Source organism: Streptomyces phaeoluteigriseus, assembly GCF_001896135.2.
GTDB classification, from domain to species: domain Bacteria; phylum Actinomycetota; class Actinomycetes; order Streptomycetales; family Streptomycetaceae; genus Streptomyces; species Streptomyces phaeoluteigriseus.
In genome coordinates, this window is the sequence record NZ_MPOH02000015.1 from 1,311,069 (window position 1) to 1,366,648 (window position 55,580).

Consider the following 55,580-nt stretch of genomic DNA (forward strand, 5'->3'; position numbering starts at 1 on the left):
GATCCCGCTCCCGGTGCCGCCGGTCCCTGTGCCGGTGCCGCCGGTCCCGGTGCGGGTACCAGTGCCGCCGCTCCCAGTGGCCGTCGCGGCATCGGCCCCAATGGCCGTCGTGGCGCCGGTCCCCGTAGCCGTCGTGGCGCCGGGCCCCGTGGCCGTCGCGGCGGCGGCTTCCGCGGCGGAAGCCGTGTACGCCGCGGCGCCGCTCGCGGGGGTCCCGCCGACGCCCCCTGCGGACGGGACCGAGTCACCGGGGCCCCCGGCGGAGGCCGTGCCCATGGCCGTCCTCTCGGCATGCGCCGACGCCGGGGCGCCGCCCTCGCGGCCCTTCGCCAGGGCCTCGCGCGCCTTGGCCGCACCGGCGGTCGCGTCTCCGGGAGGGCCCGACGGCGCGAGGTCGGCCGGGGCGGTCCGGGACGTGCCGGCCGCGGCGGTCAGGGCCGCCATGGACGCCCCGGCGTCCCACTGTTCGCCGCGCTTGCCGGCGTCCATCGCCTCGTTGGCCAGGCGGTCGGCGTGTTTGTTCTGTTCGCGCGGGATCCACTCGTAGGTGACCTGGCCGGGCGGGTAGATCCGGGCGGCCTCCGTGGCCAGTGGCTTCATGTCCGGGTGCTTGATCTTCCAGCGGCCCGACATCTGCTCGACGACGAGCTTGGAGTCCATGCGGACGCGCACCGGGGCGGCCGGGTCCAGTTCGCGGGCGGCGCGCAGGCCGGCCAGCAGGCCCCGGTACTCCGCGACGTTGTTGGTGGCGATCCCGATGTACTCGGCCCGCTCGACGAGGGTCTCCCCCGTCGCCGCGTCGATCACCACGCTGCCGTAGCCCGCGGGCCCCGGGTTGCCCCGGGACCCCCCGTCGGCCTCGACGATGAACTCCCGCACGTCAGCCGTCCCTACAGGCCGGACTCGGAGGTCCGCACCAGGATCCGGCGGCAGTTCTCGCACCGTACGACGGTGTCGGGAGCGGCCTTGCGGATGTCGTTGATGTCGGTGATCGCCAGCTCCTGGCGGCAGCCCTGGCAGGTGCGCTGGTAGAGCTTGGCCGCGCCGACACCGCCCTGCTGCGCGCGCAGCTTGTCGTAGAGCTTGAGCAGGTCGGCGGGGACGGTGGCGGCGATGACCTCGCGCTCCTTGGTGGCGGAGGCGATCTCGCCGTCGAGCTCCTCGAAGGCGGCGTCGCGGCGGGCGGTCGCGTCGTCGATCCGGCCCTGGACGGAGCCGACGCGCTCGGTCAGCTCGGCGGCCCGCTCCTGGGCGGCCTCGCGGCGCTCCATGATCTCCAGGACGACGTCCTCGAGGTCGCCCTGGCGCTTGGCGAGGGAGACGATCTCGCGCTGGAGGTTCTCCAGGTCCTTGGAGGAGGTGACGGCGCCGGAGTCGAGGCGCTGCTGGTCGCGGGCGGCACGCTGACGGACCTGGTCGACGTCCTGTTCGGCCTTGGTCTGCTCGCGGGCGGTGTCGCTCTCCTCCGTCTGCGCGGCCACCAGGAGGTCGCGCAGCTGCGTGAGGTCCTTGGTCAGCGACTCGATCTCGGCGTGCTCGGGCAGCGAGCGGCGCTTGTGCGCGAGCTGCTGGAGGCGGACATCGAGGTCCTGGACGTCGAGGAGTCGGATCTGGTCGGCGGGCGCGGCGTTCAGTTGGGGGCTCCAGGTGAAGGGAATTGGCTGGTCCAGGGGTCGGTGACCGTCTTCGAGACGTGGACCCGCAGGCCCCAGCCGTGGCGGTCGGAGATCTCGTCGAGCTGGGCTGCGGCCAGCTCGCACCAGGGCCACTCGGTGGCCCAGTGCGCCGCGTCGAGCAGCGCGAGAGGTGGGTGGGCGCCGTGTGCGCCGTGCGCGCGGGCCTCGGACACGGGGTGATGGCGCAGGTCCGCGGTGAGGAACGCGTCGACGCCGGCGGCGCGGACGTGGTCGAAGAGGCTGTCGCCGGATCCGCCGCTGACCGCGACGGTCCGCACGGTCGCGTCCGGGTCGCCCGCCATCCGGATGCCCTGCGCGGTGGCGGGCAGTCGTTCGGCGGCGCGGGCGGCGAGTTCGCGGACGGTGAGCGGGTGGTCGAGTTCGCAGACCCTGCCCAGGCCGCGCCGCCCGTCGGGATCGCCGGGATCGGGCACGAGGGGCCGTACGACGCGCAGGTCGAGGGCGCCGGCGAGGGCGTCGCTGACGCCGGGGTCGGCGGTGTCGGCGTTGGTGTGGGCGACGTGCAGGGCGATGTCGTGCTTGATGAGGGTGTGCACCACGCGGCCCTTGAAGGTGGAGGCCGCGACGGTCGTCGTCCCGCGGAGGTAGAGGGGGTGGTGGGTGACCAGCAGGTCGGCGCCCAGTCCCACCGCCTCGTCGACGATCTCCTGGACCGGGTCCACGGCGAACAGGACCCGTCCGACGTCCTGGCCGGGTTCGCCCACGACGGTGCCGACCGCGTCCCAGGACTCGGCCCGCTCGGCGGGCCACAGGTTCTCCAGCGCGGCGATGACTTCAGACAGACGGGGCACGGGGAAAGGCTACCTGGCCGCCTCCCGGCCCCGAACCGCCGCAGGCCAGGAGGCCTGGCAGACCCGGGGTCGCCCGGCCGGCCGAGCCAGGTCGGCGGGTGGGCGATCCCGCCGGGGGCGTAGGGGGGCGGAGTCCCGAAGAGGGGGACACACCACCCCAACCCCATGCACACCCCCCTCAACCCCCGGAGGAGAATCGCTTCTGCGCCACTCTTATGAGCGAAGCCCCCGCCCGCCGACGCCCCGCCCGTGCGTACGAAAACTAGCTTCGTCGGCGGAGGTGACCGAACCATGACGGCCTGTGCGATCGAACCCACCGCGGAGAACGGGGACGACGACCCGACGCCGGACGCGCCCTGCGCGATCACGGCGGACGGCACCTACGCCGCACGTCTCGCCCGCGACGGCGATTCCTGGTTCCCGGAGCGCTGGACGCTGGACGGCCCCGAGCCGTACGCCGTACCGCTGCCCGCCCACCAGCCGGAGGAGCCCGGCACGGAGGTGCAGCCGATGGCCGACGGGCGGGTGCTGATCCACCGGCTGACGCAGGGGCGGCACGCGTTCTCACTGCTGTACCCGACCGGCCCCGGCACGGGTGAGCTGCCCCTGGGCGCGGTCGAGTGCCCGGACGAGGCCACCGTCCTGCGGCTGCTCCCGCCGGCCCCCTGCGGGCAGCGGGCGTACGCCGTCGCCGTGGGCCGGCGTTCGACGGCACTGTGGCTGGTGGCGGGCGGCGCCTTCGGCCCCGAGCACCTCGCCGAGATCCCGGGCCGCTGCTCGGGCGGGGTGTGGCTGGACCGGAGGGGCCGCATGCTGGCCCTGGACCGTGAGGTCGGCGGCCGTACCAAGGCGGTCGTGGTGGACCTGGAACGGGGCGGTGAGGTGTCCCCGCTGCTCCAGATCGCCGTCGGCAGCGACGACCGGCTGCTGCTCGCGGACCCGGACAGCGGGCTGCTGCTGATCCGCTCGGACGCGCCGTCGCCCGGGAGGCCCCGGCTCGGCTGGGGGGTGCTGGGCAGCACGCTGCCGGTGCGTTTCCCGGCGTCGCTGCGGCTCACCGACCGGGCGCTGACGCCGTTCGCGATCCAGCCGGGTCAGGTCCTGCAGCCGGAGAGCTGCGCGGTGGGCCTGCGCATCGACGGCCCGTTCGACAGCTGGGTGGGTGTGTGGCGGCCCGCGGACCGACGGTTGTACCAGCTGGCGGCGCCGGACGGCTGGTTGGCGGGCAGCGGTCTGTGGACGGAGGACGGGGTGCTGCGGCTGCCGTACGCGACGGCGGCGGAGCCCTGCGGGGTGGCGCGGGTGGCGGCGCCGGCCGCGGAGCGGAACGGCGGTCGCGCGGCTCCGCCGAGATGGCCCCCGACACCCTGGAACCGGAAGCTCCGGAACCGGTCGCGCCCCGGCCCGTTCCACTCCAACAGGCGCCCCTGGCACGGCTTGTAACGAAGTAGTGGCGGTTGGCGTGGCCGCCTGGATTCACCCCGAGGTCCGCCGGATAAGCTTTCCGGGCTGAAAAAGATCATGTTGACGGGGTGAACACTTCCGATGAGCGACACAAGCACCATGCAGCCGTGGTCCGCCGACACACAGGAGGACACCGGTCACGGCCGGCACCGGGGCCCGGTCTCGTCCCACGAAGGCGAGTCCGCTCCCCGGGGCCGGCACCGTAAGCCGGCCGAGGACAAGGCCGGCGCGACTGTCTGACCGTTACGCCTGTGGCCCGGTCCGTCCTGACGGCGGACAGGGCCCACACCTGTTCTCCGTCACCGAACCCGGTCACCGATCCCGCTCACCGCTCACCGTCACCGGGTTCCGTCACCGACTTCCGTCACCGCTCCCCGCCTCAGTCCCAGCACCTCCGCCGCCGCGAACGTCTCCCCCTCGGGCCGTCCGGCGTAGTGCGGGGTGAGCACGGCGTCCAGTTCCTCGTGACTGAAGGTCTCCTGCTTGCTCTCGAACACGGCCTGCACGCGGGGTCGTTCGACCACGGCGACCATCCCGCCGTGCACGACGAGGAGTTGTCCGTTGATCCGGGCGGCGGCGGGCGAGGCCAGATAGCCGACGAGCGGGGCGACATGCTCGGGGGCCAGGGGATCGAGCCCCTCGCCGGGGCGGCCGAGGCCCGCGAAGACGTCCTCGGTCATCCGGGTGCGGGCGCGCGGGCAGATGACGTTGGCGGTGACGCCGTACTTGGCGAGCGCGAGGGCGGTGGAGGTCGTCAGGCCGACGATTCCGCCCTTGGCCGCCGCGTAGTTGGGCTGTCCGGCGGAGCCCGCGAGGAAGGCCTCCGAGGAGGTGTTCACGATCCGCCCGTACGCCGGCCCGCCCGCCGCCTTGGACCGTTCGCGCCAGTGCGCGGCGGCGAAGCGGGTGGTGTTGAAATGGCCCTTGAGGTGGACGCGGATCACCGAGTCCCACTCCTCCTCCGTCATGGAGAAGACCATGCGGTCGCGCAGGATGCCCGCGTTGTTGACCAGGATGTCCAGCGTGCCGAACTCGGTGACCGCCAGCTCGACGAGGTCACGCGCGGCGGCGAAGTCGGAGACGTCCCCGGTGTGGGCGAGCGCGGTGCCGCCCGCCGTACGGATCTCCCGCACCACCTCCTCCGCGGGAGCGGCCGAGCCCTCGCCCGAGCCGTCGCGGCCGGGTCGGCCGAGGTCGTTGACGACGACGGCGGCGCCCAGCCGGGCCAGTTCCAGTGCCTCGGCCCGGCCGAGTCCGCGTCCGGCACCGGTGACGATCGCGGAACGGCCTTTCAGCGGCTGTGACATGACGGGACCTCAGATCTCTATGCAGGTGCGCAGGGCGGCCCCGGTGCGCATCTGGTCGAGGGCCTCGTTGATCTCCGCGAGCGGGACGCGGTGCGTGATCAGCCCGGCGAGGTCGATCCGGCCGGCCCGCCACAGGGCGACGGTCCGCTCGTAGGAGCGCAGGACGTCGCCGCCGCCGTACATGGAGGGCAGGATCCGCTTCTCGTCGAAGAACAGCTCGAACATGTTGAGCTGGAGGAAGTCGTCCATGGCTCCGGCACCGACGACGACCAGGGTGCCGCCGCGGCGGGTGGTCTCGTAGGCGGTGCGGGCCGTGGTGGAGCGGCCGACGACCTCGAAGACGTAGTCGAAGCCCTCGCCGCCGGTGATCCGCTGCTTGGCGTCGGGGAGTTCTCCGGGTGCGACGGCTTCCGTGGCGCCGAACCTGAGGGCGGCCTCGCGGCGCGCGGCGACGGGGTCCACGGCGACGATCTCGGCCGCGCCCCTGAGCCGGGCGCCCTGTATCGCGGAGACGCCCACTCCCCCGCAGCCGATGACCGCGACCGACGAACCGGCCTCCACGTCCGCCGTGTTGAGCGCGGCGCCCAGCCCCGTGGTCACTCCGCAGCCGATGAGCGCGGCGATGTCGAAGGGCACGTCGTCGGGGATCGGGACGGCGCAGCCGGCGTCGACCACGACCTCCTCGGCGAAGGTGCCGGTGCCGGCGAAGCCGAAGAGATCACCACCGGGGCGCCGGAAGTTGGGGGTGCCCGCGTTCATGAACCCGGCCAGGCACAGCTCGGTCTGGCCGCGTCGGCAGGCGGGGCAGACACCGCAGGCGGGCAGCCAGCACACGACGACCCGGTCGCCGGGCTTCACACGGGTGACGCCCTCGCCGACGTCGAGGATCTCGCCCGCGCCCTCGTGGCCGGGCACGAACGGCGCGGGCTGCGGCAGCACCCCGCTCATCGCGGACAGGTCCGAGTGGCACAGCCCCGTGGCGCGCACCCGGATCCTGACCCTGCCGGGGCCGAAGCCCACCGCCTCGACGTCGTCGAGGACCTCCAGCTTGTCCTGGCCGATCTCGTGCAGTACGGCTGCGCGCATGGTGCGGCTCCCCTCGGGTCCCCTCGGATGCTGGCTGGTTCAGGAGTTGGTCAAGGCGTGGTGCGGGTGCCGTTCAGGAGTGTTCGACGATCGTGTCGGCGAGCACGGGCGCGTCCGCTCGCTCCGCCGCGCTCACCGCGACCCTGACCGCCGCCTCGCCGCGCCACATGCGGATGCGCAGGGTCTCGCCGGGGAAGACGACGCCGGCGAAGCGGGTGGCGTAGGCGCGTACCCGCGTCACGTCGCCGTCGAGCAGGGTGTCGACGACCGCCTTGAGGGTGATCCCGTAGGTGCACAGGCCGTGCAGGATGGGCCGGTCGAAGCCGGCGGCGCGTGCGAAGTCGGGGTCGGCGTGCAGCGGGTTGCGGTCGCCGGAGAGACGGTAGAGGAGGGCCTGGTCCTCGCGGATGTGCCGTTCCACGGTCTTGTCTGGGTCGCCCGCCGGGGGGTCGAGCCGGGTGGAGGGACCCCGGTCGCCGCCCCAGCCGCCCTCCCCGCGGACGAAGATCTGGGCGTCGTTCGTCCACAGCGGGCCGTCCGCGTCGGCGACCTCGGTTCGCATGACGAGGACGGCGGCCTTGCCCTTGTCGTACACGGCGGCGATACGGCCGGTGGCGGTGGCGGTGCCCTCGGCGGGCAGCGGACGGTGCAGGGTGAGCGACTGGCCGCCGTGCAGGACGCGGGCCAGGTCGACGTCGACGCTGGGCATGGACAGTCCGCTGATCACGCCGGGTGAGCCGGAGCCCGCGACGGTGGCGAAGCTGGGCAGGACGTGCAGCCGGGACTCCAGGGTGTAGCGCAGTTCGTCGGGGTCGGTGGCGGGGACGCCCGCGCCGACGCCGAGGTGGTAGAGCAGGACGTCCTTGCGGTCCCAGGTGATCTCGCCGATCCGGGGTTCGGCGGCGAGGGCCTTGGCTGCGTCGATGGGCATGGGGCTCCTGGCGGGTCTCAAGACCTCGGCGCGACCGTCCGCACCGTCGGCCGCACCGAGGTCGTCACGGGCGGGATCTAGAACGCGTTCCAGTCCGGCGCCCCTCTGTATAGCCGAGCGCCCGACACTTGTGAAGGCTCCTGACGGTTCGTCAGCTCACGTGTCCCGTGGCACGCCGGGTCCGCGTCCGGGACGTTCGTCCCGCGCGGGTCCGCCCGACCGGATCTCCCGGCGGGCGGGGGCGGGTGCGTCGCGTCGCCCCGTCCGGCCGGATCTCCCGGCGGGCAGGGGCGGGTGCGTCGCGTCGCGGAGCGGTGGGCGAGGGCCCACGGGGACCCCCGGGGGACCCACGGGGACCCACGACGGGGTCGCCGGGGATGCGCGGGGCCGTACCGGGCCGGGCCGGATCGGTCTCTTCGCTCAAAGCCGGTCGCGGCGGTGCCGTCCGGGCCCGCCGGTCCTACGCTGGGGCCGTGAACGAGATGCCCCGGGACCATCGCCCCGCCAAGTCCATCAGGGTTCTGCTCGCGGAGGACCGGGGCACGGTGCGCGGGGCGCTGGCCGTGCTGCTGGGGCTGGAGCCGGACATCGAGGTGGTGGCGCAGGTGGGCACCGGGGACGCGGTCGTGGACGCCGCCCTCCTCCACCGCCCGGACGTCGCCCTCCTCGACGCCGAACTGCCCGGCATGAGCGGTCCGGACGCCGCCGCCGAGCTGCGCGAACAGGCACCCGACTGCCGGGTGCTGATCCTCACCACCGTCGGCCGACCGGGCTGTCTGCGACGGGCCATGGAGGCCGGGGCCGCCGGGTTCCTCGTGAAGGACGCTCCGGTGGAGGAGCTGGCGGACACGATCCGCCGGGTGCTGATCGGTGAGACGGTGGTCGATCCGGCCCTGGCGGCCGCCGCGCTCAGTGCGGGGCCCAGCCCGCTGACGTCCCGTGAGTGCGATGTCCTCAGAGCGTCCGCCGACGGCGCGACCGTCGCCGATGTCGCCACGGAGCTGCGTCTGCCGGAGTCGACGGTCCGCGACCACCTCTCCGCCGCCATCGGCAGGACCGGCACCCGCAACCGCGCGGAGGCGGTGCGCGAGGCACGGCGGCAGGGCTGGCTCTGAGCGACGCGGAGCCCGCCGGCACAGTGCCGACGGACGCGGACAGGGACACGACAGGGACAGGGACAGACGGGCCCGCCCTGCCGTACCGGCCCCTGCGGCAGCCGGTACGTGGGGGGCGGTCGGCACTGGGTGACGGTCGGCGCGGGGGGCCTGGCGGTCGGCGAGGCGCGGGCGTCCTGGCGGTCGGCGAGGCGGTGGCCGTGCACCGGCACCGCCGCCGGGGGGCGGGAGGCGGGCGGCGAAAGCTGGGCGGCTGCCAGCTGGTGGCGGGCGGCGAAAGACGGGCGGCCAGCGGCTAGCGGCGGGCGGCCAGCGGCCGAGCCCGGAGGGGCGGCCAACGGCCGGAGCCCGGAGGGGCGGCCAACGGCCGGAGCCCGGAGGGGCGGCCAGCGGCCGGAGCCCGGAGGGGCGGCCAGCGGCCGGAGCCGGTGAGGCCTGCCAACGGCCGGAGCCCGGAGGGGCGGCCAGCGGCCGGAGCCGGTGAGGCTCCTAGCGGCCGGTGCCCGTGCGGCGCAGGACGCGCAGGGAGCCGGCGTCCGAGATCTCCGTGAAGGCGCGGGACTCCAGGGCACGCAGGTAGACGCGGTAGGGGGCCTGGCCGGTGAACTCGTCGGCCGGGTCCGGGAAGACGTCGTGGATGACGAGCAGGCCGCCCTCGGCGACGTGCGGGGCCCAGCCCTCGTAGTCGGAGCCGGCGTGCTCGTCGGTGTGGCCGCCGTCGACGAAGACCAGGCCGAGGGGCGAGTTCCAGAAGGCGGCGATCTGCGGGGAGCGGCCGACCAGCGCCACCACGTGCTCCTCCAGACCGGCCCGGTGCAGGGTGCGGCGGAAGGTGGGCAGCGTGTCCATCAGGCCGGTCTCGGGGTCGACGGTCTCCGGGTCGTGGTACTCCCAGCCCGGCTGCTGCTCCTCGCTGCCCCGGTGGTGGTCGAGGGTCAGCGCGGTGACCCCGGCCCGCCGGGCCGCGTCGGCGAGCAGGATCGTCGAGCGTCCGCAGTACGTGCCGACCTCCAGCAGCGGCAGCCCCAGACCGGCGGCCTCGACCGCGGCGGCGTACAGCGCGAGCCCCTCGTCGAGAGGCATGAACCCCTTCGCCGCCTCGAACGCGGCCAGGATCTCGGGCTCGGGTGCCGCGGGCATGGGGGTCCTTCCGGTCGTACGTGCGTCTGGGCCCGCCCATGATGCACCGCGCCCCCCGTCGGACGACCGACGGGGGGTGCGGGGTGCGCGGGTCAGGCGGTGACCGTCTCGCCGGGCAGCGCCAGGTCCAGGTCGACCGGGCGCTCGTCGCCCGCGTGGGTCGCGGCGGAGGCGAGGGGACCGTGGCCGGTGGCCTTGGCGGCGAGGACGTAGGCGCCCTGGGCGGGGACGGCGAGGGCGTAGCTGCCGTCCGCCTCCGACAGGGTGGCACCGGCCTGGCGGCCGCGGCGGTCGATGAGGGTGACCCTGGCGTGGGCGACCGGCGCGCCGCCGGCGTCCAGGACCCGGCCGCGGAAGCTCCGCAGGACCTCTTCGGCACGTGCCAGGTTGGCGTCCTCCTCGCTGCTGGCACGCAGCCGCGGCGTCGCCGCGGGGGTGCGGGGCAGGAACAGGGCGAACAGCAGGCCTACGGCGACGGCGCCGGTGGCGATCAGGAAGGAGACCCGGAAGCCGTGCATGGTCGGGACGGCGACGCCGCCGACGTCGTTCGCGGTGTTGGCCAGCACCATGCCGATGACGGCGCTGGAGACCGACGTGCCGATGGACCGCATCAGGGTGTTGAGGCCGTTGGCCGCGCCCGTCTCCGAGGCCGGGACCGCGCCGACGATCAGCGCGGGGAGCGAGGAGTAGGCGAGGCCGATGCCCGCGCCCAGGACGACGGCGATGACGAGGCTCTGCCACGCGGCGCTCATCAGGCCGAGGCCGGCGCCGTAGCCGATCGCGATGATCAGCAGGCCGAGGATCAGGGTGAACCTGGGGCCGTACCTGGCGGAGAGGCGGGCGTAGACCGGTGCGGTGACCATCATCGTCAGGCCGAGCGGCGCCACCAGCAGGCCGGCGGTGACCATGGACTGGCCGAGGCCGTAGCCGGTGCTCGTGGGCAGTTGCAGGAGCTGGGGCAGGACGAGGGAGACGACGTAGAAGGAGACGCCGACCATGACGGAGGCGAGGTTGGTGAAGAGGACCGCCGGGCGGGCGCTGGTGCGCAGGTCGACCAGCGGGGCCTTGACGCGCAGCTCCATCACGCCCCACAGGCCGAGCACGACGGCGGAGGCGGCGAACAGGCCGAGCGTGGTGCCCGAGGACCAGCCCCAGTCGCTGCCCTTGGTGATCGGCAGCAGGAACAGGACGAGGCCGACGGAGAGGCCGATCGCGCCGGGCAGGTCGAAGGTGCCCCCGGCGCGGGCCGGGGACTCGGGTACGACGAGCAGGGTGAGGCCGATGGCGAGGACGCCGAGGCCGGCGGCGCCGTAGAAGAGGGCGTGCCAGTCGGCGTGCTGGGCGACGAGGGCCGCGGCCGGCAGGGCGAGGCCACCACCGACGCCGATGGAGGAACTCATCAGGGCCATCGCCGAGCCGAGCTTCTCGCGGGGCAGCATGTCGCGCATCAGGCCGATGCCGAGCGGTATCGCGCCCATCGCGAAGCCCTGGAGGGTACGGCCGACGATCATGATCAGGAGATCGCTGGTGGCGGCGCTGACCAGCGCGCCGACGACCATCACGGAGAGGCTGAGGATCAGCATCCGCCGCTTGCCGTACAGGTCACCGAGGCGGCCCATGATCGGTGTGGCGACGGCGCCGGACAGCAGGGTCGAGGTGAGGACCCAGGTGGCGTTGCCGGGTGAGGTGGCCAGCAGTTGCGGCAGGTCCTTGATGACCGGGACCAGCAGGGTCTGCATCACCGCGACCACGATGCCCGCGAAGGCGAGCACGGGGACGACGGCACCGCCCGTCCTGCGTCCGGGCTGGTCGGTCGACGTGTGCGTCATGGAGCGGGGCCTCCAGGCCTGGGAGAAGGGGTGCGGACGGGCGAGCCGTGCGGGGTACGGACGGGCGGGCCGTGCGGGGTGCCGACGGTTCGAGCGGGATACGTGCAGGGTGAACCACGTATGCATGAGCAACTATTCCGATGCTTCAGCACACTAACGAAATCTTGACCTTCTCTTGGGGAAGCCGGAAGGGGGAGCGGCGGGCGGTACCGCGGGCCTAGGTCGAAATCCCGATGCAAGGGGCGCGGAGTGGTTGGGACCATGACACCCATGCCCTCTGCCTCCCGCCCCACCCGCTCCCCGACCCGCTCCCCCGCCTGGCTCGTCATCGCGCTCGCCTGCGCCGGCCAGTTCCTCGTCGTCCTCGACGTGTCCGTCGTGAACGTGGCCCTGCCCTCCATGCGGGCCGAACTGGACATGAGCGCGTCCGGCCTCCAGTGGGTGGTCAACGCGTACGCCATCGCCTTCGCCGGGTTCATGCTGCTCGGCGGACGGGCCGGCGACCTCTACGGCCGTAAGCGGATGTTCCTCGTCGGGCTCGCCCTGTTCACGCTGGCCTCGCTGGCCGGCGGGCTCGCCCAGGACGACTGGCAGCTGCTGCTCGCGCGGGCCGCGCAGGGGCTCGGCGCCGCCGTGCTGGCGCCCTCGACGCTGACGATCGTCACGTCCGCCGTGCCCGAGGGCGCGGCGCGGGCGCGGGCGATCGCCACCTGGACGGCGGTCGGCGCGGGCGGCGGCGCCGCGGGCGGGCTCGTCGGCGGGGTGCTGGTCGACCTGCTGTCGTGGCGCTGGGTCCTGCTGATCAACGTGCCGGTCGGCGCGGTCGTCCTGATCGGCGCCCTCGCCCTGCTCCCCGAGAGCCGCGCCGGGGACCGCCGTCGCCTGGACCTGCCGGGCGCCTCCTCGTCACGGCCGGCCTGGCCACCCTCGCGTACGGCATCTCCCGCACGGAGGCCGAGGGGTGGACCGCGGCGGCGGCGCTGGTGCCGCTGGCCGCCGGACTCGCGCTGGTCGCCCTGTTCCTCGCCGTCGAGGCCCGCACGGCGGCCCCGCTGATGCCGCTGGGCCTGTTGCGGCGGCGGTCGGTGTCCTCGGCGAACGTGGCGATGCTGCTGTGCGGCTCGGCGATGTTCTCCATGTGGTACTTCATGACGCTGTACGCGCAGAACGTGCTCGGCTACACCCCGCTGGAGGCCGGCCTGGCGCTGATGCCCAGCTCCCTGGCCGTCGTGCTCGGCTCCAAGCTGGCCCCCCGGCTGATGCGGACGCTCGGGGCGCGCACGGTGGCGGCGCTGGGCGCGCTGACGGCGACGGCCGGATTCGGCTGGCAGTCGACGATGACCGCCGACGGCGCCTACCTCACCGCGATCATGCTGCCGGGCGTGCTGATGATGCTGGGCGCGGGCCTGTCGGCCACCCCGCTCGCCTCGCTGGCCACCGCCGGAGCGGCGCCGGGCGAGGCGGGACTGGTGTCCGGCCTGGTCAACACCTCCCGCACGATGGGCGGCTCACTGGGCCTGGCGGTGCTGTCCACGCTGGCCACGGGACGCACGGACGGGCGGGGCACCCCCGAGGCACTGACCGCCGGCTACGCGCTGGCGTTCCGGGCGGGTGCGGTGGTGATGGCCCTGGGGGTGGCGCTGATGCTCGTCTGGCTGCCGCGGAGGGCGGAGCGGCCGGGGCCGGTGGAGGCGCCCAGGCAGAACGATCCGGGCACGGACCCCGCGACCCCGGCCCCGGCCCAGGCGGATCGGGCGGGACCGAAGGACACCGGGATCTCCGCACGCTGAGACAACGGCCCGGCCTGCCCCCTCACGGCCTCCCTCCAACCTCCAGGAGACGCCCGTGACCGGCGCAGCCGACCGAGCACCCGAGAGCGGCACACGGCGGATCACCCGCTCGCGCACGGCCCGCCGGCGTCGCCCTCCCGGCCCGGTCGGGGGCGCCAGGCCCTAGGGTGGCAGGCGTGTCGTACGTAGGCCCTGACTTCGATCCTCCGCGCCCCCGCCGCTCCCCGCCGCGGCGCACGCTCATCGTGGTGCTCGCCGCGCTCGTGCCGGGCGCGCTGCTCGGCTGGCTGGCGTTCGGGACGCCGGGCGGATCGGACGACGGCGGGTCCGGCCGGGTCACGGGGGCGGCCTCCGGCACCGGGGGGCCGGCCTCGGCCGGCGGTGACCCCGACGGCAAGCCGGGCGCCTCGGCCTCACAGTCCCCGACGGCGTCCGCGCCCGGCGGCGCGGGGTCCCTCGCGGACAAGGTCGTCGTCATCGACCCGGGGCACAACCCCGCCAACTTCGAGCACACGGCCGAGATCAACCGCAAGGTGGACATCGGCACCAACAAGAAGGAGTGCGACACCACCGGCACCGCCACCAACTCCGGTTACAGCGAGGCCGCGTTCACCCTGGACGTGGCGCACCGGCTGCGCACCCTGCTGGAGCGGCAGGGTGCCACGGTGAAGCTGACGCAGGACGCCGACCGGCCCTTCGGGCCCTGCGTCGACGAGCGGGCCCGGATCGGCAACTCCGCCCGCGCGGACGCCGTCGTCTCGGTCCACGCCGACGGCGCGGCCACCGGGCAGCGCGGCTTCCATGTGATCCTGCCGGGCCCGGTGCACGCGGGCGGCGCCGACACCCGTCCCATCGTGGGGCCTTCGCGGGAACTCGGCGAACTGATCGCGGACGACTTCGCGGAGTCCACGGACACCTCGCCCTCCAACTACGTCGGCGACGGTACCGGTCTCGTCACACGTGAGGACCTGGGCGGTCTCAATCTGTCAACGGTTCCCAAGGTGTTCATCGAGTGCGGCAACATGCGCGATAGCAAGGACGCGGCACTGCTCACCAGCGGCGCCTGGCGGCAGAAGGCGGCGCAGGGGATCTCTGAGGGAATCGTGAGTTTCCTGCGCGGGTAGTGGTCGGCGCGCTGAACCTCGGGGACAGTCCGATCGTGCGGACGATAGTGTCGTCCCTACGATGAGGGGCCACCCCCGCGCTTCCCACCCGAGCCTGACGGCGACATGGTGACAGCGATGCCTCTACCGATGCGTGTATCGATGACGAGACGACTGACGAAGGACCTGAAGTGAATATCCGCTCCCTCACTCGAGGCGACGGCGTGGTGATCGGAGCAGCGGTATTGCTGTTCATCGCGTCGTTCCTGGACACGTTCGACGGTTCCGGCGACGACGTTCCCACCGCGTGGGACGACCTCGGTCTGCTGATGAGCATGTACGTCGGCGGGATCATCGGTGCGGCCCTGATCGTCCTCGCCCGTGCGCTGCCCCAGCCGCGCAAGGTCGTCGGCCTGGATCTCGGCCAGCTCGGGGTCGCGTTGACGGTGTTCGCCGCCTGGACGGCGTTCTGGACGATCATCGACCCGCTGGGCGCGTTCAGCGACACCTTCGGCAGCGCGGACGTGGAGCGGGGGGCCGGTATCATCCTCGGCTTCATCGCGACGCTCGTGCTGGCCGGCGGTGCCGTCGCCACCGCCCTGGTCCCCGCCCTCCAGGCCGCGCTGATCCCGGCCCCGAAGCCTCCGGCGCCGCTGCCCTACGGTGCTCAGCCGCCCGGTGGTTACGGCTACCCGGGTGCACAGCAGCAGCCGTCGCCGTTCGCCGGTCCGCCGCAGCAGCAGGGTCAGCAGCCGGGCCAGCCGCCGTTCGCGGGTGGGCAGCCCGCTCCGGCGCAGCAGCCTCCGGCCGCCGACTTCTCTCCGTTCTGGTTCGCCGTGCCGGTGCCGCGTCCGCTGTACGCGGAGGACGGTGCGCCGATGCCGATCGCCGAACTGGCGCCCGGCACCTGGTACCTGGCCGTCGAGCAGGGCGCCCAGGGTCTGGTGGCGCAGACCCAGGACGGCCGTCGCGGCGTGCTGCGGGACGCCTCCGGCATCCAGCGCGGCTGAGTCCCGGCCCCGCACCTCGCGGCCCCTCGCCCTTCCGGGCGGGGGGCCGTTGTCGTACAGTCGCCTACCTCCAGAACAACTGACGTACCGTCAGGAGGCAGGGATGCGGCTCGGTCTCGCGCTCGGCTACTGGGGGCGCGGCCCCTCCCCCGGCCATGTGGAGCTGGCGCGGGAGGCGGAGCGGCTCGGGTACGACTCGGTGTGGACGGCCGAGTCCTGGGGGTCGGACGCCTTCACCCCGCTCACCTGGATCGCCGCCCACACCTCGACGATCGGGCTGGGTACGGCGGTCGCGCAGATGGCGGCCCGTTCGCCGACCACGACGGCGATGCACGCCCTCACCCTGGACCACCTCTCCGGCGGGCGGATGACACTGGGCCTCGGCCTGTCCGGTCCGCAGGTCGTCGAGGGCTGGTACGGACGCCCGTTCCCGGCCTCGCCGCTGACCGCGACCCGCGAGTACGTCGACGTCGTACGGCAGGTCCTGCTGCGGGAGGGGCCCGTCGAGCTGGACGGGCGTTTCCACGCGCACCCCTACCGGGGGCCGGACGCCACCGGGCTCGGCAGGCCGCTGAAGCCGATCACGCATCCGCTGCGCCCCGGACTGCCGGTGCTGCTGGGCGCGGAGGGGCCGCGGAACGTGGCCCAGACGGCCCGGATCGCCGACGGCTGGCTGCCGCTGTACTGGTCGCCGGACCGGCCGGACGCGTACGGGCCGGCGGTGGCGGAGCTGCCGGAGGGGTTCCGGGTGGCGCCGATGGCGCGGGTGCGGGTCTGCGACGACCTGGCGGAGGGGCTGCTGCCGGTCAAGGCGATGCTGGGCTTCTACATCGGCGGGATGGGACACGCCCGGCGCAACTTCCACGCCGATCTGATGGCCCGCATGGGGTACGAGGAGGAGGCCCGGCGGATCCAGGAGCTGTTCCTGGCCGGGCGCCGGGAGGACGCCGTGCTGGCCGTCCCGGACGCCTTCGCCGACGAGATCTCCCTGGTCGGCCCGCGCGAGCGCATCGCCGAGCGGCTGGAGCGGTGGCGCGAGGGCCCGGTGACGGACCTGTTGGCCCTGACCCCGGACCCGCACACCCTGCGCGTCCTGGCCGAACTCAACTCCTAGGCACAGGGCGCTTCAGAGGAACACCGCGATCGGGTTCAGCGTCAGTTCGCCGCGTTCGCGGTTCCAGGTCGGGACCTTGCCGAGGCAGCGGGCCTGGAACTCCCCGGTGAAGTACTCGGCGTTCTGGAAGCCCTCGCGGACCCCGGCCGCCTCGCAGGTGATCCGTACCTGCGCGGCCGGCTCCCCGGTGCCGTACCGGGCGCGCAGCTCGATGTCGCCGTTCTCCGCGCGGCGGGCGGTGAACAGGCCGGTGACCGAGACGAATGCCGAGCCGACGCCGACGGCGGTCAGCGGCACGCTGCGGTCGCCGCCCCGGTCGGCGAGGGTGTCGGCGAGCGCGCGGTTCGGTGTGACGACGCCGGTGGTGAGGTCGGCCTGCACGACGACGTCCTCCTTGCGCATGGTGTCCATCAGCAGCCGGATCACGGTGATGGGCGTGCTCTGCCGGAGGTAGGCGGTGACGCGTTCCCTGGCGACCTCCCGGCGGGCCCCGGCCATGCCGCCGGACAGCCGGGCGAAGAGTCCGACGCCCGCGTCGACGTTGGTGCGGTCGGCGACCTCCGCCTCCAGCGCGGCGGAGAAGCCGCCCTGCTGGTAGAGGTCCATGACCCGCTGTTCGTGCAGGAAGAAGGCCATGCCGTGCACGATGCGCCCGCCGCGCCGGCGGCGTCGCAGCAGGCCCAGCCGGACCAGCCCGTGCCGGGCCAGTACGGCGAGGGCCACCGCCGTCACCGCCCAGACGACCAGCCACGGCCACCACAGGCTCCACCACTGACTGTCAATGACACCCACGGATCTCCTTGAACGCGTCGGTGAGCGAGGAGAGACCGGCGTCGACCGTACGGCCGCCGGTCGCCGCGGCGGCCCGCTTCAGGGCGGCGGCGTCGGCCTCTCCGAACTGGACGGTGAAGGTGGGCACCGCGTCGGCGGCGGAGCCCAGCCGGCCGTGCCGGCGCAGGAACTCGGCGTACGTCAGGCCCGTGTTGTTCTCGCCGTCCGTCATCAGCACGATGGCGACGGGCCGTTCGGGGGCGGCGCGTACCGCGTCGGCGGCGATGCGGTAGCCGCGGTCGAGGGCCGACCAGACGGCGGTGGCGTCGTCGAAGCCGCCGTCGGCGACGATCCGGTCGAGGGTCTCCAGGTCGGCGTCGGAGCGCACGGTGACCGTGCGTTCCTCGAGCACGCTCCCGCCGAAGCGGACGACGGTGAGGCGTTCACCGCGGTAGAAGCGGGCGAACTTGCCGGTGGAGGTCCGGTCGGCGCCGCTGAGGCCGGCGAAGGCGGCCCGCAGGGCGGCGATCCGCTCGCCGCGCATCGAGGTGGAGAAGTCCAGCAGGAAGACGACCTGGTCGCCGGTGGCGTGCACCGGGTCGCCGTAGTCGTCGACGAGTTGCCGCACGATGGCCAGCCGGTCGGGGAAGGACAGGGCGTTGCCGACGGAGGTGCGCAGTTCGGGGGAGGGCTCGACGTCCTGGTTGACGGGCCGCCGGTGGGTGCGCCGCATCAGCTCGCGCTGGGTGTCGGCGCTCAGCAGCCAGTCGACGACCTTGCCGTACGCCTCCCGTTCGCCGGGGTCGAGGAGGAGCAGCGGGAAGTCGGAGAGGACCATGCCGTCTTCGGGGTGGACGATCTCCAGCGGCGCGCTCAGTCTGCCGCTCGCGTTGAGGGAGAGCAGTTCGGCCTCGTGGGCGATCAGCGCGTCGGCGGTCTCCGGGCGCTCGGCGTAGGTGTCCGTCAGTTCGCGTGAGCCGGGGGCGGTGAGGGTCTGGCCGGAGCGGAAGCCGCGCAGCCGGTCGCAGGAGACGTCCTCCTCGCGCAGGGCGCTGCCGGTGCCGGCGGCGGCCGTGGCGACGCCGACGAGCGCGGCCCGTCCGGTGTCGCTGCGCCGGGGGTCGGCCATGCCGAAGCGTACGGTGCCGTCGGCAGCGGCGTCGGCGAGGTCGGCCCAGGAGATCCGGCCGCCGGGAGCGCGTCCGCGCAGGTCACGGGCGGCGTCGGGGGTGAGGCCGACGACGACGGGTGAGCGCATGATCGAGGTGGACTCGGGGCGGGTGAGGCCGCCGGCGGAGTCCTGCAGGCGCAGCAGGAAGGAGCGGTCGGAGGCGAGCCAGGCCAGGTCGTGGGCGGACTTCCGTCCGGCGGCGGGCGGCTGGCCGTCGAGGTCCGCGGTCGCCGTGTAGTCCAGCTCCAGTTCGACCCCCGTGTCCTCCTCCAGTTCCGCCAGCAGCGGTGCCACGTCGGCCAGTTCCGGGCTCGCCAGGACGCGGAGGGTGACGTGGTCGCCGCCGTCGGTGCAGGCGGACGTGAGGGTGGCGAGGAGGGCGAGGACCAGGCCGGCGGTGAGGGCCGTCGTCGGCCGCCTCACGGGGTGTCCTGGACGGGCGGGGGGCAGGTGCCGACGTAGGTGATGATCCGCTCCAGGACCTCCAGGTCCGGTTCGTAGGACTTGGTCTGGTCGGGGTTGGCGGCGGGGGCCTGGATGCCGTGGTCGCCGAGGTAGGCGTTGAGGCGTTCGCTGGTGCCGTCCTCGCCGGAGAAGCGGACGCGGAAGCCGAGTTCGATGGCCCGGTCGCGCAGTTCCCCGTCCTCCTGGAGCAGCCGGACCAGGCGGTCGCCCCCGTCGGTGAGGGAGATGAGCTGGGGTTCGGTGAGGGCGTAGGGCGTGGGGTAGAGCAGGACGCGGTCGGTGTCCTGCTCACCGGACCTGTCGTGGTGGGCGATCTGGTGGGCCAGGTACTGGTGTTCGTAGATGAGGGAGATGGGGGCGATGCTCTCGCCGAGGTCGGAGAGGTAGCTGTCGGCCTGTTCGTCGGCCCACATGCCCTGGAGGCTGATCAGGGGCTTGATCCTCGCGGCGAGGTCGGTGACCGCGTCGTGGGCGAGCCGCGGGTCGTTGACGTTCTCGGTGCCGGGTGTGGTGTTCCCGTTGGCGACGAAGGCGAGGAGGCTGAGGTAGGTGCCGGCGGCGTTGGACTCGCAGACGTTGGAGGTGCGCACCAGGACCCGGCCGCTGTTGCTGCGGCCGCGGACGGTGTCGAAGCCGATGCCGTTCCAGGTGTCGGCGCCCTCGGGCCTGCCGTCGCCGTCCTGGTCGGCGGTGCCCCGGCCGCCGTCGGTGCCGTCGAGCAGGCTCATGAAGGCCGGCATCTTGAGGTCGTAGTAGAGGGTGGGGCCGCCGTCGGGGGCCCGCTGCGGGGTCGCGACCCCGGCCTTCACCAGGGTGTCGGCGTAGTCGCGGAAGGTGCCGAGGACCAGTGGGGTGACGAAGGGGCGGACGGACCGGACGGAGCGGTCCTGCCGGTCGAGGATGATCTTGGCGGCGGGCTGTCCGGAGGGGAAGACGACGTCCGTGCCCGTCAGGGACTGGGTGGCGATGCCGCGGGAGCCGAGGCGACGGATGTCGACGCGGATGCCGTGCCCGAGCAGCAGCCGCTGCACTTCGGGGTCCCGGAAGAAGTCCGACTTGGAGGCCATCCTCGCCTCCAGGGTGACGATCCGCTCGAAGGGGCGCAGGGTGTTGCCCGAGATCAGCAGGGCGATCAGCCCGGCCAGCGCGATCGGCAGGGCGCCGACGACATGCCGGGGCACCCGACGGCGTCTGACCTGACGGGTGCTGAGTCTCGGCTCCTCTACAGCTCTTGCGGAGTGGGACAACGGCCCTCCTGCCACTCAAGGGGGCAGGATCATCGAGGATCCCCTCGAACATCGTCCCCTGGAAGGCTCAACTCCAAGCCAACACACGGGAAATGGAGAAGTCGTGAACCGGCCGTGTTTCAGCCCGTCACAAACGGCAAGGCGGACACCATGTCCCCTAGAAACCGGAACGGCTCGCATTCGGCCGGCAGGGTCATCGCCGTCGTCGCCGACGTGATGGCCTTCATCCTCGGCCTCTGGATCGTCATGTACCTGCTGGACGCCAACCGGGGCAACGACTTCGTGCAGTTCGTGCACGAGGTGGCCCGCTGGCTGGCGGGCTGGTCGCATGACCTGTTCACGTTCGACGAGGCGTGGGCGAGGGTCGTGGCGGGCTACAGCCTGGCGGCGATCGTGTACCTGTTCATCGGCCACGCTATCGCCAACCGGGTCCGCCACTGACCCGTCGAAGACTCCCCCTACGCCCCTCTCAGTCGCAGCAGTCCGGATCCAGTCCCGTCGGAAGGCGGTCGCCGGAGAACACCGCACAGGTGGCGTCGTGGCCGCCCAGCGCGGCGACCGCGAGCAGCAGAGACCCGGCGGTCCAGGTCGTCAGTTCCTGCGGCCAGACCGCCGCGTCCTCGAAGACGTACCCCGTCCAGTACAGCCCCGACTCCGGGTCGCGCAGCCGCTGGATCCACTGGAGGATCTCCAGCGCCCGGTCGGACTCGCCGATCACCCAGAGCGCCAGGGCCAGTTCGGCCGACTCCCCGCCGGTCACCCACGGGTTGGGCACGACACAGCGCACGCCGAGCCCCGGCACGACGAACCGCTCCCACATCTCCTCGATGCGGGCCTTGGCCTCCACTCCGGTGAGCGCGCCGCCCAGGACCGGGTAGTACCAGTCCATCGAGTAGCGGGCCTTGTCCAGGAACCGCTCCGGGTGCCGCCGGATGGCGTGCCGCAGCGCGCCCGCCGCCAACTCCCAGTCCGGCTGCGGTTCCTCGCGCTGCTCGGCGATGGCCAGGGCGCAGCGCAGCGCGTGGTGGATCGACGAGGAGCCGGTCAGCAGCGCGTCCGTGGTGGGCGTGCCGTCGTCGTCGCGGCGCCAGCCGATCTGCCCGCCGCTCTGCTGGAGCCGCAGCACGTACTCGACCGCCCCGTGGACGACCGGCCACATGCGGTCCAGGAAGGTGTCGTCGCCGGTGGAGAGGTAGTGGTGCCAGACGCCCACGGCGACGTAGGCGACGAAGTTCGTCTCGCGGCCGCGGTCGGTGACGTCGGCGAAGTCGCCGTCGGCGTAGGCCGCGTACCAGGAGCCGTCCTCGTGCTGGTGCCGCGCGAGCCACTCGTACGCCCGCTCAGCGGCCTCGTGCTCGCCCGCCGCGTCCAGCGCCATCGCGGCCTCGGTGTGGTCCCACGGGTCGAGGTGGTGCCCGCGGAACCACGGGATCGCCCCGTCCTCGCGCTGTTCGGCGAGGATGCCGTGGACGGTCTCGACGGCCTGCTCGGCGGTGAGGACCCCGGCCAGGACGAGGTGTTCTGTCCGGGGAGTCGTCACTTGGCGTCCACTCGGGGCAGGTGGGGCTTGGTCGCGTACGCCACGAAGCTCTTGCCGATCAGCGGGTTGAGCGCCTGTTCGGCGACCCGGGTCGCGAGGGGTTTCTTCATGATGTCCCAGACCAGCAGCTTGTGGTACGCCCGCACCGGCAGCGCCTGGTCGTTGTCGACGCCGAACGCGCACTTCAGCCACCAGTACGGCGAGTGCAGCGCGTGGGCGTGGTGGCTGCCGTACGGTTCGAGGCCGGCCTCGCGGATCCTGTCGAGCAGTTCGTCCGCCTTGTAGATGCGGATGTGACCGCCCTCGACCTCGTGGTAGGCGTCGGACAGGGCCCAGCAGACCTTCTCGGGGCCGTAGCGCGGGACGGTGACGGCGATACGGCGCCGGGCCTGAGGACCCGCACCATCTCGGCGAGGACGCCCTTGTCGTCGGGGATATGCTCCATCACCTCGGAGATGATGACGACGTCGAAGGACTCGTCGGGGAAGGGCAGCGCGAGGGCGTCGCCCTCCATCGCGGTGGCGGTCGCACCCTCGGGGGCCTCGCCCGCCTCCTTCATCGCGGCGAACCACTTGGCGACCTCGCGGATCTCCTCGCCGTTCTGGTCCAGCGCCACGACCTGGGCGCCGCGCCGGTAGCACTCGAAGGCGTGGCGTCCCGCCCCGCAGCCGAGGTCCAGGACACGGTCGCCCGGGGCGAGCGGGAACCGGGAGAAGTCGACGGTCAGCACGTGGCCCTGCTTTCGCGATCGGATTCGACGTCAACGTCTGGGACAGCATCGGTGACTGCATCTGCGGAGGCGGCGGCAGGGGAGGCGGGCCGTGCCGCGGACGGGCGGGGGCCGCGTCGGCCTCCGGCCCGCTCGACGGCCTCGCGGTACCGCTCGACGGTGCCCTCGGCGGCGCGCGCCCAGGTGAACCGCTCCAGCACGCGCTCGCGTCCGGCCGCGCCCAGCCGGGCCCGCAGTCCGGGGTCGGCGAGCAGCCGGCTCAGCGCGACGGCCAGCGCGCCCGCGTCGCCCGGCGGTACGGCGAGGCAGGTCTCGCCGTCGCGTCCGGCGACCTCGGGGGTGGCGCCGCCGGTGGTGGCGACGAGCGGGGTGCCGGTCGCCATGGCCTCGGCGGCCGGCAGCGAGAAGCCCTCGTAGAGGGAGGGCACGCAGGCGACCTCCGCCGAGCGGACCAGGTCGACGAGTTCGGCGTCGGAGATGCCCTTGACGAACTCGATGGCGCCTTCGAGGCCGTAGCGCGAGACCGCGGCGGCGACGGGGCCCTCCTGCGGGCGCTTGCCGACGACGACGAGGTGGGCGTTCGGCTGTTCGGTACGGACCTTGGCCAGCGCCTCGACGAGGAAGACCAGGCCCTTGAGCGGCACGTCCGCGCTGGACGTGGTGACGATCCGGCCCGGTACGACGGCCACGGACGGGTCGGGCGCGAACAGGTCGGTGTCGGCGCCGATGTGGACGACGTGGACGCGGTCGTCGCGGACCCCGAGGTGGTCGACGATCTCCTGGCGGGAGGTGCCGGAGACGGTGAGCACGGACGGCAGACGGCGGGCGACGCGCTTCTGCATGCGGGTGAAGGCGTACCAGCGGCGCACCGAGGCGCGCCGCTTCCAGCCCTCGGCCGCGTCCAGCTCCAACTGCCGGTCGACCGTGATGGGGTGGTGGATGGTGGTGACCAGGGGTGCGCCCACGTCGCCCAGCAGACCGTAGCCGAGGGTCTGGTTGTCGTGCACGACGTCGAACTCTCCGCGCCGTGCCCGCAGATGGCGTCGGGCGCGCAGCGAGAAGGTCAGCGGTTCGGGAAAGCCGCCGGTCCACATCGTCGCCACTTCGAGGGCGTCGATCCAGTCGCGGTACTCGCCGCGTCCCGGGGTGCGGAACGGGTCCGGCTGGCGGTAGAGGTCCAGGCTGGGCAGCTCGGTGAGGGACAGCCGGTCGTCGTGGCCCTCGTCGAGGACCGGGTAGGGCTGGGAGCCGATGACCTCGACGCGGTGGCCGAGCCGGGCCAGTTCGCGCGAGAGATGGCGGACGTAGACGCCCTGGCCGCCGCAGAACGGGTTTCCCTTGTAGGTGAGGAGCGCGATGTCGAGCGGTCGCCCGCCGTCCGCGGCGAGGTCCTGGGACCCCGCCTGACTGGCCTCAGCGGTCACTCCGGGCCCCCTTCTGCCTGCACTGTCCCGCGAGACTACGACGGGACGCTAATCTAGAACAAGTTTCAGACTTGATCGTCCGGGAGGCTCTGAATCTACCGGCAGGTAAGGACGCTGTGAGCCGTGGATCAGGTGATTCACGCCACGACCAGGCGCCCCGTCTCCGCTGAGTGATCCCAAGCCCTCACCGACCGTCACGGAACGGGACCCATGCCTGCGCACGTCAAGGGGGACAAGGTGGAATCCAGCATCCAGCGCCCCTCCGCCGCTCCCCTCACCGAGCGGCAGGAGGCCCGCCGCCGCCGCATCCTGCACGCGAGCGCCCGACTGGCCAGCCGGGGCGGGTTCGACGCGGTGCAGATGCGGGAGGTCGCCGAGTCCTCGCAGGTGGCCCTGGGCACGCTCTACCGCTACTTCCCGTCCAAGGTGCATCTGCTGGTCGCCACGATGCAGGACCAGTTGGAGCGGATGCACGGCACGCTGAGGAAGAAGCCCCCCGCGGGCGACACCCCGGCCGAGCGCGTCGCGGAGACCCTGATGCGCGCCTTCCGCGCCCTCCAGCGCGAGCCGCACCTGGCCGACGCGATGGTCCGCGCCCTCACCTTCGCCGACCGCAGCGTCTCCCCCGAGGTCGACCACGTCTCCCGCCAGACCACCGCGATCATCCTCGACGCGATGGGCCTGGCGGATCCCACCCCGGAACAGCTCTCCGCGGTCCGCGTCATCGAACACACCTGGCACTCGGCCCTCATCACCTGGCTCTCGGGCCGGGCCTCCATCGCCCAGGTCCGCATCGACATCGAGACGGTGTGCCGGCTGATCGACGTGACGGAGCCGGGGGCCGTGACGGAGCCGGGGGCGCGGGAGTAACGCCCGCTCCCGGCCCTACTCCTCCGGCGGGAACACCGCCTCCCCGTTCTCCGCCAGGGTGATCACGATCGCCTCCACCGGGCAGCTCTCCGCCGCCTCCAGGACGCGTTCGTTGGCGTCCGTGTGGGAGGCGCGCGGGTGGGACTGGCGGGCGGTGTCGAGGTGGAAGCGGTCGGGGGCGTGGTGGAGGCACTGCGCGGAGCCGATGCACAGGGAGCGGTCGACCTCGACGTGCCAGCGGTCTCCCGTCCCGGGTACGCCCATCGGCTCAGCCCTCCCAGCCGGCCGGCAGGTGGATCATCTTGTGCTCCAGGTACTCGCCGTACCCCTCGGGGCCGAACTCGCGGCCCAGGCCGCTGTTCTTGTAGCCGCCGAACGGGCCGAGCATGTCGAGACTGAAGGTGTTCACGGAGTACGTCCCGGTGCGGACCCGGCGGGCCACCTCGACGCCGTGTCCGACGTCCGCCGTCCACACGCTGCCGCTCAGGCCGTAGTCGGAGTCGTTCGCGATCCTCAGGGCCTCGGCCTCGTCGCCGTAGGGGAGGAGGCAGATCACCGGGCCGAAGATCTCCTCGCGGGCGATCCGCATGGAGTTGTCGACGTCACCGAAGAGGGTCGGCTCGACGTACCAGCCGCGGTCCAGGCCGGGCGGGCGGCCGCCGCCCGTGAGGATCTTCGCGCCCTCCTCCTGGCCGATGCGGATGTAGTCGAGGTTGCGCTGCTGCTGGCGCCTGGCGACCAGCGGGCCGACCTGGGTCGCCGGGTCCAGCGGGTCGCCCACGACCAGCGCGCCCGCCGCCGCCGCGAAGGCGTCCGCGAACTCGTCGTAACGGGAGCGCGGCAGCAGGATGCGGGTCTGGGCGACGCAGGCCTGACCGTTGTTCATCCAGGCCGCCGGGACGATCCCGGCCACCGCCGTCTCCACGTCCGCGTCCGGCAGGACGACCGCCGCCGACTTGCCGCCCAGCTCCAGCGTGACGCGGGTGAGATGGCGGGCGGCGACCTCCATCACCCGCTTGCCGGCCGCCACCGATCCGGTGAAGGAGACCTTGTCCACGCCGGGATGCCCGACCAGGTACTCGCTGACCTCGCGGTCCGCCGGAAGGATCGACAGGACACCCTCGGGCAGCCCCGCCTCCCGGGTGATCTCCGCCAGCAGATAGGCGTCCAGGGGTGATTCGGGCGACGGCTTGAGCACCACCGTGCAGCCGGTGAGCAGCGCGGGCGCGAGCTTGGCGGCGGCCACGAACTGCGGGACGTTCCAGGGGGCGACGGCGGCCACCACCCCGACCGGTTCGCGCCGCACGAGGATCTTCCCGAGGACGCCGTCGCGCCGCTCCTCCACGGGGAAGCCGCGCGCGACGGTGATCGCCGCGTCCCACACCATCATCGCCCCGAGGGCCTGGGCGAGAACGCTCCAGGAGTACGGGGAGCCGTTCTCGGAGGAGATCACACGGGCGATCTCCTCGTGCCGGGCGGCGATCCCGTCCTTGATGCGCGTGACGACCGCGATCCGCTCCCCCAGCGGCAGCCGGGGCCAGGGCCCCTCGTCGAAGGCCCGCCGCGCCGCCGCGACCGCCCGGTCCACATCGGCGGGCGAGGCGTGCGGGACGCGCCCGATGACCTCCTCGGTGTGCGGCGAGACGACTTCGATGACGTCCTTGCCCAGGGGGTCGGTCAACTCCCCGCCGATGAACAGCTGTCCGTGTTCCACTAGCTCGGCCATGGCGACTGCCTCCCGAGGGCACCGGCGTCCGTGGGTCTTCGACGAGGTTCCCGAAAGTGTTTCTGACGGTGTTTCAGAAACTGATACCAGTTCTCGTTAAAGTAGTCCACGGAGAAGACGAAAATGCCCCTGACCAGCGGTTTCCCGATGATCAGGGGCGGGGCCGGAAGCCGTGGGCCGTCAGGGGGCCGTCGGGGCCTGGTGGGCCGTGCGGTACATCGCGTCGACGGCGTTCCGCGTACGCGTCTCACTGCTCGGCATGAGGTGGGTGTAGGTGCGGAGCGTGAACCCGGCGTCGGCGTGACCGAGGTAGGCACTCAGGGCCTTGATGCTCTCCCCCGCGTCGAGGAGCACCGAGGCGTAGAAGTGCCGCAGCGCGTGCATGCCGTCTTCACGGGCTTCCTTGTACCTCTCCCCCGGCCCAGGCTTCGGGATTACTCCCGCCGCGGCGAGCGCTGGCTTCCAGGCGTGCGTGTTGAAGGCGTTGCGCCAGACCGCTCCGCCCTCAGCACCCGTGAAGTACAAGAGCCTGGTCACCGGCTCTCCGTCGGGGCGCATCCAGGGCAGCGTGACTTCGGCCGGCGGGAAGGCCGTCATGTGCTCGGCGAGCGCGAAGGCGACCGAGTCCGGCAGCGGCACGTCACGGAGCTTGCCGTTCTTCGGCGGAGCGAATACGAGCTTCCGTTCCACGATCTTGACCTGCTGGGTGACGTGCAGGAGACCGGACAGCGGATCCACCTCGTCGACGGCCAGCCCGAAGATCTCGCCTTGCCGAAGTCCGCACCCGGCTCCGACGTCAACCATGGCGCGGAACCACTCAGGCAGCCCCCGCCGAACGGAGAACACACGGTCTGCGGACCACGGCGCGACTCGACCAGGGGCGGGCTTCGGGCGCCGGACCGAGCGCACACCGCAGGGATTCCGCGCCAGGCGGCCGTCATCGACTGCGGCAGCGAGTACCGCCGACACGTTCCCGAAGATCACGCGACGCGACGATTCAGCGCTTCCCGCATCCTCCAGCCCGCGTATCCATACCCGGATGTCGGACGGCTGGAGCGAGGAGAGGGGACGACTTCCGAGGTACGGGAAGGCATGGAGCCGAAGGCGGCGCTCTGTGTTCTCCCGAGTCGTCGGGTCGGTTGTCTGCCCGGCCAACCACTCGGTGGCGTACTGCTGGAAGGTGACCTTTCCGGCCTCCGGGTCGAAGTACTGGCCACGCGACATGTCGGCCTCGATCCGCGCGAGCCACTGGTCGGCGAGCCGCTTCTTTCCGTCAGGGAAACTCTTGGACTTTTCTGTCCCGTCAGGACCGATGTAGCGGGCGCGGTAGCGCATGCCGGTGCCATGACGGTCTGTCTTGGCCTTGACCGTCATGCCGTCCGGGGTGGCCTTTGTCTTGTACCAGCGGTCTTGCACGTGGCCGGGCATCAGGCGGCTACCTCGGTCAGACCGTCGACCCACTGGCGGAGCCGGACGGGGTCGTAGCGGAGATGCCGGCCGACGCGGAAGGCCGGAGGGCCTGTGCGCTTCCGCCGCCACTGGTACAGCGTCTCGACCGGGACGCCGAGCAGCTCGGCGACGTCGGCCGGAGTCAGGAACCGCTCCGGAAGTGTGCGGACGGTCATGCGGCGGCTCCTTCCAGGGCCAGGTCTTGCAAGGCTTCGCGGGCGGTTTCGCGGTTGAGTTGGAGGCCGCGGGCGATGGTGGCGGCCAAGACGGATTCGCCGGGGGTGTGGCCGTGGCCCGCGTACTGCCAGTCGGTGAGAACCAGGACGGTGTCCGGCTCCTGGTCCTCGAGGCCGAGGGCGGCGTGCTCCTGGGCGGCGCGGTAGTCGGCGCGGGCCTGGCGCAGGGCGCCGAGCGTGGTGGAGTAGCGGCGGGACTTGGAGGAGAAGTGGCCGCGGAAGCCGAGCATGTGCGCCCAGGCCCACAGGCGCCGGTCCGGGTAGATCGGGTCGAGCAGCTTGCAGGCTTCGATCAGGCGGCGGGTGTGGTCGGGGACGCCGTGGCGTTCGAGTTCGGAGAGTTCGCCGATGCGGCGGTCGAGGGTGCCGGTGTTCTCGGCGGCTTTGGTGGCGTACTTGGCGACGTAGGAGGCGACGGCCTGTTCGGTGATGTCGGAACCGTCCCCGAAGGCCTTGACCGGTCGGACGTCTAGCTGTCGGCCCCAGCGGAAGGTCCGGGCCGGTTGGTCGGCAGCGGCCGGGACGGAGACCGAGGTGTAGGAGTGTGCGGCGGCGGCCCGGATGGCGTCGCTGAGGAGGTCGACCGTGGCCCAGGTCGGCGGCGGGGTGCCGGGGCCGTCCGGTCCGTCGATACGGATCACAGCATGGAAGTGCAGCGCGCCGCGCTTTTGGAACTCGGCGACCTTGCCGTACGACAGTCGGGCACGCTCCTTCAACTCCCGCTGAGAAAGGCCGGCGCGGGCGGCAACTTCCCGGCGGAGCCGGTTGGTGAAGCGCTGCCAGAGCTGTCCGGCGTGATTGTTGAACAGCACCGCGCCCGCGTAGTCGTACGTGTCCGGGTCGAGGGCGGTGCCGAGGGCGGGGTCGTCGGGGGTGTGGCGGGTGCCGCAGCGGCAGACGCCTCGGTCGGGCCGGTTGTGGACGCGGCCGAACGAGGGGGCGGTGAGCGTGGCGAAGACGCGGGGGTGGTCGCGGACGGTGGCGGGGATGTCGCGTCGGTCGTCCCCGGCGAGCCCGGCCCGGATGAGGTGGTAGGTGTCGCCCGCGTAGGTCCAGGCGCAGGACGGGCAGCGGGAAGCCCGGCGATTGCCGCAGGCGAGGCGGAGTCGTCCGCCCGGTTCGCCCTCGGTGGAGTAGTGGTGCAGGGTCTCGCCGGTCGTTTTGTCCTTGTGCAGGACCCAGCCGGTCAGGTGGATCGGGTCGGCGCAGCCGCCGGTACGGCGGATCTGCTCGTGCCAGCGGTCGTAGTCAGAGGCCGAAGCCACCCTCAGCAGGTCGCCGAGGGTGGCACGGTCGAGCAGCTGCTCAGGCACGCGCGCCCTCCGGGGAGCGGCGGACGGTGCCGGTCCCGGTGCCCTGGCAGGCCGGGCAGTGCGCGGTGATGGTGCGCAGGCGGCCACGGTGGTCACGGCCGCCGAGGGTGACGGCGACGGAGGCGAAGCCGTCGCAGGCCGGGCAGATCCTCGGCGGGGGCGGGGTGTGGTGGGCCATGATGGTGGTTCCTTTCGATTGCGGTTGGAAGGAACGGCCCCGGGTGGCGGCGTGCTTGGCGGCTTGTGCGCCACCCGGTGCCCTTTCAGCGAGTGGTGCGGGAGCCCCGGCGGGTGCGGCCCTTGGTCGCGTACATGGCCGTGTCGGCGGCGGCGAGTGCGTCCGTGAGGAGCGGCACCGTTAGCTCCGCGACGGGGCAGACGCCGACCGAGGCGGCCAGCGGGAGGAACGTCCCTGCGTAGGACAGCGGCCGATGCAGTGCCGCGGTGAGCGCGTCGACGTCGGCGGCGGCCAGGTCCCTGATCACGGCGACGAATTCGTCCCCGCCCAGGCGGCCAGCGGTGCCGTTGTGTCCACACCAGCCGCGCAGTCGGTCGGCGGTGGCGACGAGGGCGGCGTCCCCGGCGGCGTGGCCGTGGGTGTCGTTCAGGTTTTTGAAGTGGTCGAGGTCGACCAGGAGCACGGCGGCGTTCGGGTGCCGGCGGATGAGGTGTTCGGCGCGGGCGGTCCATCCGGCGCGGGTGTGCAGGCCGGTGAGCGGGTCGCGGCGGGCGCAGGCGAGACGGCGGGTGAGGATGCCGCCGTGCACGGCCCAGCCGAGTAACGGCACGATGCTCGCGGCTATGTGCAGGTCCATGGCGTTGTCCCTTGGCGATGGCGGTTGGTGTGGCGGAACCCGGTTCCAGGAGCGGCGGCGTGCTTGGCGGCTTGTGCGTCGCCCCTGGGACCGTTCAGCGGCGCTTGGCGTCGGTGTTGGCCAGAGAGCGGATCACCACGGCGCAGACCGCGACGGACGCCCCGGTGACAGCGACGGCCAGGAGCATCGAGACGAGGACGGCGCCGACGACCAGGACCACGGCCGTACCGCCGCCGACGAGGGCGAGGACTGCGCCGGGGGTGAGCTGCACGGTGGGACGCGAAGGAGCCGGGGCGGGCGTGGGGTGGTGCTGGACCACGGTGGTCGGCTCGACGACAGCGGGCGGGGTGATGAGCCCGGTCGGGGTGGGCATGGTGGGGATCTTGGGGCGGAGCATGGCGGTTCTCCCTTCGGTGCGGGCTACTTGGTGAGGGCGGTGTCGATGGCGGGGGCGAGGACGCTGTCGGCGAGGAGGTAGCCGCCGAGGAGGAGGACGGCGACGAGCCACCAGGGCGGGCGGAGGAACTTGACGCCGAGGTAGCCGACGGCGGCGAGGGCGAACCAGAGGGGGACCTGCATGGCGGTGTCTCCTAGCGGATGCGGCAGCGGTGGGTGCGGGCGGCGAGCTGGGCGGCGGTCTGGCTGGAGTAGTCGGCGGACCAGCCGCAGCGATCGGCGGTGCAGACGGCGGCGTGCACGGTCCGGCCGTTGCGGTCGCGGTGGGTGCCGATCTGCACGGGGCCGATCCGCATCACGGAGTGGAAGTTGTCGCGGGCGGGCATGGCGGATGGTTCTCCTTCCTGGTCAGGCGAGCTGGGCTGCGATGGCGTCGGCGAGGTGGGGCGGGACGCCGAGGCGGGCGCGCAGGGTGTCGGTGTCGATCGGGGCTCCGGTGCGGTCGCGATAGTCGGCGGCGACCTTGCGGGCGTGGTCGATGAGGACGGCGGGAACCGCGGGCGCCGGGTCGGCGGGCGGAAGCGTCGGCGGTTCCTCCACCGGGGCCGGGGCGGGCTCCGGGTCTGGCACGGGTTCGGGGTCCGGTTCGCGGTCGTCCGCGGGGTCGGGTTCTGGGGTCGGGGCGGGTGCCGGCGGAGTCGGTGTGCGGTGGTCGGCGGAGTGGGCGAGGAGGGTGCCGCCGAGGAAGGCGAGGGCGGGCCATCCGGCGATGCCGAGGCGGAGCAGGGCGGGCGGGTCGGCCAGGTCGAGGAATCCGGCGGTGGCGACGTTGGCGCCGAGCGAGGCGAACAGGGCGATGAGGAACCAGCACCAGGCCAGCCGCGACGGGCCCTCGCTTCGGAGTCGTCGCCAGGCAGCGACCAGGAGCAGATCGACACTGACCGGGTAGGCCCAGGCCTTCCAGCCGTCCTGTCCCGCTGCGGCGGCCAGGTCGTGCAGGTGGGCGAAGGACAGGGCACCGGCGATGACGGCCTGGACCAGGACGGCGTCGACACGCAGACCGTGACGGACGGCCATCAGGACTCCTCGCCGGTCGGCGGCTCGGGGAGCGAGGCGGCCAGAGAGGGGCTGACGGCGTCGACGAAGTCGAGGTCGGCGCCGGTGGTGTCGGCGTAGAGGGCGAGTTGGCCCAGGAGCAGGACGGTGCGGGCGAAGTCCTCGCAGTCGGGGCACATGACGCGAGTTCTCCCTTCATCGGGCGTGGCGGGGGTAGGGACCTGGCGCGAAGGGCGGTCGCGCCGACCATGGAGCGGGGGAAGTCAGACCGTGACGGGAGCCGTCTTGGACAGCGGCACGGGGGCCTCAGCGGAGCTGGTCAGCTCGGGCCGGAACGGTGCCAGCTCGGGCAGGTCCGGGACGAGGTGAGCATGCCGGTTGCAGGTGTTCACAGCTTGGCGGAGTGAGGTGTGCGGGGCGCGGATGCGGTGCCAGCCGCCGGTGGAGTCTCCGGCGACGGCGAGGCCGCGCAGTTCGGCGGGGATCTGGATGGCGGCGAGGACGGCGTCCGGGGAGATGTCGCCGAAGGCCATGTTGGCGGAGGTCTCGTCGTTGACGCGGTGGGCGGTACGGCCGGTGAGCTGGGCGCGGAGCATGGTGATGCCCTTGCCGAGTTCGGAGCCGAAGCGCTGTCCGCAGATTTCCAGGTAGATGCCGGCCGCGCGGCCGAGCTGGGCGAGGCGGACCAGCGCGGTGATGATCCGGTCCCGGCGCTTCTCCTCCTCCTTGCTGGCGAACAGAGCGAGTTCGGCGACCTCGTCGACCAGGACCACGACCGGCACGGGTCGCAGGTGGTCGGGCAGGTCCCAGATGTCGGCGGCTATCTCGGCGTCCGGGACGGCGGAGGTGATGCGCTGCTCGGCGCGGATGAGCTGGTAGACCCCTTCCATGCGGGACACGAGCGCGTCGAGGAGATCGGCGGCGGTGTCGGGGTTGTCGGCGAGCGCGGAGAACCGGCGAGCCAGCGGGAACAGCTCGACCCCCTGTTTGCAGTCGATGCCGACCAGGGCGACGTCCATCGGGGCGAGCCCGGCTACGAGGTTGCGCTGGTAGACGGACTTGCCCGACTCGGTGGCGCCGAGGGTGAGGGCGTGCGGAATGGCACGGTAGTCGCGGTAGTGGACCGATCCGTCCTCGCGCAGGGCGACCGGGACGCGCATCGGGCGGGTGTCGAGTTTCGCGGGCATCTGCACCCGCTTGAGGACGTCGTAGCCGGTCATCCGCACTTCCACGACTCCCGAGCGCACCTCACGTGAGGTGACGCCGTACATGGAGAAGGAGTGGCGGAGCCGGTCCGAGGCGGCGGCGACGTCGAAGGCGTCCTGTCCGGGGCGCAGTCCCAGACGCAGGACCAGGCCGGTCCGGGTCGGGTGAAAGCGCAGCATGCGCGGCGGGCGGGACTCCGGCATGGGCCGGTTGGTGACCCGCGCCAGGGCCAGGCGCCAGCGCGACGGCGGGACCGTCAGACCGCAGGCGTCCATGACGGAGGCGTAACGGACCAGGACCCGCAGCACCGCGAAGGTGACCCCGAAGGTCAGCCAGTACCAGGCGGGGCGCCGCCACCGCAGGAGACCTGCGGCGGCGACGACCAGCACAAGAGCGACCGTGAAGCCGGTCATGATCAGGCCGCCTTCGGCCCTGCGGCGGCGTTGGCGAGCGAGGTGACCGCGACCGCGCGGAACGCGATTCCGTGCCGCTTCTGGCCGTTGAAGTCGTTCTCCCACGGCCGGGCGATCAGGCCCGTGAGCGCGACCGGAGTGCCCATGGCCAGCTCACCGGAGATGCCCGGCTCCGGGACGGCGATGGACAGGATCTCCACCTCGTCGTTCGCCGCGAACATCACGTCCACGGTCATCATCTTCGCGCCGGTCTCGGTGTCCAGTGCGATCTCGCCGGTACGGCGGTCCTTCACCTTGGGCTGCGGGGTCTTGGCGACCATCACGGTCGCGGCGGATGTGTCCACGGGGAACTGACGCATCGTCTTGTCTCCTGCTGTAGTGGGCTCTTGGCCGACTCCCGTCGGTGAGATCAGGAGACCGCGAGAAGGGGTGGACGCATCACGGCCCGTATGGACGTTTGGGGACGTCTGAGTTATCGTCAAAACGTCCCTGAGACGTCCCAGGAGAGGGCAGTCATGGCGAACGAGCGTCTGCGCGCGGCGATTTCGGCGAAGGGCGAGACCATCCAGTCCGTTGCCGAGCACGTGGGAGTCGACCCCAAGAGCGTCGAGCGCTGGATCACCACGAACCGGACTCCGCACCGGGGCCACCGCTGGAAGGCCGCGAGCTTCCTGGGGGTCGACGAGGTCTACGTCTGGCCGTCAGTCGAGAAGCACGCCGAGATGGCGAGCGCGTCGGAACTGATCACGTACTACCCGCACCGCGGTGCCGTTCCTGCCTCGCTGTGGTCTTCCCTCATAGAGAAGGCGACGGACCAGGTCGACATCCTGGTGTACGCGGGTCTCTTCCTCTTCGACAGTCACCCGGACCTGCCGGACCAGTTGGCCGAGAAGGCCAAGGCCGGCGCCCAGGTCCGCATCCTGCTGGGCGACCCAGAATCCGCGGCAGTGCGCCAGCGAGGTGAGGAAGAGGGCATCGGCGACGATCTGGCGGCGCGAGCGCGGATCACTCGCCGGTACTTGCAGCCCGCGATGTCGACGCCCGGTGTCGAGATCCGGCTGCATGACACGATCCTCTACAACTCGATCTACCGGTTCGACGACGACGTGTTGGTGAACCCCCACGTGCTGGGAGCTCCCGCAGGGCAGAACCCGGTGATGCACTTCAAGTACCTGCCGGGAGCGCGGACGTTCCGGCACTACATGCGAAGCTTCGACTACGCATGGGACCAGGGCCGGAAGGCATAACGGGGTCCCGGCGTGCGACGCTGAACACATGGCACGCGTCGACTACTTCAACGATCCGAACGCCCCGAAGGCGAACAGCCTCGTTCCCTCCGTGACCGCCGTGGCCCGCAACGAGGCCGGGGAGATCCTGCTGATCCACAAGACCGACAACGACCTGTGGGCCCTGCCCGGAGGCGGCATCGACCTGGGCGAGTCAGCGCCTGACGCGGCTGTACGGGAGACCAAGGAAGAGACCGGGTTCGATGTCGAGATCACCGGCCTGGTCGGGATCTACACGAATCCCGGACACGTCATGGCGTACGACGACGGCGAGGTCCGTCAGCAGTTCTCCATCTGCTTCCATGCCCGCATCGTCGGCGGCCAGCTGCGGACGAGCAGCGAGAGCAAGGAAGTCGCGTTCGTTGATCCGAGCAAGCTGGACGAGCTGACCATCCACCCGTCGATGCGCATGCGGATCGAGCACGGATTGGCCGGCCGGACCGAGCCCTACATCGGCTGATGCCCTCGGTATGGTCGCGCCATGAACGAAACCGACCGTCGACGGAAGCGACCAAGGGCCGAGCGCCCCTCTGGCTGGACCCCGACGACCTGCGATGGCTGGCTAGCCATTGCTGCTGCCCCGCGACGCGTCCGATGAGGAGAAGGACCGCTGCGGACGTCTACGGTTCCGCGCCAGTGCGGCACTGCACAAGCACGGGCATTCTCGCTGAGCCGGTGATCAGGAGCTGTCACCAAGACGGCCGCGGGTCCGCTCGACAGCCGCACCGAGGTACGGTCGCGCCTTGCTGATCGCGTTGTGCACTTCGCTGCCCGGCTCGTAACGGACGAGGATCTCGTCGATCCGTGTGTCGAAGTCGAAGGACTGCCCGGCTGGGCCGGTCGTCATGTCGGCGAAGATCAGTGCATCGAGGACGGGGGAGTCTTCCCGCTTGTAGACGGCCAGCTCTGCCGAGAGACCGCGCTGCTCCGCTTCGTACACGGCCCCGGAGTGGTGGGCGACCAGCCGCACGAGACGCGCCGGCGCACCCAGCGTTTCCAGGTGGCGGGCACCGTCGAGGGGATGGAACCCGGTGTTACGCAGCTCGGGGGCGTAACCGATGTCGTGCAGCCAGGCTGCGGCGACGAGGAGATCCCGGTCAGCCTCAGACACGGCCGCGGCAGCTTCCTCAGCCCGAGCGGCCACAGCCTGAGTGTGCAGCCAGCGGTTCCCAAGCTGAGGAAGCAGAGACTCGGCGAGTTCGGCCGCTCCCTGAGGCGTGTCCAGTGCAGAAGGCATGGATGGAACGGTAGCCGAGACGAGCGGTGAGCCGACAGGCCACGATCGAGCGGTTTCGATCATGGGTGCGGTACAACTTTCCCTACTTCATCAAGGCCCGCGCACGGCGCGGGCGCGCGCCGCCTCTGCGGCGCGGCCTGCCTCCTGTCTGCGCCCCGGCTGGCCGCGCCCGGCGGCGCGCTCGGCGGCTGCGGGCATGAGGTGGGAGACACCCTCTGTGGCTGGGGCGGTCGGCTCCACGGCTTTAGGCAGCCACTTTGGGGCGAGCCTCTAAGATCATGGCCCCAACGTCGTGCTTTACGGGCAGGTCCACTGACCGCCCGACTCGCCATGAGCTTACGGGGCCATGATCACTCGCCCCAAAGCAGCTCCAGCCCAAAGCCGCTCCGCCGACCTCTAGTTCAGCATGGGCGGCCCGTCATGACTCCCGAGGCGCTAATCTGGCACCTTGAGTCGTACCGCCAGAACGGGGAGCGTGTGCCGCCGCAACAGAGTCCGCTAGCCGAACGGGAGTTGCCTGGCATCTTCGCTTCGGCTGACGAAATCTCAAAGCAGTCACAAAAGGAATATCTGCGCTGGACACGCGGACGCTTGCAATTGGCAGTCTTGGCGGCTACTGGCGGAATCGCGGCAGCCAGCAGCAGAGATGACGGCTGGCCAGAAACTACCTTTACCTGTATTGCACTAATTTCCTTCGTTACTGCCCTAATTCTCGAGGTACATCTACTTCGAGACAGACCGGAAGAACGTTGGTATCACGGCAGAGCAATTGCAGAGTCGGCCAAGACATTGGCTTGGCGATACATGGCAATAGCGGAACCGTTCCCGGCGAGCCTTACGCCGGACAGGGCAGAAGATGTTCTTTTGGCGCGAATCCAGGACCTATTCGCAGAGTCATCCCCAAACCTCCCCGGGCTCTCTGTTGGATCGAGTCAGGTAACACCGAGGATGCGCCAGATCCGAGCATCCGACCTACCTGCCCGCAAAGCCACCTACCTCTCTCTCCGAGTTTCGGATCAACAGGCATGGTACGAAAAAAAGGCCAGAGAGAACGAAAGTGACGCGAAACGCTGGCGCCTCACCCTGGTTTCATTCGAGATTCTCGGAATCGCAACAACCGTAATCACACTACTGGATATCACGAACCTCGACATGGGTGCGACCCTTGCCGCCGCCATCGCCGCCGGAGGCGCCTGGCTTGAGGTCAAGCAATACGATAATTTGTCTTCGGCGTATGCGCTGACCGCTGCCGAACTGAGTTTTGTTCGAGCGACAGGCGAGAGCATCTCAGACGAGGAGAAGTGGTCAGACTACGTAGTCTCTGCGGAGCAAGCTATCAGCCGGGAACACACCATGTGGTTGGCTCGCAGAGTTGGACTTAGAGCTGCAAGGAGGAACGGATGACTCTCACCTACCAGGCCAGTCTGGCTCAGACTCGACTCACTGCAATCTCTCGACAACTTGAGCACAAAGCGGACTCCCAAGTTCGCCACAAGTGCTTCCTGAGCTATCACGCTGTCGACGCTGAGGAAGTGTTGTCTTTCGTTGAGTCTTTCGGGGACTACTTCATACCAAGGGCCATCGGCGTCTCTGAGGACGATCCTGTAATCGAGAGCGAAGACAGCGATTACATCATGGACCGAATCAGAAGCAAGTACCTCGCGAACTCGACCGTCACAATAGTCATGGTAGGAAAATGCACCTGGGCTAGAAAGTTCGTCGACTGGGAGATTTATAGCTCTTTGCGTAGGGGCAAGGTAAACCGCCTCAATGGACTGATGGCAATTCAGCTGCCTTCCGCTAAGAGCCCTGGCGCAAAACTGCCTCCAAGAGTGCAGGACAATGTGATCAGAGAGGGCACAAAGGACATCGGGTACGCCCGGTATTACGCATACCCGACCGGTGGCGGAACACTGCAGAACTGGATCCAGGACGCCTTCGACGCCAGGACCACCCGAGACCACCTCATCTACAACAGCCGCGCCAGAAAGAAGATCAATTCTTCCTGTCCATGACTGCGGCATCCGACAGCACCGCTGACAAACGCCTGACATCCACAGGTCGCATCAATGGCACCGGACTGAGGTAACCAGGAGCATCCTTCCCCTGGTCCTCGCGTCCTGGTGAAACCGCGCGAGGTTTCCACTCTTAACCGGACGCCTCATGCGGGGGCGGGGCTCGCATGCGAGCGCCCTCCCGGGCCGTCCTCGGGCCGTGTAAGGGCGCTCAACGATGATTAACGTCGACAACTGCCGACAGCTCAGCAGCAGGTCAGGACGTTGATCGGTTAGGCGGCCGCAGGTCACGGCCGTCGGTGATCAGTTGTGGCTGTGCAGCGACTGCCTCACTGCACAAGGCCGCAGTTCGACCGGCGGAGAGAGGTCAGTCGAACCAAGTCGAGAGCAGGCACGCGACGGTTGCGCATATCAGGGCCCCTTGAATAATTTGGAGACCATGGCGTCGAAGCCGTGCTGGACGCCGACAGCGAACACCGCGTGGAGCCAGTGGTACTCACTCGCAAACGGGTCGGTGAGCGTCATTGACAAGCGCGCCAGCTGTGCGTAGGCGGCGAGCATCGTTGGGATTGAGCAGGCCTCGTAGCCGAGGTGGACCGCTGCGGTGAGATGCAGAATGGCCCGCTTGGTTTGGCCCGTGTGGGCCTCGCGGATGCCGAGTGAGATCTCGAGCTGGGCCTGGATTTTGAGCGACTCGTCGACCTCGATCGTTGGCAGCTCTGGTGGACCGTCCGCCAGGGCGGGGCGGCGGCTGTCACGGATGCCTCGTATGGCCCGAGCAAGGGCAGCAATAGCGCCGGCGTCGCGGGCGTTCCAACCGTTGATTATGTGGGGGAAACCAGGGAACTGCTCGGGCGTGGCTCGTGGCGCGGCGGTGGCGAATGGTGCTTGGTGCACCCACCGATGGATGTCGAGTATCGTCTCGGCGGGCGGCTCGGCCAACAGGATCAGGGTGTACTCCTGGGCACGGGCCTTTTGTAGCAGCGCGCGCTCGGTCTCAACCCCACGCGTCATGACACTGGCTGCAAAGACGACAATGTCGGCGCGCCCGATGAGTCGACCCACGGCCTCCTCCCAGGTGGCGTCGACCGCGATGCCCAAGGGGCGATCGATCGCGGGCACGCCAAGCGTCGCGGAGGCTGAGCCTGATGGGTTGTAGATGAGCACGGCCATGGCATCGCTGCCCAACTGGTCGCGTACGACCTGAGGGGTCTCGATACCCGGCATTTCAAACGACAGCACTTCGCCGCGGGCCGAGCCGGAGGCCAGGCTCTCGTGGGCGAAGCTGCGCAGGTAGAGGGCGAAGGTCGCCTCACGGTTGCCCCAAATCGCTCGCAGGCGCTCCTCGACGCCGCAGTTGGCCCTGGCCACTGCCTCGAAAGCCAGGGTGAAGAGGTAGTCGCGATGATCGATTTGCCAGGTCGGCCAGACACGGTCCTGACCACTCAGTAGCGGTGAGAGTGTCGCCCAGAAGGTCTTGAAGTCGTTTCGGAAGCCGTTGGTCATCCAGGTCATCCTCGTCCTCCCGTCGGGCTGCCGCGTCACGTTGAAGGTGATACGACCTTATATAAGGTGCCCAGACGGGTACGTGCGATATGCACAACAACGGGACGCTGGTCGAGACCGATCGCTGTCGCATCCACATGAACCGTGCTGTGCCCAGACGTGTCACACAAGGTGGCACCAGCGCACAAAGGGAGCGCACGCCACCCGAGCAGGGCTCACCGCACGTATCGCTCTCGCGAAGAATTCGGCGTCTCCAGCAGAGCACCACGCGAGAGCTGGGCCGTCTCCGGGCCGTCCGGCAGTGACCAACGTCGACAACCGGCGGCAGGTAACGCGCACATCAGCGCAGGTCAACCCAACACCCAACAGCATCAGTCGACTTGGGCACCCATTGAAACCAGTTCTCGTTATAGTGGGCAATGGCCGTGGGACGGAGGGCGCATGACGAGCAGCCTGGACGGGGGCCCCGTGCACCCGGCGACGTACGACCACGGCGCAGGCGTGCGCTCGCTGCGCGTGCCCATCCCGGACAATCCCCTCGGCCACACCCTGGTGTACGTCGTCGACACCGACCGCGGGCCGGTCCTCGTCGACACCGGCTGGGACGACCCGGCCTCCTGGGACGCCCTGACCGCCGGGCTGATCGCCTGCGGCACCTCCGTCACGGAGCTGTACGGCGTCGTCGTCACCCACCACCACCCGGACCACCATGGCCTGTCGGGCGCGGTGCGCGAGGCCTCCGGGGCGTGGATCGCGATGCACGCGGCGGACGGCGCGATCGTCCGGCGGACCCGCGCGACCCGGCCTGAGCGCTGGTACGCGTACATGACGGACAAGCTGGTGGCCGCCGGTGCCCCCGAGGAGCACGTGGCCCCTCTGCGCACAGCGCGCCGTCGCGCCCTCCCCGGCCTCTCCCCCGTCCTCCCCGACCGCGAGATCGAACCGGGTGGACTCCTCGACCTGCCCGGCCGCCGCCTGCGCGCGATCTGGACGCCGGGCCACACCCCCGGCCACGTCTGCCTCCACCTGGAGGAGGACCATCCCGACCGGCTGCCGGCCACGGACGGCTGTTCTCCGGCGACCATCTACTGCCGGGGATCACCCCGCACATCGGCCTGTACGAGGACCCCGACGACGCCACCGTCACGGACCCCCTCGGCGACTACCTGGCCTCCCTCGAACGCGTCGGCCGCCTCGCCGTCGCCGAGGTCCTCCCCGCCCACCAGTACGCCTTCACCGACGCGCCGTCCCGGGTACGGGAGTTGCTGAGGCACCACGAGGACCGCCTCGCCGACCTGCGGGAGTTGCTGGCCGAGCCGCTCACCCCCTGGCAGCTCGCCGAGCGCATGGAGTGGAACCGGCCCTGGGAGCAGATCCCGTACGGCTCGCGGAACATCGCCGTCTCGGAGGCCGAGGCACACCTGCGGCGCCTGGTGAAACTGGGCCACGCGGAGGTGGTGACGGGGAGCGATCCGGTGACGTACGTGGCGGCCTGAGGCGCGCCGGCAGACCGGGCGCGCGCTTCACCCGACGTATCGGCACCGTTCACCGTCCCGCCGCGCCCCGCATCCGCGGGCGTCCCCACCGCCCGTTACGAACGTCCGCATGGACCCCTTCGAGCAGCTCCTCGCCGAACGCGCCTGCCGGCGACTGCTTCTCGACCTGCTCAGGCGGCTCGACTTCCAGGAGCCCGCGTCCGTGGCCGAGTTGTTCACCGAGGACGGCACCTGGGCGTGGCCGGCGGGCGAGCGGCTGGTCAGGGGACGGGAGGCCCTGCGCGCCTACTTCGGGTCCCGCCCCGCCGACCGGCGGTCGCGCCGCCTGATGTCGAACGTCCTCGTCGAGGTGACGTCCGCCGACACCGTGTCGGCGACCTCGTACTTCACGACGTACCGCGTCGACGGCCACGACGGCGGCACGGTCCCCGCCGGACCGCCGGTCCAGATAGGCCACTACGAGGACGTCTTCCGCCGGTCGTCGGAGGGCGACTGGCTGCTGGCGGCGCGGACCGTGTTCCTGCCCTTCGCCGGCCCGGCACCGCACCTCTAGGGCCTGTCGTTCGGATCACGCCGCAGACGCGGGGCCCGGCACGCGCATCTGCCGCGTTGTCGTCACTCGCCGACGCTCCGCGTCGACTCCCTCCTCCGCCTCGCGGCTGCCCGCACCAGGCCCCGCTCACCGCGCTGAACAGCACCGTGGATTTCCTGCGGCCTGATCCAAACGACAGGGCCCAGCCGACGACCGCGGAGCCGGCGGCCCGGCACGGTCCCCGTCGTGCCCATGGGCCGGGCCCGCGCGCACGCGCGGCCTGCCCTCGGGGCGTTTCCCACGGCCGAGTACAGTGGCCCGGTCGTCATCACACCCGTACGGGGGAAAGCCGGTGCAATTCCGGCGCTGGCCCTTCCCCGGTTCTCGGCTCCGCTCGACCCGGGGACACCCCTGTCCGTGAGCCGTGGAACACCACGGCCAGCCGGACTGCCCCGGGCGGACGTGACCGGCTCACGTGCGTCGGCGCCGCCGCCGTACGGCACCGTCGAGGTATGCGGAGCCGAGCCGCCGGGATGTCCCGTGCTGCCCGGCTCCCTGACAGGGAGAGGCACCCGCCGATCATGAACGTCCGCCGCAGCGCCGCGGTCCTGGCCGCCACCGCAGTGATCGGCGCCGCCACGCCCGCCGTGGCCGCGTCCCCGTCGCCGACTCCGTCCGTGGCGATCCCGTCGGGTCTGTACGGCAGCACCGACCCGACGTACGACGGCGTCTGGCGCCAGTCGCTCGCGCTGCTCGCCCAGGACACGGCCGGGGTGAGGCCGGCGGCGAAGGCCGTGGACTGGCTCACCGGCCAGCAGTGCGCGAACGGCTCCTTCGCCGCGTTCCGCGCCGACCCCGCCAAGGCCTGCGACGCCGAGCTGATGGTCGACACCAACAGCACGGCCGCCGCCGTCCAGGCCCTCGCCGCCCTCGGCGGTCACGATGCCGCGCAGCAGAAGGCCGTCGGCTGGCTGAAGTCCGTGCAGAACGCGGACGGCGGCTGGGGATACGCCCCCGGCGGCGCCAGCGACACCAACTCGACGTCCGTCGTCGTCGGCGCGCTGGCGGCGGCCGGGGAGAAGCCGGCGGAGGTCGTGAAGGGCGGGAAGTCGCCGTACGACGCCCTGGTGAAGCTCGCGCTGCCCTGTGCCGCGGGCGGTGCCTTCGCCTACCAGCCCGACAAGCAGGGCAAGCTGGCGGCGAACGCGGACGCGACGGCGGCGGGTGTCCTCGGCGCGCTCGGCGAGGGCCTGGCCGCCAAGGCCGCGGCGCAGAGCGCTGCCGCCGCCTGCGCCGCCCCCGGCACCCCGCAACAGGCCGCCGCGAACGGCGCCGCCTACCTGGCGAAGGCCGTCGCCGAGGACGGGTACCTGACCTCCGTGCTCCCCGGCGCCGAGAACCAGCCTGACTACGGCAACACCGCCGACGCCGTGGTCGCGCTCGCCGCGCAGGGCGGCGCCGAGCAGGCGCGCGAGCCCCTCGCCTGGCTCCAGCGGAACGCCACCGCCTGGGCGAAGCAGAACGGCCCCGCCGCCTACGCCCAGCTCGTGCTCGCCGCCCACGCGACGGGTACGGACCCGCGCGCGTTCGGCGGCACGGACCTGGTCGCCGCCCTCAACGCGACGGGCCCGGCGCCGCAGTCGGCCGACAAGGCGACCGGCGGCCTCCAGCGGGAGGACGCGGACGAGAAGGACAGGGACGGGAAGGACTCCGACGACGGCTTCGGCGTCTGGTGGACCGTCGGCGTCTTCCTCGTCGCGGGTATCGGCATCGGCTTCCTGATCAGCGGCCGCAGGAAGCGACAGCCGTGATACGCCGCCTCGCCGCCCTGCTCGTCGCCGTGCTGTTCCTGGGGCTGGCCGCCACCGGCCCGGCCCAGGCCGCCGGTTACCGCTACTGGTCGTTCTGGGACCGCGACGGCGACAGCTGGGTCTACGCCACCGAGGGTCCCTCGACGGCCCGCCCCGCCGACGGCGCCGTCCAGGGTTTCCGCTTCGCGGTCAGCGAGGACTCGCAGGACGCCTCGCAGCCGCGCGGTGCGGCCTCGTTCGAGGCGATCTGCGCGCGGACCCCGGCGCGGGACGGCATGAAGCGGGTCGCCCTGGTCGTCGACTTCGGCACCCCGTCGGACGCGCCGTCCGGCGAGACCCCGCCCGCCGCGCGCACGGCCTGCGCCCGCGTCCACCAGGGCGCGACCACGGCGGAGGCCCTCGCCGCCACCACCAAGCCCCTGCGCTACGACACGAACGCCCTCCTGTGCGCGATCGCCGGCTACCCGAAGTCGGGCTGCGGAGACCAGGTGACGACCGGCGGGGACGAGGCCTCCGCCGAGCCCTCCGCGTCGTCGACGGCCTCGGCCGACGACGACGGCGGCCCGTCGGTCGGGGTGTACGCGGGCGGTGCGCTGATCGCCGCCCTGGCAGCGGCGGCGGTGTGGCAGGCCCGGCGGCGCGGGAATGTCTGAGGGCACCCGCCCCGGCACCAGCGGCACCCGCCCCGCCAAGAGCGGCTCCCGTCCCACCGAGCGCGCCACCCGGCCGTCGCGGGCCCTGGCGGCCGTCCCCCACCTCCACCCCGGTGCCTGGTGGTTGTGGGCGCTGGGGCTCGGCACCGCCGCGACCCGCACGACCAACCCCCTCCTCCTCGCCCTCCTCCTCGTCACCTCCGCCTACGTCGTCCTCACCTGCCGCCCCGACACCCCCTGGTCCCGCTCCTACTCCGCCTTCCTCCACCTCGCCCTCGCCGTGCTCCTCGTCCGCCTGTTCTTCGTCGTCGTCCTCGGCTCCCCCGTCCCCGGCTCGCACGTGATCGTGACGCTCCCCGAAGTCCCGCTCCCCGGCTGGGCGCAGGGCATCCGGCTGGGCGGCAGGGTGACCGCCGAGGGTGTCGTCTTCGCGCTGTACGACGGTCTGCGCCTGGCCACCCTGCTCGTCTGCGTCGGCGCCGCGAACGCCCTCGCGAGCCCCTCCCGCCTCCTGAAGTCGCTCCCCGGCGCCCTGTACGAGGCGGGGGTCGCCGTCGTCGTGGCACTGACCTTCGCGCCGCATCTCATCGCCGATGTGCACCGCCTGCGTGCCGCCCGCCGGCTGCGCGGGCGCCCGGACAGGGGCCTGCGCGGCCTGTTGCAGGTGGCCCTCCCGGTCCTGGAGGGCGCTCTGGAGCGCTCCGTCGCCCTCGCCGCCGCGATGGACGCCCGCGGCTACGGCCGTACCGCCGACGTCCCGGCCCGCGTCCGCCGTACGACGACCGCGCTCACCCTGGGCGGTCTGCTCGGCGTCTGCGCGGGGACGTACGGCCTGCTCACCGCGGCGGGAGGCACGTACGGGCTGCCGGTGCTCCTGGCCGGGGTGGTCGCCGCGCTGGCCGGGCTGCGGCTGGGCGGGCGCCGCTCCCCGCGCACCCGCTACCGCCCGGACCGCTGGACCCCGCGCGCCTGTCTGGTCGCCGGGTCGGGTGTGGCGGTCGCCGCCCTGATGACGCTCGCCGGCTCCGCCGACCCGGAGGCCCTGCAGCCCGGCGTGATCCCCCTGACCGCGCCCACGCTCCCCCTCTGGCCCGCCGCGGCCGTACTCCTCGGCCTCCTGCCCGCCCTGCTCCCTGCCCCGCTCCCCGCTCGGCTCCCTGTTCCGCTCCCGAAGGAGCCGTCGTCGTGATCCGTTTCGAGAACGTCTCCGTGACGTACGACGGCTGCTCCGAAGCCACCGTCCAGGGCGTCGACTTCGCGATCCCGGAGGGTGAACTTGTGCTGCTCGCCGGTCCGTCCGGCGTCGGCAAGTCGACGCTGCTCGGCACGGTCGGCGGTCTCGTCCCGCACTTCACGGGCGGCACCCTGCGCGGCCGGGTGACGGTCGCGGGCCGCGACACCCGCACCCACAAGCCGCGTGAACTCGCCGACGTGGTCGGGACGGTGGGCCAGGACCCGCTGTCGCACTTCGTCACGGACACCGTCGAGGAGGAACTCGCCTACGGCATGGAGTCGTTGGGCCTGCCCCCGGCGGTGATGCGGCGCCGCGTGGAGGAGACCCTCGACCTGCTGGGCCTGGCCGGCCTGCGCGACCGTCCGATCGCCACGCTCTCCGGCGGTCAGCGGCAGCGCGTCGCGATCGGCTCGGTCCTCACTCCGCACCCCCGCGTCCTGGTCCTGGACGAGCCGACCTCCGCGCTCGACCCGGCCGCCGCCGAGGAGGTCCTCGCCGTCCTCCTCCGCCTGGTCCACGACCTCGGTACGACCGTCCTGCTCGCGGAACACCGCCTGGAACGCGTCCTCCAGTACGCCGACCAGGTCGCCCTCCTGCCCGCGCCGGGCGCCGCCCCGGTGCTGGGGACCCCGGCCGAGATCATGGCCGTCTCGCCGGTGTGTCCCCCGGTGGTGGACCTGGGCCGGCTGGCGGGCTGGTCCCCGCTGCCGCTGACCGTCCGCGACGCCCGGCGCCGAGCCGGTGACCTGCGGGAGCGGCTCGCCGGGCGGGAGCCGGAGCGGACGCCGCCCGCCACCGTCGAGCCACCGGCGCCGCGCCTGCCGCTCCCTCGACGGCGTGGCCGACGCGCCGCACCCGCCGCGGCCGCGTCCGCGCCCCCGGCCGAGGTCCGCGCCCTCGCCGTACGCCGCGCGCGGGTCCAGGCGCTGCGGGACGTCGACCTCACGGTGTCCCCCGGCGAGACCATCGCCCTCATGGGCCGCAACGGCGCCGGGAAGTCCACGCTGCTCAACACCCTCGTGGGCCTGGTCGAGCCGTCCTCCGGCACGGTCCGGGTGGGCGGCACGGTCCCGCACCGCACCTCGCCCCGCGACCTCGTCCGCCGGGTCGGCCTCGTCCCGCAGGAGCCACGCGACCTGCTGTACGCCGACACCGTCGCCGCCGAGTGCGCGGCCGCCGACCGGGACGCGCGGGCCGCCCCCGGCACCTGCCGCGCCCTGGTCACCGGCCTGCTCCCCGGCATCAGCGACGACACCCACCCCCGCGACCTGTCCGAGGGCCAGCGCCTGACCCTGGCGCTGGCGATCGTCCTGGCGGCCCGCCCGCCGTTGCTCCTCCTCGACGAGCCGACCCGCGGTCTGGACTACGCGGCGAAGACCCGCCTGGTCGTCGTCCTGCGTGAGCTGGCCGCCGCCGGGCACGCGATCGTGCTGGCCACGCACGACGTGGAACTGGCGGCGGAGCTGTCCCACCGGGTCGTCCTGCTCGCCGAGGGCGAGGTGATCGCGGACGGTCCGACGGCCGAGGTGATCGTCTCCTCCCCGTCCTTCGCCCCGCAGGTGACGAAGATCCTCGCCCCGCAGAAGTGGCTGACCGTCGCGCAGGTACGGGAGGCCCTGCGGTGAGCCGGACCCGGCAGGCGCGGGCCGTGCGGCTCGGCCCGCGTTCCGTCGCCGCGCTCGGGCTCGTCAGCGCGGTCGGTGTGGTCGCCTTCGGCTGGCCGTTCCTGGCCCCGCCCGCCTCGACGCTGAACGCGCACGCGCAGGACGCCCCCTGGCTCTTCGCGGGCCTGCTGGTGCTGCTGGTCGCCGTCGTCGCGGCGACGATCTCGGAGTCGGGCCTCGGCGCGAAGGCGGTCGCCATGCTCGGCGTGCTGGCGGCGACCGGTGCCGCCCTGCGCCCGATCGGGGCCGGTACGGCGGGCATCGAGCCGATGTTCTTCCTGATGGTGCTCAGCGGCCGGGTGCTCGGCCCCGGCTTCGGCTTCGTCCTGGGCTCGGTCACGATGTTCGCGTCCGCCCTGCTCACGGGCGGGGTGGGCCCGTGGATGCCGTTCCAGATGCTGTCGATGGGCTGGTTCACGATGGGCGCGGGCCTGCTGCCGGGTCCGGACCGGCTGCGCGGCCGGGGCGAGCTGTGCCTGCTCGCGGTCTACGGCTTCCTGGCCGCCTTCGCCTACGGCACGGCGATGAACATGGCGGGCTGGCCCTTCCTGGGCGAGTTGGCCTCGCGCGTCTCCTTCGATCCGGACGGGGCCGTGGCGGAGAACCTGGCCCGCTTCCTCGCGTACTGCGCGGCCACCTCCCTCGGCTGGGACCTGGGCCGGGCCGTCGTCACCGTCGTCCTGACCCTGACGCTGGGTCCGGCCGTGCTCAGGGCGCTACGCAGAGCCACCCGGCGCGCGGCCTTCGAGACCGCGGTCACATTCGAGGACCGTTGATCGGTGAAGCACCCCACATGACCCACATCACCTACGATCCACCCTAGTGGTGCATTTCGGACGCCAAGTCTCCGCAGAACACCCTCTGACCTGCACACTGAGAGCCGGGTCACACGAACGACCTTCGCCCCACATGCGGCCACAACTAGTAAAAGGGGTCATTGCGGACCCCTTCCGAGCCTGCTTCTCTGGATGACGTCGCACAGGGCCGACAGACCCCCCGGGTCCCGGCCCCGACGCATGCAAGCCCCCCGCCGCACACCACGCGGTGCGGCCACGCACCGCGTGACTCCGGCATGCACCGCGACGCCCCTGTCCCCGAAGGAAAAGGTTCTCCGTGTCCGTCTCCGTCATCCGCCGCATCGCCTCCCCGAAGAAGGCCCTCACCGCCGCCGCCCTGGCCGCCGCGACCGCCGGCATGGCGCTGTCCGCGGCCCCCGCCCAGGCCTCGACCGTGACCTCCGCCTCCCAGGCCAAGGCGATCGCGCACAAGATGATCCCGGACGCCGCGCAGTTCAACGCGTTCAGCAAGATCGTGGAGCACGAGAGCGGCTGGGATGTCGACGCCACCAACGCCTCGTCCGGCGCCTACGGCCTGGTCCAGGCTCTGCCGGGCAACAAGATGGCCTCGGCCGGCTCCGACTGGAAGACCAACCCCAAGACCCAGATCGAGTGGGGTCTGGACTACATGAACTCCCGTTACGGCAGCCCGGCCGGCGCGTGGGCCTTCTGGCAGGCCAACGGCTGGTACTGAGCCGGACCCCAGGGCTCCCGGGCCCACCACCCCCCGCACGCGTGAGGCGGCGGCCACCCGATCCCCGGGGGCCGCCGCCTCACGCCTGTTCCGACGCGGTTCTCCGCGTGCCCGCGTCACTCACCGGCGCTGACCCGCAGCTCCTTCACCCCGTTGATCCACGCGGACCGCAGCCGCCGCGGGTCCTCGACGAGCCGCATCCGTGGCATCGCGTCGGCGAGGGCGTTGAAGATGAGGTCGATCTCCAGCACCGCGAGGGACTTGCCGAGGCAGAAGTGCGGCCCGCCGCCACCGAAGCCAAGGTGGGGATTGGGGTCCCGGGTGACGTCGAACTCGTCGGGCCGGTCGAACACCTCGGGGTCGTGGTTGGCGGAGGCGTAGAACAGGCCGACCCGGTCCCCCTTCCTGATCGTCTTCCCGCCCAGCTCGGTGTCCTGCGTGGCGGTCCGCTGGAAGGCGGCCACGGGCGCGGCCCAGCGCACGATCTCCTCGGCGGCGGTCGCGGGCCGCTCCCGCTTGTACAGCTCCCACTGCTCGGGGTGGGTGAGGAAGGCGTGCATGCCGTGGGTGATGGCGTTGCGGGTGGTCTCGTTGCCGGCCACGGCCAGCATGAGCACGAAGAACCCGAACTCGTCCGAGTTCAGGTTCCCCTCGTCCTCGGCGGCTACCAGCGTGGAGACGATGTCGCGGGCCGGGCAGCGCTTGCGCTCCGCGGCCATGCTCATGGCGTACGCGATGATCTCGGCGGCGGACCGGGCGCCGACCTCCTCGGTGACGGCGTACTCGGGGTCGTCGTAGGCGATCATCTTGTTGGACCAGTCGAAGATCCTGGTCCGGTCGTCCTGGGGTATGCCGATCAGCTCGGCGATGGCCTGGAGGGGCAGTTCGCAGGCGACCGAGGTGACGAAGTCGAAGGGCCCGTCGAGCGCGCGGGCCTCGGCGACGATGGCGGTGGCCCGCTCCCGCAGCCGCTGCTCCAGCGCCCGGATGGACCGGGGGGTGAACCCCCGCTGCACGATCTGCCGCACCCGCGTGTGCTCCGGCGGGTCCATGTTCAGCAGGATGAGCCGCTGCGCGTCGATGGAGTCGCGGGCGATGTGTTCGTTGAAGCGGATGATCGCGGTGTTGAGGGTGGAGGAGAAGATCTCGGGGTGGGTCGAGACGTACCGGACGTCGGCGTGCCGGGTCACCGCCCAGTAGCCCTCGTCCTCGAAGCCGGCCACGTTCCGCGACTGCGGGATCCAGCGGACCGGTTCGGCCAGCCGCAGCTCGGCGAACTCCGGGAGCGGCACACGGTGTTGCAGCAGGTCGGGGTCGGTGAAGTCGAACCCGTCGGGAAGCGCCGGACAGGGCATGGGCAGCTCCAGCCAGAAGGCAGCTTTTCTGACGGTTCATCAGAAACAGGTTCCGGTGAAGGTAGTTCAGGCACCCGAAGGCTGCAAGACCCTTGCGGTGACGCACATCACGTCATCAGACTGCTCAACAGAACTAGTACATGTTCTAGTTCTGTAGTGCCGTACGTCCGGAGGAGAGCCGCCCCCCGAGAGGATCCGCACCCATGGCCGCCGAACCCGTGATCGTGGAAGCAGTCCGCACCCCCATCGGCAAGCGCGGCGGCGCGCTCGCCAACCTGCACCCCGCCTATCTCCTCGGCGAGACCTACCGCGAGGTCCTCGGCCGCACCGGCATCCCCGCCGACGCCGTGGAGCAGATAGTGGGCGGCACGGTCACCCACGCCGGCGAACAGTCCATGAACCCCGCGCGCACGGCCTGGCTGACGGTGGGCCTCCCGTACGAGACGGCGGCGACGACGGTCGACTGCCAGTGCGGCTCGTCGCAGCAGGCGTCCCACATGACGGCGAACATGATCGCGGCGGGCGTGATCGACGTGGGCATCAGCTGCGGGGTCGAGGCGATGTCCCGGGTCCCGCTGGGCTCGGGCTCGAAGCACGGTCCGGGAAAGCCGTTCCCGGAGGAGTGGAACGTCGACCTCCCGAACCAGTTCGAGGCGGCGGAACGCATCGCGCGCCACCGGGGTCTGAGCCGGGAGGACGTCGACAGGCTGGGCCTGCTCTCCCAGGAACGGGCGGCGGCGGCCTGGTCGGAGGAACGCTTCAAGAGGGAGACCTTCGCCGTCCAGGTCCCGACGACGGAGGAGGAACAGGCGGCGGGCCAGGGCATGTGGCGCCTGGTGGACCGGGACGAAGGCCTGCGGGACACGTCGCTGGAGGCGCTGTCGCGCCTCAAGCCCGTCATGCCCACAGCGGTCCACACGGCCGGCAACTCCTCGCAGATCTCGGACGGCGCGGCGGCGATCATGTGGTCGTCGAAGCGGATGGCCCGCGCCCTGAAGCTGAAGCCGAGGGCGAGGATCGTGGCCCAGGCCCTGGTGGGCGCCGACCCCCACTTCCACCTGGACGGCCCGATCGACGCGACGCGGGCTGTGCTCGGCAAGGCGGGCATGTCCCTGAAGGACATCGACCTCGTCGAGATCAACGAAGCCTTCGCCTCGGTGGTGTTGAGCTGGACGAAGGTCTTCGACCAGGACCTCGACAAGGTCAACGTGAACGGCGGCGGGATCGCCCTCGGTCACCCGGTAGGAGCGACGGGCGCCCGCCTGATCACGACGGCACTGCACGAACTGGAACGCACCGACAGGGAGTTCGCCCTGATCACGATGTGCGCGGGGGGCGGCTTGGCCACGGGGACGATCATCCAGCGGCTGTAGTCCACCGGAGGAACGTCGAGAACGCGGCGGGCTCGGCCCTGAGGATCGGGCCCGCCGGGATCCTGGAGTCGCGGACGGCGGCGGTGGCGGGGGCCTCGGCGATGGCGGCGATGGCGGGGGCCTCGGCGATCTCCACGCAGTCGCAGTTCGAGTGCGTCGGAGCCTCAGGCACCGAGGCCCCCGGCCCTTCAGGCGCTGGCCGTCCGTTCCTTCTCCGGTTCCAGCTCGTCCTTCGTGGCCGTGGCCGCCGCCGACCCCGCCCGCGGCCCCTGCAACACGTACGCCAGCCCGAAGCCGGCCAGGACGACCGCCGCGCCGCCCACCGCGTCGAGGAGCCAGTGGTTGCCGGTGGCCACGATCGCGGAGACCGTGAAGAGGGGGTGCAGGAGGCCCAGGGCCTTCATCCACCACTTCGGGGCGACGATCGCGATCGCCAGACCGCACCACAGGGACCAGCCGAAGTGCAGGGACGGCATCGCCGCGTACTGGTTGGTCAGGGACGTCAGGGTGCCGTAGTCGGGCTGGGTGAAGTCCTGGACTCCGTGGACGGTGTCGATGATGCCGAGGCCCGGCATCAGGCGGGGCGGAGCCAGCGGGTACAGCCAGAAGCCGACCAGCGCGAGCAGGGTCGCGAAGCCGAGGGAGGAGCGGGCCCAGCGGTAGTCCACCGGGCGGCGCCAGTAGAGGACGGCCAGCACCGACAGCGGGACCGCGAAGTGGAACGAGGTGTAGTAGAAGTCGAAGAAGTCGCGCAGCCAGCCGACCTCGACGACCGCGTGGTTGGCCCAGTGCTCGATGTCGATGTGCAGGAAGCGCTCGATGTCGAGGATCTCGCGGCCGTGGGCCTCCGCCCGCTCCCGTCCGCCCGAGATGGTCCCGCCCGTCGCCGCGAGCCTGACCTGCTGGTACGCCGCGTAGGTGACGCGGATGAGCAGCAGCTCCAGGAGCAGGTTGGGGCGGGTGAGGACCCGGCGCAGAACCGGCAGCAGCGGGACGTGTTTCCAGCGGGCCGGGACGGGGGCGGCGTACCGCGTGGGGATCGGGGTCCGGTAGTACGGGGAGGTGCGCGACAGGAAGGGCATGACCGTCGCGGCGGCCAGCGCGGCGAGGAGGACGACGTTGTCGCGCAGGGGGTACAGGGCCGCCATGTCCGGCAGCATCATCTTCGCCGGGAGGGTCATGACCAGGATGACGGCGACCGGCCACACGTACCGGTCCGAGGCGCGCTTGCCGACCCGGCCGACGACCGCCGGCAGGACCCAGAGGAGCTGGTGCTGCCAGGTCGTCGGGGACACGAGGATGGCGGTACAGCCGGTGATCGCTACCGCCAGCAGGAGCTGGCCGTCGCGGGCGTAGCGCACCGCCCGGCGGATGCCGAGCGCGGCGACGCCCGCGCCCAGCGTCAGGAACAGGGCGATCTCCAGCGGGCCGGAGAGGCCGAAGCGCAGCAGGGCGCCGTGCAGGGACTGGTTGCCGAGGGCGTCCGCCCTGCCGCCGAGGCCCACGCCCGCCATGTGGTGGACCCAGTAGGTGTACGAGTCGTGCGGCATGGCCGCCCAGGCGAGCAGCGTGCAGGCCAGGAACGACGCCCCCGCGGTCGCGGCGCCCGGCGCCGGCCGGTGACCCACAGCAGCGGGGCGAACAGCAGGACGGTCGGCTGGAGGGCCGCCGCCAGGCCGATCAGCGCGCCGCCCGCGTGCCGCCCGCGTACGACGAAGCAGCCGAGCAGGACGAGCAGGACGGGGATGATGCTGGTCTGGCCGAGCCAGAGGGTGTTGCGGACGGGAAGGGACAGCATCAGCAGGCTGATCGCGACGGGCGCGGCCAGCAGCGAGGTGCGTCTGCTCACCGGCTGCGGCAGGGCCCGCGCGACGACGAGCCCGAGGGCGGCCACCAGCAGCAGGGTGCCGAAGGTCCAGCCCCAGCCGAGGGCCTGTTCGGCCGCGCGCGTGAGGGGCTTGAGGACGAGCCCGCCGAACGGGGTGCCGGTGAAGCGCGTCGAGTCGTAGAGCGAACCGTTGACGTGCAGGACGCCGTTCGGCCCGACCCAGGTCTCCAGGTCCGTCAGTCGCTCTCCGCGCGGGGTGCCGAGGACGACGGCCACCTGCCGGACGGCGAGGACCGCCGCTACCAGCCAGAGGCCGAGGCGGGCCATGCGCAGACGCGCTCTCGCCGTGTCGACCGCCGCCGCTCCGAACGGTTCCGCCGGTCGTCCGCTCTGCTCCGCATCCGCCACGCCTCGTAGGCCTCCCGCCCCGTAGGTCCCACGCGTTCCGTCGTGGGGTCAGTCTTCACGAACCCTATGAGGCTCGCGGCACCCCCGGACAGAGACGCAAGCCGCCCCGCATTCACCTGACGTCCGTTCTCCTTTTGTCCGGAAGACGATAGTGCTCCTGGGGAGGTGTCGTTCCCGCGGGGGTGCGGGGTCGGTCACGGCCCGACCCCGACCGGCGCCCACGACCTGCGCCCACGACCGGCTCCACGCAACCGGCACCTCGGGCCCGTTCGTCGTGGACCCGGACGGTGATCCTTCGGGCCCGTTCGTCGTGGACCCGGACGGTGATCCACGGGTGTGACCGACACGCCGGTCACGACGGACGGAGGTGTTCGGGCGATGCCCGTGGGCACGGACGAGGGCCCGCTGGGCGGGCCGGCGGCGGAGAACGCCGTTCCTGACGGTGCTCACCCAGCGCTTCCCGGAGCCGGCGGCGATCTCGGCGGACCACGGGCTGCGCCGGACGGCGAGGGACATGGCGTACCGGCGGGTGGTCCCTGTGTCGGAGGGCGGGCCTGGGGAGGCGGAGCCGAGACTGCGCCCGGCGGCGGTGCGGACCGGCTGCTCACGGTGGCCGGGTCCCGGTCCGGCTGCCGACCGTCGGGGGCGGCCCGGCGCCGCTGGTGACGTGAGGGTCACGCTCGGGCCGCACGGGGCCGGGCTCCCACCCCGCCTGGGCCGAACGGCTGAATCGGGCCGGTGCGGACCCTGTGAGTTCCGGGCGAGGGGGAACTCGGGCACGGCGTACGGCGTTGACAGACTAGTTAGCGTTCCTAACGAGTCATGTCGGCAACTGAGAGGCAGAGCGCATGAGCGAGTCGCAGATCTGGGACACCGTCGACGCCTACTTCACCGCCCACCTCGCCCCGGACGACGAGGTGACCGCGGCCGCGCTGCGCGACAGCGAGGCGGCCGAACTGCCCCAGGCCAACGTCACGGCGAACCAGGGCAAGCTGCTCCAGCTCCTCGCGGAGATCCAGGGTGCCCGGACCATTCTGGAGATCGGCACACTCGGCGGGTACAGCACCATCTGGCTGGGCCGCGCCCTCCCGGCCGACGGCAGGCTCGTGTCGCTGGAGTACAGCCCGAAGCACGCCGAGGTCGCCACCCGCAACATCGCGCGCGCGGGCCTCGACAAACAGGTCGAGGTGCGGGTGGGCGCGGCCCTGGACTCGCTGCCCCTGCTGGCGGACGAGAACCCGCCACCGTTCGACCTGGTCTTCATCGACGCCGACAAGGTCAACAACGCCCGCTATCTGGAGTGGGCGCTGCGGCTCACCAGCGCCGGCAGCCTGATCGTCGTCGACAACGTCGTACGGGGCGGCCGGGTGGTCGACGCGGACAGCGGCGCGGGCGACGTGCAGGGCACCCGCGACGCCATCGAACTCATGGGCGCGCACCCGAGGTTGAGCGGTACGGCGATCCAGACGGTGGGCTCCAAGGGCTACGACGGCTTCGCTCTGGCGCGCGTGCTGGCGTAACCCCGACGCCCGGGCCGGCCCTCGCCAGGTCTCACGCCTCGTGGTAGAAGCCCACGTTGACGCTGCGCGGGCCGGTGCGGTCCGTGACGACGATCTCGCCGTTGCCGCCGCGCGGGAGCCGCACGGTCCCGCCGTAGGCGATGGTCTGGGCGTACTCGCCGACCACCAGCCGGACCTCCGAGGACGGGTCCGGCTGGGAGCCGCGCAGCCAGCTGACCTGCCAGACGCCTTCGGGACCGCAGAGAAACTCGAGGTGCACCCGGGAGACGAACAGCCACTCCTCGGGCGTGGCGAGGCGGCACACGGACTTGTCCCGGCCCACCCGCAGCACGGCGCCCGGCTCGCTGGGCGAGTCGGCCATGAGCATGCCGGCCGTGGCACCCTCTTCCGTCCCGGAGACGGTTGCCATGGTGAGTTCGAGCACGTGCGCTCCTCAAGAGATGTCTGTCCGACAGCGTCCGGACTGTGCGTGCACAGCCGCCGCATACTAAATCGCCCGGCCCCGCCGCGTCCGGCACAATGGACCCATGACCGAGCGAAAGCCACCGGGTGTCCCGTTCGAGTCCTGGATCGACAAGCAGATCCAGGATGCGGAGCGACGTGGCGAGTTCGATCAACTCCCAGGGCTGGGAAGGCCGTTGGACCCGGAGATCGAGGGTCCGTACGACGAAATGTGGTGGATCAGGCGCAAGATGGCGCGCGAGGGGCTCTCGGTGCTGCCCCCCGCGCTGGCCCTGCGCAAGGAGGCGGAGGACGCTCTCGCCGCGGCGTACGCGGCGCCCTCGGAGCGCATCGCCCGGAAGATCGTCACGGACGTCAACGTCAAGCTCCGCGACATGATGTTCAGGCCGCCGCCCGGCCCCCCGCTGGGCATGAGGCCGTACGACGTCGAAGAGGTCGTACGCCAGTGGCGGGAGCGCCGGGCGG

At 71.9% G+C, this 55,580-nt stretch carries 52 protein-coding genes and 5 pseudogenes (1 of these 57 only partly in view); 23 read left to right on the top strand and 34 right to left on the bottom strand.

The genetic code is table 11. The features are described 5' to 3' along the window. The 3 genes from BM536_RS43135 to BM536_RS23855 form a co-directional block, all read right to left on the bottom strand. The coding region (locus tag BM536_RS43135) for a reverse transcriptase-like protein (RefSeq protein ID WP_245873725.1) at window positions 1-879 on the bottom strand (879 nt) is incomplete at its 3' end. An 11-nt stretch (window positions 880-890) separates the two neighbouring features. Then, window positions 891-1,634 (bottom strand): zinc ribbon domain-containing protein, encoded by a 744-nt coding sequence (locus BM536_RS23850; RefSeq protein ID WP_211362946.1) that lies wholly within the window; start codon window positions 1,632-1,634, stop codon window positions 891-893. Then, a complete protein-coding gene (locus BM536_RS23855) occupies window positions 1,631-2,488 on the bottom strand; it encodes a Nif3-like dinuclear metal center hexameric protein (protein ID WP_094103438.1) in 858 nt (285 codons plus the stop codon). The genes BM536_RS23850 and BM536_RS23855 overlap by 4 nt, the downstream gene beginning before the upstream one ends. Before the next feature lie 291 nt (window positions 2,489-2,779). Here BM536_RS23855 and BM536_RS23860 point away from each other — a divergent pair. Beyond that, window positions 2,780-3,939: pseudogene (locus tag BM536_RS23860) on the top strand (hypothetical protein). Window positions 3,940-4,290: 351 nt separating this feature from the next. Here the strand turns inward: BM536_RS23860 and BM536_RS23870 are convergent. The 3 genes from BM536_RS23870 to BM536_RS23880 all read right to left on the bottom strand — a co-directional run bounded on the left by BM536_RS23870 (window position 4,291) and on the right by BM536_RS23880 (window position 7,276). Next, the gene (locus BM536_RS23870; protein ID WP_094103440.1) at window positions 4,291-5,259 is read right to left on the bottom strand and encodes a 3-oxoacyl-ACP reductase; all 969 of its coding nucleotides are present in this window, start codon (window positions 5,257-5,259) and stop codon (window positions 4,291-4,293) included. 9 nt (window positions 5,260-5,268) lie between these two features. Next, complete coding sequence (locus BM536_RS23875) at window positions 5,269-6,345, bottom strand: Zn-dependent alcohol dehydrogenase (protein ID WP_073499251.1); 1,077 nt, start codon at window positions 6,343-6,345, stop codon at window positions 5,269-5,271. 73 nt (window positions 6,346-6,418) lie between these two features. Then, the gene (locus BM536_RS23880; protein WP_073499249.1) at window positions 6,419-7,276 is read right to left on the bottom strand and encodes a MaoC/PaaZ C-terminal domain-containing protein; all 858 of its coding nucleotides are present in this window, start codon (window positions 7,274-7,276) and stop codon (window positions 6,419-6,421) included. Window positions 7,277-7,758: 482 nt separating this feature from the next. On the opposite strand from BM536_RS23880, the gene BM536_RS23885 reads away from it, so the two are divergent. After that, entirely contained in the window at window positions 7,759-8,391 is a 633-nt protein-coding gene (locus BM536_RS23885; protein WP_073499255.1) for a response regulator transcription factor, read from the top strand. Window positions 8,392-8,880: 489 nt separating this feature from the next. Here the strand turns inward: BM536_RS23885 and BM536_RS23890 are convergent, their stop codons facing one another. Together BM536_RS23890 and BM536_RS23895 are read right to left on the bottom strand one after the other, a co-directional pair. Continuing rightward, window positions 8,881-9,531: a class I SAM-dependent methyltransferase gene (locus BM536_RS23890; RefSeq protein WP_094103441.1), complete on the bottom strand. Its 651-nt coding sequence runs from the start codon at window positions 9,529-9,531 to the stop codon at window positions 8,881-8,883. A gap of 92 nt (window positions 9,532-9,623) precedes the next feature. Beyond that, window positions 9,624-11,360 (bottom strand): MFS transporter, encoded by a 1,737-nt coding sequence (locus BM536_RS23895; RefSeq protein WP_073494001.1) that lies wholly within the window; start codon window positions 11,358-11,360, stop codon window positions 9,624-9,626. Window positions 11,361-11,621: 261 nt separating this feature from the next. Here BM536_RS23895 and BM536_RS23900 point away from each other — a divergent pair. The 4 genes and pseudogenes from BM536_RS23900 to BM536_RS23915 all read left to right on the top strand — a co-directional run bounded on the left by BM536_RS23900 (window position 11,622) and on the right by BM536_RS23915 (window position 16,377). Next, window positions 11,622-13,150 (top strand): annotated as a pseudogene (locus BM536_RS23900) (MFS transporter). 176 nt (window positions 13,151-13,326) lie between these two features. Continuing rightward, the gene (locus tag BM536_RS23905) at window positions 13,327-14,274 is read left to right on the top strand and encodes an N-acetylmuramoyl-L-alanine amidase (RefSeq protein WP_094103442.1); all 948 of its coding nucleotides are present in this window, start codon (window positions 13,327-13,329) and stop codon (window positions 14,272-14,274) included. Window positions 14,275-14,444: 170 nt separating this feature from the next. After that, the gene (locus BM536_RS23910; protein ID WP_073494003.1) at window positions 14,445-15,263 is read left to right on the top strand and encodes a DUF5336 domain-containing protein; all 819 of its coding nucleotides are present in this window, start codon (window positions 14,445-14,447) and stop codon (window positions 15,261-15,263) included. A gap of 103 nt (window positions 15,264-15,366) precedes the next feature. Continuing rightward, a complete protein-coding gene (locus BM536_RS23915) occupies window positions 15,367-16,377 on the top strand; it encodes an LLM class F420-dependent oxidoreductase (RefSeq protein ID WP_073494005.1) in 1,011 nt (336 codons plus the stop codon). Window positions 16,378-16,389: 12 nt separating this feature from the next. Here BM536_RS23915 and BM536_RS23920 read toward each other — a convergent pair whose 3' ends face one another. The 3 genes from BM536_RS23920 to BM536_RS23930 are packed head-to-tail and all read right to left on the bottom strand — an operon-like array spanning window position 16,390 to window position 19,965. Beyond that, entirely contained in the window at window positions 16,390-17,169 is a 780-nt protein-coding gene (locus tag BM536_RS23920) for a hypothetical protein (RefSeq protein WP_073494007.1), read from the bottom strand. Further along, window positions 17,156-18,742, bottom strand: coding sequence for a VWA domain-containing protein (locus BM536_RS23925; RefSeq protein ID WP_079275036.1), 1,587 nt, complete (start codon window positions 18,740-18,742; stop codon window positions 17,156-17,158). The genes BM536_RS23920 and BM536_RS23925 overlap by 14 nt, the downstream gene beginning before the upstream one ends. Further along, window positions 18,739-19,965: a hypothetical protein gene (locus BM536_RS23930; RefSeq protein ID WP_079275037.1), complete on the bottom strand. Its 1,227-nt coding sequence runs from the start codon at window positions 19,963-19,965 to the stop codon at window positions 18,739-18,741. Before BM536_RS23930 ends, BM536_RS23925 begins: the two co-directional genes overlap by 4 nt. 216 nt (window positions 19,966-20,181) lie before the next feature. On the opposite strand from BM536_RS23930, the gene BM536_RS23935 reads away from it, so the two are divergent. Further along, a complete protein-coding gene (locus BM536_RS23935) occupies window positions 20,182-20,472 on the top strand; it encodes a hypothetical protein (protein WP_073494051.1) in 291 nt (96 codons plus the stop codon). Window positions 20,473-20,500: 28 nt separating this feature from the next. Here BM536_RS23935 and BM536_RS23940 read toward each other — a convergent pair whose 3' ends face one another. The 3 genes and pseudogenes from BM536_RS23940 to BM536_RS23950 all read right to left on the bottom strand — a co-directional run bounded on the left by BM536_RS23940 (window position 20,501) and on the right by BM536_RS23950 (window position 23,725). After that, entirely contained in the window at window positions 20,501-21,571 is a 1,071-nt protein-coding gene (locus tag BM536_RS23940) for a prenyltransferase (RefSeq protein ID WP_073494011.1), read from the bottom strand. After that, window positions 21,568-22,301 (bottom strand): annotated as a pseudogene (locus BM536_RS23945) (class I SAM-dependent methyltransferase). The gene BM536_RS23940 and the pseudogene BM536_RS23945 overlap by 4 nt, the downstream one beginning before the upstream one ends. Continuing rightward, window positions 22,295-23,725 (bottom strand): glycosyltransferase family 4 protein, encoded by a 1,431-nt coding sequence (locus BM536_RS23950; protein WP_094103443.1) that lies wholly within the window; start codon window positions 23,723-23,725, stop codon window positions 22,295-22,297. Before BM536_RS23950 ends, BM536_RS23945 begins: the two are co-directional and overlap by 7 nt. Window positions 23,726-23,935: 210 nt before the next feature. Here BM536_RS23950 and BM536_RS23955 point away from each other — a divergent pair, with 210 nt between their 5' ends. After that, window positions 23,936-24,595 (top strand): TetR family transcriptional regulator, encoded by a 660-nt coding sequence (locus BM536_RS23955; RefSeq protein ID WP_073494017.1) that lies wholly within the window; start codon window positions 23,936-23,938, stop codon window positions 24,593-24,595. A gap of 15 nt (window positions 24,596-24,610) precedes the next feature. On the opposite strand, the gene BM536_RS23960 is transcribed toward BM536_RS23955, so the two are convergent. The 14 genes from BM536_RS23960 to BM536_RS24020 form a co-directional block, all read right to left on the bottom strand. Beyond that, complete coding sequence (locus BM536_RS23960; RefSeq protein ID WP_073494019.1) at window positions 24,611-24,859, bottom strand: ferredoxin; 249 nt, start codon at window positions 24,857-24,859, stop codon at window positions 24,611-24,613. 4 nt (window positions 24,860-24,863) lie between these two features. Continuing rightward, complete coding sequence (locus BM536_RS23965) at window positions 24,864-26,321, bottom strand: aldehyde dehydrogenase (protein ID WP_073494021.1); 1,458 nt, start codon at window positions 26,319-26,321, stop codon at window positions 24,864-24,866. Between the two features lie 180 nt (window positions 26,322-26,501). Then, window positions 26,502-27,749 (bottom strand): tyrosine-type recombinase/integrase, encoded by a 1,248-nt coding sequence (locus tag BM536_RS45220; RefSeq protein ID WP_073494023.1) that lies wholly within the window; start codon window positions 27,747-27,749, stop codon window positions 26,502-26,504. After that, a complete protein-coding gene (locus BM536_RS23975; protein WP_073494024.1) occupies window positions 27,749-27,946 on the bottom strand; it encodes a helix-turn-helix transcriptional regulator in 198 nt (65 codons plus the stop codon). Before BM536_RS23975 ends, BM536_RS45220 begins: the two co-directional genes overlap by 1 nt. Beyond that, on the bottom strand, window positions 27,943-29,319 hold the full coding sequence (repSA, locus tag BM536_RS23980) for a replication initiator protein RepSA (RefSeq protein WP_094103444.1): 1,377 nt from the start codon (window positions 29,317-29,319) through the stop codon (window positions 27,943-27,945). The genes BM536_RS23975 and repSA overlap by 4 nt, the downstream gene beginning before the upstream one ends. Beyond that, window positions 29,312-29,497 (bottom strand): hypothetical protein, encoded by a 186-nt coding sequence (locus BM536_RS23985; RefSeq protein ID WP_073494026.1) that lies wholly within the window; start codon window positions 29,495-29,497, stop codon window positions 29,312-29,314. The genes repSA and BM536_RS23985 overlap by 8 nt, the downstream gene beginning before the upstream one ends. A gap of 85 nt (window positions 29,498-29,582) precedes the next feature. Then, window positions 29,583-30,134: a GGDEF domain-containing protein gene (locus tag BM536_RS23990; RefSeq protein ID WP_073494028.1), complete on the bottom strand. Its 552-nt coding sequence runs from the start codon at window positions 30,132-30,134 to the stop codon at window positions 29,583-29,585. 94 nt (window positions 30,135-30,228) lie between these two features. Next, on the bottom strand, window positions 30,229-30,531 hold the full coding sequence (locus tag BM536_RS23995) for a SpdD-like protein (protein WP_073494030.1): 303 nt from the start codon (window positions 30,529-30,531) through the stop codon (window positions 30,229-30,231). A gap of 23 nt (window positions 30,532-30,554) precedes the next feature. Then, the gene (locus BM536_RS24000; protein WP_094103445.1) at window positions 30,555-30,713 is read right to left on the bottom strand and encodes a hypothetical protein; all 159 of its coding nucleotides are present in this window, start codon (window positions 30,711-30,713) and stop codon (window positions 30,555-30,557) included. Window positions 30,714-30,724: 11 nt separating this feature from the next. Then, window positions 30,725-30,916 (bottom strand): mobile element transfer protein, encoded by a 192-nt coding sequence (locus tag BM536_RS24005; RefSeq protein ID WP_073494032.1) that lies wholly within the window; start codon window positions 30,914-30,916, stop codon window positions 30,725-30,727. A 22-nt stretch (window positions 30,917-30,938) separates the two neighbouring features. After that, window positions 30,939-31,607, bottom strand: a complete 669-nt coding sequence (locus BM536_RS24010; protein WP_094103446.1) for a DUF2637 domain-containing protein — start codon at window positions 31,605-31,607, stop codon at window positions 30,939-30,941. After that, on the bottom strand, window positions 31,607-31,765 hold the full coding sequence (locus BM536_RS41365) for a hypothetical protein (protein ID WP_167396220.1): 159 nt from the start codon (window positions 31,763-31,765) through the stop codon (window positions 31,607-31,609). The genes BM536_RS24010 and BM536_RS41365 overlap by 1 nt, the downstream gene beginning before the upstream one ends. A gap of 84 nt (window positions 31,766-31,849) precedes the next feature. Beyond that, a complete protein-coding gene (locus BM536_RS24015; RefSeq protein ID WP_073494035.1) occupies window positions 31,850-33,205 on the bottom strand; it encodes an FtsK/SpoIIIE domain-containing protein in 1,356 nt (451 codons plus the stop codon). A gap of 2 nt (window positions 33,206-33,207) precedes the next feature. Next, on the bottom strand, window positions 33,208-33,564 hold the full coding sequence (locus BM536_RS24020) for an SCO3933 family regulatory protein (RefSeq protein ID WP_073494037.1): 357 nt from the start codon (window positions 33,562-33,564) through the stop codon (window positions 33,208-33,210). A gap of 156 nt (window positions 33,565-33,720) precedes the next feature. Here BM536_RS24020 and BM536_RS24025 point away from each other — a divergent pair, with 156 nt between their 5' ends. Both BM536_RS24025 and BM536_RS24030 read left to right on the top strand, forming a co-directional pair. Next, on the top strand, window positions 33,721-34,452 hold the full coding sequence (locus tag BM536_RS24025) for an XRE family transcriptional regulator (RefSeq protein ID WP_073494038.1): 732 nt from the start codon (window positions 33,721-33,723) through the stop codon (window positions 34,450-34,452). A gap of 28 nt (window positions 34,453-34,480) precedes the next feature. Next, on the top strand, window positions 34,481-34,951 hold the full coding sequence (locus BM536_RS24030) for an NUDIX hydrolase (protein ID WP_073494040.1): 471 nt from the start codon (window positions 34,481-34,483) through the stop codon (window positions 34,949-34,951). 219 nt (window positions 34,952-35,170) lie between these two features. On the opposite strand, the gene BM536_RS24040 is transcribed toward BM536_RS24030, so the two are convergent. Then, entirely contained in the window at window positions 35,171-35,728 is a 558-nt protein-coding gene (locus BM536_RS24040; protein ID WP_073494042.1) for an HDIG domain-containing metalloprotein, read from the bottom strand. A 420-nt stretch (window positions 35,729-36,148) separates the two neighbouring features. Here BM536_RS24040 and BM536_RS24045 point away from each other — a divergent pair, with 420 nt between their 5' ends. After that, window positions 36,149-37,132 (top strand): DUF4231 domain-containing protein, encoded by a 984-nt coding sequence (locus tag BM536_RS24045; RefSeq protein ID WP_158086540.1) that lies wholly within the window; start codon window positions 36,149-36,151, stop codon window positions 37,130-37,132. Continuing rightward, window positions 37,129-37,743 carry a TIR domain-containing protein gene (locus BM536_RS24050; RefSeq protein ID WP_079275039.1) on the top strand — a complete coding sequence of 205 codons (615 nt, stop codon included), beginning with the start codon at window positions 37,129-37,131 and terminating at the stop codon, window positions 37,741-37,743. The genes BM536_RS24045 and BM536_RS24050 overlap by 4 nt, the downstream gene beginning before the upstream one ends. Window positions 37,744-38,154: 411 nt before the next feature. Here BM536_RS24050 and BM536_RS24055 read toward each other — a convergent pair whose 3' ends face one another. Beyond that, complete coding sequence (locus BM536_RS24055) at window positions 38,155-39,249, bottom strand: hypothetical protein (RefSeq protein ID WP_143650954.1); 1,095 nt, start codon at window positions 39,247-39,249, stop codon at window positions 38,155-38,157. Window positions 39,250-39,690: 441 nt separating this feature from the next. On the opposite strand from BM536_RS24055, the pseudogene BM536_RS24060 reads away from it, so the two are divergent. The 8 genes and pseudogenes from BM536_RS24060 (at window position 39,691) to BM536_RS24095 (ending at window position 48,169) form a co-directional block, all read left to right on the top strand. After that, window positions 39,691-40,745 (top strand): annotated as a pseudogene (locus tag BM536_RS24060) (Strvi_7410 family MBL fold metallo-hydrolase). Between the two features lie 109 nt (window positions 40,746-40,854). After that, window positions 40,855-41,298 (top strand): nuclear transport factor 2 family protein, encoded by a 444-nt coding sequence (locus BM536_RS24065; protein WP_094103448.1) that lies wholly within the window; start codon window positions 40,855-40,857, stop codon window positions 41,296-41,298. A gap of 560 nt (window positions 41,299-41,858) precedes the next feature. Then, window positions 41,859-43,088, top strand: a complete 1,230-nt coding sequence (locus tag BM536_RS24070) for an SCO2321 family membrane protein (protein WP_094103449.1) — start codon at window positions 41,859-41,861, stop codon at window positions 43,086-43,088. Then, on the top strand, window positions 43,085-43,741 hold the full coding sequence (locus BM536_RS24075) for an SCO2322 family protein (protein ID WP_094103450.1): 657 nt from the start codon (window positions 43,085-43,087) through the stop codon (window positions 43,739-43,741). Before BM536_RS24070 ends, BM536_RS24075 begins: the two co-directional genes overlap by 4 nt. After that, the gene (locus BM536_RS24080) at window positions 43,734-44,930 is read left to right on the top strand and encodes an energy-coupling factor transporter transmembrane component T (protein ID WP_094103451.1); all 1,197 of its coding nucleotides are present in this window, start codon (window positions 43,734-43,736) and stop codon (window positions 44,928-44,930) included. The genes BM536_RS24075 and BM536_RS24080 overlap by 8 nt, the downstream gene beginning before the upstream one ends. Further along, window positions 44,927-46,600, top strand: coding sequence for an ABC transporter ATP-binding protein (locus tag BM536_RS24085; protein WP_094103452.1), 1,674 nt, complete (start codon window positions 44,927-44,929; stop codon window positions 46,598-46,600). Before BM536_RS24080 ends, BM536_RS24085 begins: the two co-directional genes overlap by 4 nt. Continuing rightward, a complete protein-coding gene (locus tag BM536_RS24090) occupies window positions 46,561-47,415 on the top strand; it encodes an ECF transporter S component (RefSeq protein ID WP_425444665.1) in 855 nt (284 codons plus the stop codon). The genes BM536_RS24085 and BM536_RS24090 overlap by 40 nt, the downstream gene beginning before the upstream one ends. Before the next feature lie 337 nt (window positions 47,416-47,752). Then, the gene (locus BM536_RS24095; protein WP_073497573.1) at window positions 47,753-48,169 is read left to right on the top strand and encodes an aggregation-promoting factor C-terminal-like domain-containing protein; all 417 of its coding nucleotides are present in this window, start codon (window positions 47,753-47,755) and stop codon (window positions 48,167-48,169) included. Window positions 48,170-48,285: 116 nt separating this feature from the next. Here BM536_RS24095 and BM536_RS24100 read toward each other — a convergent pair whose 3' ends face one another. Next, entirely contained in the window at window positions 48,286-49,524 is a 1,239-nt protein-coding gene (locus tag BM536_RS24100) for a cytochrome P450 (RefSeq protein ID WP_073497575.1), read from the bottom strand. A 203-nt stretch (window positions 49,525-49,727) separates the two neighbouring features. Between BM536_RS24100 and BM536_RS24105 the strand changes: the two genes are divergently transcribed. Next, complete coding sequence (locus tag BM536_RS24105; RefSeq protein ID WP_073497577.1) at window positions 49,728-50,897, top strand: steroid 3-ketoacyl-CoA thiolase; 1,170 nt, start codon at window positions 49,728-49,730, stop codon at window positions 50,895-50,897. Here BM536_RS24105 and BM536_RS24110 read toward each other — a convergent pair. Both BM536_RS24110 and BM536_RS24115 read right to left on the bottom strand, forming a co-directional pair. Beyond that, window positions 50,881-51,069: a DUF397 domain-containing protein gene (locus BM536_RS24110; RefSeq protein ID WP_079275183.1), complete on the bottom strand. Its 189-nt coding sequence runs from the start codon at window positions 51,067-51,069 to the stop codon at window positions 50,881-50,883. The two genes, BM536_RS24105 and BM536_RS24110, sit on opposite strands and share 17 nt — an antisense overlap. A 16-nt stretch (window positions 51,070-51,085) precedes the next feature. Next, window positions 51,086-53,133 (bottom strand): annotated as a pseudogene (locus BM536_RS24115) (bifunctional glycosyltransferase 87/phosphatase PAP2 family protein). Window positions 53,134-53,981: 848 nt separating this feature from the next. On the opposite strand from BM536_RS24115, the gene BM536_RS24120 reads away from it, so the two are divergent. Then, window positions 53,982-54,653, top strand: a complete 672-nt coding sequence (locus BM536_RS24120) for an O-methyltransferase (RefSeq protein WP_073497581.1) — start codon at window positions 53,982-53,984, stop codon at window positions 54,651-54,653. Window positions 54,654-54,684: 31 nt separating this feature from the next. Here BM536_RS24120 and BM536_RS24125 read toward each other — a convergent pair whose 3' ends face one another. Next, a complete protein-coding gene (locus BM536_RS24125; protein ID WP_073497583.1) occupies window positions 54,685-55,077 on the bottom strand; it encodes a hypothetical protein in 393 nt (130 codons plus the stop codon). Between the two features lie 103 nt (window positions 55,078-55,180). Between BM536_RS24125 and BM536_RS24130 the strand changes: the two genes are divergently transcribed. Continuing rightward, window positions 55,181-55,580: the 5' portion of a DnaJ family domain-containing protein gene (locus BM536_RS24130; protein WP_094103453.1), read on the top strand. It continues 17 nt past the right edge of the window; the window shows 400 of its 417 coding nt (coding positions 1-400); its start codon is at window positions 55,181-55,183; its stop codon lies beyond the right edge, outside the window.

Excerpts from the sequence above, each read along its gene's own strand:
- BM536_RS24080 (WP_094103451.1), top strand. The coding sequence starts at position 43,734 with ATGTCTGAGGGCACCCGCCCCGGCACCAGCGGCACCCGCCCCGCCAAG.
- BM536_RS23915 (WP_073494005.1), top strand. The coding sequence starts at position 15,367 with ATGCGGCTCGGTCTCGCGCTCGGCTACTGGGGGCGCGGCCCCTCCCCC.
- BM536_RS24065 (WP_094103448.1), top strand. The coding sequence starts at position 40,855 with ATGGACCCCTTCGAGCAGCTCCTCGCCGAACGCGCCTGCCGGCGACTG.
- BM536_RS24025 (WP_073494038.1), top strand. The coding sequence starts at position 33,721 with ATGGCGAACGAGCGTCTGCGCGCGGCGATTTCGGCGAAGGGCGAGACC.
- BM536_RS41365 (WP_167396220.1), bottom strand. The coding sequence starts at position 31,765 with ATGTGCCCCGACTGCGAGGACTTCGCCCGCACCGTCCTGCTCCTGGGC.
- BM536_RS24015 (WP_073494035.1), bottom strand. The coding sequence starts at position 33,205 with ATGACCGGCTTCACGGTCGCTCTTGTGCTGGTCGTCGCCGCCGCAGGT.
- BM536_RS24000 (WP_094103445.1), bottom strand. The coding sequence starts at position 30,713 with ATGCAGGTCCCCCTCTGGTTCGCCCTCGCCGCCGTCGGCTACCTCGGC.
- BM536_RS23975 (WP_073494024.1), bottom strand. The coding sequence starts at position 27,946 with ATGACCGTCCGCACACTTCCGGAGCGGTTCCTGACTCCGGCCGACGTC.
- BM536_RS45220 (WP_073494023.1), bottom strand. The coding sequence starts at position 27,749 with ATGCCCGGCCACGTGCAAGACCGCTGGTACAAGACAAAGGCCACCCCG.
- BM536_RS24040 (WP_073494042.1), bottom strand. The coding sequence starts at position 35,728 with ATGCCTTCTGCACTGGACACGCCTCAGGGAGCGGCCGAACTCGCCGAG.
- BM536_RS24030 (WP_073494040.1), top strand. The coding sequence starts at position 34,481 with ATGGCACGCGTCGACTACTTCAACGATCCGAACGCCCCGAAGGCGAAC.
- BM536_RS23880 (WP_073499249.1), bottom strand. The coding sequence starts at position 7,276 with ATGCCCATCGACGCAGCCAAGGCCCTCGCCGCCGAACCCCGGATCGGC.
- BM536_RS24055 (WP_143650954.1), bottom strand. The coding sequence starts at position 39,249 with ATGACCAACGGCTTCCGAAACGACTTCAAGACCTTCTGGGCGACACTC.
- BM536_RS23870 (WP_094103440.1), bottom strand. The coding sequence starts at position 5,259 with ATGTCACAGCCGCTGAAAGGCCGTTCCGCGATCGTCACCGGTGCCGGA.
- BM536_RS23960 (WP_073494019.1), bottom strand. The coding sequence starts at position 24,859 with ATGGGCGTACCCGGGACGGGAGACCGCTGGCACGTCGAGGTCGACCGC.
- BM536_RS23875 (WP_073499251.1), bottom strand. The coding sequence starts at position 6,345 with ATGCGCGCAGCCGTACTGCACGAGATCGGCCAGGACAAGCTGGAGGTC.
- BM536_RS24070 (WP_094103449.1), top strand. The coding sequence starts at position 41,859 with ATGAACGTCCGCCGCAGCGCCGCGGTCCTGGCCGCCACCGCAGTGATC.
- BM536_RS24020 (WP_073494037.1), bottom strand. The coding sequence starts at position 33,564 with ATGCGTCAGTTCCCCGTGGACACATCCGCCGCGACCGTGATGGTCGCC.
- BM536_RS24100 (WP_073497575.1), bottom strand. The coding sequence starts at position 49,524 with ATGCCCTGTCCGGCGCTTCCCGACGGGTTCGACTTCACCGACCCCGAC.
- BM536_RS23985 (WP_073494026.1), bottom strand. The coding sequence starts at position 29,497 with ATGGCCCACCACACCCCGCCCCCGCCGAGGATCTGCCCGGCCTGCGAC.
- BM536_RS23885 (WP_073499255.1), top strand. The coding sequence starts at position 7,759 with ATGCCCCGGGACCATCGCCCCGCCAAGTCCATCAGGGTTCTGCTCGCG.
- BM536_RS24010 (WP_094103446.1), bottom strand. The coding sequence starts at position 31,607 with ATGGCCGTCCGTCACGGTCTGCGTGTCGACGCCGTCCTGGTCCAGGCC.
- BM536_RS23895 (WP_073494001.1), bottom strand. The coding sequence starts at position 11,360 with ATGACGCACACGTCGACCGACCAGCCCGGACGCAGGACGGGCGGTGCC.
- BM536_RS24120 (WP_073497581.1), top strand. The coding sequence starts at position 53,982 with ATGAGCGAGTCGCAGATCTGGGACACCGTCGACGCCTACTTCACCGCC.
- BM536_RS23965 (WP_073494021.1), bottom strand. The coding sequence starts at position 26,321 with ATGGCCGAGCTAGTGGAACACGGACAGCTGTTCATCGGCGGGGAGTTG.
- BM536_RS23890 (WP_094103441.1), bottom strand. The coding sequence starts at position 9,531 with ATGCCCGCGGCACCCGAGCCCGAGATCCTGGCCGCGTTCGAGGCGGCG.
- BM536_RS24005 (WP_073494032.1), bottom strand. The coding sequence starts at position 30,916 with ATGCCCGCCCGCGACAACTTCCACTCCGTGATGCGGATCGGCCCCGTG.
- BM536_RS23995 (WP_073494030.1), bottom strand. The coding sequence starts at position 30,531 with ATGCTCCGCCCCAAGATCCCCACCATGCCCACCCCGACCGGGCTCATC.
- BM536_RS24045 (WP_158086540.1), top strand. The coding sequence starts at position 36,149 with ATGACTCCCGAGGCGCTAATCTGGCACCTTGAGTCGTACCGCCAGAAC.
- BM536_RS23935 (WP_073494051.1), top strand. The coding sequence starts at position 20,182 with ATGTCCCCTAGAAACCGGAACGGCTCGCATTCGGCCGGCAGGGTCATC.
- BM536_RS23955 (WP_073494017.1), top strand. The coding sequence starts at position 23,936 with ATGCCTGCGCACGTCAAGGGGGACAAGGTGGAATCCAGCATCCAGCGC.
- BM536_RS23990 (WP_073494028.1), bottom strand. The coding sequence starts at position 30,134 with ATGGACCTGCACATAGCCGCGAGCATCGTGCCGTTACTCGGCTGGGCC.
- BM536_RS24105 (WP_073497577.1), top strand. The coding sequence starts at position 49,728 with ATGGCCGCCGAACCCGTGATCGTGGAAGCAGTCCGCACCCCCATCGGC.
- BM536_RS24050 (WP_079275039.1), top strand. The coding sequence starts at position 37,129 with ATGACTCTCACCTACCAGGCCAGTCTGGCTCAGACTCGACTCACTGCA.